We start from the raw sequence: 53,819 nt of genomic DNA on the forward strand, positions 1-53,819 counted from the left end.
CCCGCGCGCCTCGCCGATCGGACTGGTCGCCGCGCTGCTGCTGGCGGCGGCCCGCGGGGCGGCCACCGTCGAGGTGGTGACCGCGCTGGTCGGCGAGCCCGCCGGGCTGCTGCCGGTGGACCGCTGGGCGGCCTGGCTGCGCGCGACCGCGTGGGGCGACCCGCCGATGCGCCGCGCCGCCGCCGGCATCGACGTGGCCGGCGCGCTCCTGCTGTGCGCGCTGCTGCCGCGGCGCCGTCCGCGGACGCTGCCGCTGCGCGGCGCCCAGGCGCTGATGCCCGCCGCGATCGGCCGCAGGACGCTCCAGCGGGCGCTGGCGGCGGTCGCGCTGGCCGTGCCGGGCGTCATCCGGGTGCGGGTGCGGGTGCGCGGCGGGCGGTTCAGGCGGCGCGTGACGGTGCGCGCCTTCAGCGGCTACCGGAACCCGGCCAACGTCCAGGAGATGGTCCGGGACGCGGTCGAGGCGCGGCTCGCCGAGATGGGGCTGATGGACGGGCGGCAGGTGCACGTCCGGCTGACCTGGCGGAGGGACTGACATGAGGGCCGGTATCGCGTTGGTCGGGTCGGTGCCGCTGGCCGCCGGGCTCGGCATGCTCCTGGCGGGGTACGGGGCGTTCGGCGCCTCCCTGGAGGCGGCGCCCGTGCTGGACCCGGCCGTGTCGCGGTTCGCGGCGGGGCAGGCGTGGTTCTGGCCGCTGGCGGGCGCCGTGACCGAGGGCGTCGCGTTCGCCGCGCTGGTCTGGCTCATCGTGCAGGTCCAGGCGCTGCTGCGCCGGTGGCGTCCCTTGCTGGACGCGCCCACCCGGCATCTGGCCGGGGTCGCGGCGGGCGAGCTGCTGCGCGACACGCGGCTGATCCCCGGGGTGCGGGAGGCGCGGATCCGGTTCACCGGCAGCCCGTCCAGGCCGCGGGTGCGGGTGGAGGTCACCTGCCGCGCCGACGCCGCGCCCGCCCGGATCCACGCCGATCTGGCGAGCGGGCCGGTCGAGCGGTATTGCGCCGCCATGGGCATGGACGATCTGGTCGCGGTGATCCGCTTCCGGCTGGACGATCCGCCTCCGCCGCCGAAGCCCGTGCGCGAGCTCGTCTGAGCCCCTGACCCGGTCGTGGCACGCCGGGCGGGGGCACGGGCGGCGGGAAGGCCGCCCGTGCCCCCGGCTCGGGCACGTGGGAGCTCGAGCCCCAGCCGGGGGCGGCGGGTCTAGGAGGACCGGTGCGCCTGGGTGGCGGTCGGTTCCTCGGTCTTCTCCCCGGACGGGGCGTCCCCGTCGGACGGGGGCGCCGTCACGGGGGCGGGGCCGGGCGAAGACGTCCCCGGCTCCGAGCGGGAGGGGCCGGGGACGTCGACCAGGGTCGCCTCGTTGAAGGGGTCCTCGCCGGCCAGCACCCGGCGGGCGCGGTCGGAGTCGATCTCGCCGGTCCAGGTGCCGACCAGGACGGTGGCGACCGCGTTGCCGGCGAAGTTGGTCAGGGCGCGGGCCTCGGACATGAACCGGTCGATGCCGACGATGAAGCCGACGCCGTCGACCAGTTCGGGCTTGTGCGACTGGAGCCCGCCGGCCAGCGTGGCCAGTCCGGCGCCGCTGACCCCGGCCGCGCCCTTGGAGGCGATGATCATGAAGAACAGCAGGCCGATCTGCGAGCCGAGCGACAGCGGCTCGTTCTGCGCGTCGGCGATGAACAGGGTGGCCATGGTCAGGTAGATCGCGGTGCCGTCCAGGTTGAAGGAGTACCCGGTGGGCACGGTGATGCCGACCACGGGGCGGCTGATGCCCAGATGCTCCATCTTGGCGATCAGCCGCGGCAGTGCCGTCTCGGAGGACGAGGTGGACAGGATGAGCAGGAACTCGCGGCCCAGGTAGCGCAGCAGCGTCAGGATGTTGATCCGGGCGCCCATCCACAGCACCGCGCCGAGCACGACGAACACGAACAGCACGCAGGTGATGTAGAAGCCGAGCATGATGACGGCCAGGCTGCGCAGCGCGTCCCAGCCGGTCTCGCCGACCACGGCGGCGATGGCGCCGAACGCGCCGACCGGGGCCGCCCACATGATCATCGCGAGGATCTTGAAGACCCAGCGCTGGGCCAGTTCCACGCCCCGCCGGATCGGTTCGCCCGCCGGTCCCATCTGCTGCAGCGCGAACCCGGCCAGCAGCGCGACCAGCAGGGTCTGCAGCACCTCGCCCTCGGTGAGCGCGGACACCAGCGTGCTGGGGATGATGCCGAGGAGGAAGTCGGTGGTGCCCTCGCCCCCCTTGGCCTGCTCCTGGGCCTCGGACGCGCTGGCGGGGTCGAGGTTCATGCCGGAGCCGGGGTCCAGCAGGTTGCCCACGGCCAGCCCGATGGCCAGCGCGAAGGTGGACATCACGAGGAAGTAGACGATGGCGATCAGCCCGACCCGGCCGACCTTGGCGGCCCGGGCGACCGAGCCGATGCCCAGTACGATGGTGCAGAAGATGATCGGCGAGATCATCATCTTGATCAGGTTCACGAATCCGGTGCCGAGCGGTTTGAGCTCGGCGGCCAGATCCGGGGCGACGAAGCCGACGAGCACGCCGAGCAGCACCGCGACGATCACCGCGATGTAGAGGTAGTGCACGCGGTCGCGGCGCCCGGTCGGCTGCTGCGTCTTCTGGCCCGGGGGCGGGCCGGCGGGCTGGTCGGCCACGGCTGCCTCCCTGCGGTCGGTGGCGGGCGGTGGCCCGCTCGTGATCGGCTGTACGTGAGGGCGGAATCGCATTCGGTGATACGGGGTCCGCAGGCGACTATGCGCGGGTCTGTGATAGCGGTCACGCTTGTGTACATTTCGTTCACGGCGTTCGGCGTCCGGACCGTCCGAAATGGGGGGTCTGTACCGTGACCTGGTTCCGAGTGCAGAGGTGATGCGGTGTCGGGCAGGGGCTGGAGCCTCGCGCGGCAGCTGCTCGCGCTGCAGGCCGTGATCGTCGGCCTGCTGGTGACCGTGGGCGCGGCGCTGGCCTACCTGGACTCGCGCCGCGCGGCCGACGACCGGGCCCGGGAGACGGTGACGGTGGTCGCGCTGACGGTGGCGGACGCGCCGAGCGTGCGCGCGGCGCTGTCGCTGCCCGATCCCAGCCGGGCGCTACAGCCGTACGCCGAGCGGGTGCGCCGCGACACCCGTGTGGACTTCATCACCATCATGGACACCCGGGGGATCCGCTACACCCATCCCACGCCGGGGCGGATCGGCCAGCACTTCATCGGCAACACCGCCCCGGCCCTCCAGGGCAGGACGTTCAGCGAGACCTTCACCGGGACGCTGGGCCCGTCGGTCCGCACCGTCACCCCCGTGTTCGACGACTCCGGGCGGGTGGTGGCCATGGTCGCGGTCGGGATCACCATCCGGGCGATCTCCGCCGACCTGCGCGAGCGGCTGCTGCCGCTGGTGGGGGTGGCGGCGGCGGTGCTGGTGGCCGGGATCGCCGGGAGCTGGCTGGTCGCGGCCCGGCTGCGGCGGCAGACCCGGGGCGTGGCGCCGGCCGAGCTGCGCGGCATGTTCGACTACTACGAGGCGATCCTGCACGCCGTGCGGGAGGGGCTGGTGCTGCTCGACCGCGACGGCCGGGTGGTGATGTGCAACGACGCCGCCCGCGAGCTGCTGGACCTGGAGCGCGATCCGCGCGGCGAGGCGGTGGACGGTCTCGGGCTGCCGACGGAGCTGGCCGCGGCGATGGGGTCGGCGGAGCCGCGGTCCGACGAGATCCATGTCGGCGACACCCGCGTCCTGGTCGTCAACACGGCGCCGGTGCGGTCCCGCGACCGGGCCATGGGCAACGTGGTGACGCTGCGCGACCACACCGAGCTGCAGGCGCTGATGGGCGAGCTGGACACCGTCCGCGGGTTCGCCGAGTCGCTGCGCTCGCAGGCGCACGAGGCCGCCAACCGGCTGCACACGGTGGTGTCGCTGGTCGAGATCGGCCGTCCCGGGCAGGCGGTGGAGTTCGCCACCGCGGAGCTGCGCACGGCGCAGCGGCTCACCGACCGGGTGGTGGGCGCGGTGCGGGAGCCGGTGCTGGCGGCGCTGCTGCTGGGCAAGTCCACCGAGGCCGCCGAGCGCGGGGTGGAGCTGGAGGTCGCCGAGGACACCACGATCGACGGCACCGTGGGCGTGATCGAGCCCCGCGACCTGGTGACCATCCTGGGCAACCTGATCGACAACGCGGTGGACGCGGCGATCGAGGGCCCGGCGGAGGGCCGGTCGGCCGACGTGCCACCGCGGGTGCGGGTGTCGGCCCGTACGGGCGCGTCCGGGCTGGTGATGGAGGTGCGCGACAACGGGCCGGGCCTGGACGGCGACACGGCGCAGGAGATGTTCCGGCGCGGCTGGACGACGAAGGCGTCCGACGGCCCGGCCGGCCCGCGCGGGCTGGGGATGGCGCTGGTCGGGCAGGCGGTGCGGCGCTACCGGGGCGCGATCGAAGTGGAACGTGACGGCGGCGCGGTGATCCGGGTCCGGCTCCCGCTGCCGAACGCGGACGCGGACGCGGGCGCGGTGCCCGCACTGCCCGCGGCGGCGGCAGCGGCGGCGGGGGAGGCGGACGGCTCGTGATCAGGGTGCTGGTGGTGGAGGACGACCGGGTCGCGGCCGAGGCGCACCGGCAGTACGTGGAGCGGGTCGCCGGGTTCGGCGTCGCCGGGGTGGTGCACTCGGGGGCCGACGCGCTGCGGTTCTGCGAGCGCGAGCCGGTGGACGTGGTCCTGCTCGACTTCTACCTGCCGGACACGCACGGGCTGACGGTGTGCCGGGCGCTGCGCGCGGGCGGCCTGGCGGTGGACGTGATCGCGGTGACCTCGGCGCGCGATCTGACGGTCGTCCGCACGGCGGTGTCGGTCGGGGTGGTGCAGTACCTGCTCAAGCCGTTCACGTTCGCGTCGCTGCGCGACAAGCTGGAGGGGTACGCGCGGTTCCGGCAGCGCGCGGAGCGCACCGGGGAGGCCAGCGGGCAGGCGGACGTGGACGGGATGCTCGCCGCGCTGCGCACCACCGACCAGCGGTCGCTGCCGAAGGGGATGAGCGGCGAGACCCTGGAGGCGATCACCGAGGTGCTGACCGAGGCGCCGGACGGGCTGTCGGCCGCGGCGGCGGCGTCGCTGACCGGGGTGTCGCGGGTGACCGCGCGACGCTACCTGGAGTACCTGGCCGAGAACGGGCTGGCGCAGCGCCGTCCGAGCTACGGGCAGGTGGGACGGCCCGAGGTGCGTTTCTACCCGGTCTCCGCATAGCGGTCGCATCCGGCAAAGCCGAGTTGACCTGGTTATTGTTGCCTTTGGTGGTTTTGGTGTGACGATTTGTGAGCATGAACCTGCACACCATCGACCATCAATGGGGGGTTGCGGTCGTGAGTGAGGGAAAAGTCCGGTCGTCCACCACGGAACGGCCCGCGGAGACGTCGCTGCCGAGCCAGGCGCCGCGTCCGGGATCCGAGCAGCAGGCCGCGCCGGAGGGCGCGAGGGCCGGTAAGGGCCTGGAGCGGCCGTCCGGCACCGGCGCCAGCGAGCTGGTGACCCAGCAGGGCCGCACCAAGATCGCCGACGGGGTGGTGGCGAAGATCGCCGGCATGGCGGCGCGCGAGATCGGCGGCGTGCACGACATGGGCGCGGGCATGTCCCGCACCTTCGGCTCGGTCCGCGGGCGGCTGCCCGGCGGCATGGGCCGGCAGAGCATGACGCAGGGCGTGGCGGTGCAGGTCGGCGAGAAGCAGGCCGCCGTGGACCTCGACCTGATCGTCGAGTACGGCAGCTCCATCCCCGATCTGGCCACGGCCGTGCGGGACAACGTGATCAACGAGATCGAGCACATGTGCGGCCTCGACGTCGTCGAGGTCAACATCGCCGTGGCCGACATCCACGTGCCCGGCGAGGAGGAAGCGGAGCCCGAGCCGGCCGAACCGCGCGTGCGATGAGCGCGGGGACCCGGGCGGAGCCGTCCGCCCGGACGGCTCCGCGCGCGGAGCCGCGCGCCGAGCGGGCCGAGCGGATCGGCGCCGCCGTGCGCGTGCTGCCCGGCGTGGCGGGCCTGACCGCCGGGCCGCGCGGCTACGTGGTGACCTACCGCCCCGGGCCGCCCTACGAGGGCGTCGCCGTCCGCGACGGCGAGATCGAGGTGGGCGTGGTCGCCCGCGCGGGCCTTCCGCTGGAGGAGGTCGCCGAGTCGGTGCGCCGCGCCGCGCGGCCGCTGGCCGGTGACGTGCCGGTGAACGTGCTGATCGGCGACATCGCCTACGGCGGGCCGCCCGGATGATGACCGCCGAGGACCGCGCGGCGTTCCGCGCGTGGGTGCGGGCGCACCACCCCGACGTGGGCGGCGACCCGGCGGAGTTCGCCGCCGGTCTGCGCCGGATGCGCGCCGCCGCGGCCCGGTCCCGCGGCCGGGCCCCGGTCGAGGTCGTCCGGATCGGCCGCGGCCCGCTCGCCCGGCTGACCCGGTGGCGGGAGCGCCGCAGGCGCGCGCGCCGCCTGCTGTGAAGGGGAAGTGACATGGACGCAAGGACGGCCTGGCCCGCGATCGGGCTGGGCTTCGGGACCGCGCTCGGGTTCGCCGGGGCGTTCGGGGGGTTCGGCACCTTCGTGATCGTGCTGGTGCTCGGCGTGCTGGGCCTGCTGGTCGGGCTCGCGGCCACCGGCGATCTGGACCTGGTCGAGCTGTTCTCCTCGTTCCGTGCCCGCAAGGGCCCGTCATGACGTCGCCGGACACGCGCGGCCACACCACGATCGCGGAGCGGGCGGTGGCCCGGATCGTCCGGCACGCGCTCCGCGAGGACGCGGGCGGGCTCGGCGAATCCGTCTCCGGCCGCGGCGTGGGCCGGGGCCCGATCAAGGGCCGCGGACCGCGCGTGGACGTGAGCGTCAAGGGCACCCTGGTCACGGCCCGCGTGCGACTGGCCGTGATGTACCCGGAGCCGGTGCGTGAGGTGGCCTCCCGGGTGCGCGAGCGCGTGCGCGACCGCGTCCAGGACCTCACCGGACTCACGGTGCGGCAGGTGGACGTCGACGTGGCCGGGCTGGAGCGCCGCGAGGCCGGGCCCGAACGCTCTCGGCGGGTGGTCCGGTGACCACGCACGCCGGGCAGCTGCCCAAGCACGGCCCCGGCGGTGCCAGTGCGGCGCCCTCCGGACGGACCGCGGCCCGCGCCGCCGACCGCGCGGCCCGCCGCGCCTTCCGCTCCCGCCGGCTCTGGCTCGCGCTGCCCGCCGCCCTGCTGATCACCGTCGTGGGCGTGCTCACCGCCATCGAGACGATCTCCGCGCTGGCCGGGAGCCCGGCGCGGCTCGTCCCGTACGAGCGGGTGGCCGCGTGGGCGACAGGCGCGCGGTACAAGGACTGGGCGCCGCTGCTGATCTCCGCGGTCCTGGCGCTGCTCGGGCTGCTCCTCCTGCCGGCGGGCCTGCTCCCGGGACGCGGGCGGCTGGTGCCGCTGCACGGCGACGACCCCGAGCTGGTGGTCGGCATCACCCGGCACGGCCTGCGGAACGTGGTCGCCGACGCGGCCCGGAGCGTGGAGGGCGTCGAGGACGTCCACCGCGCGAAGGTCCGGCGGCACCGGGCGAAGGTGGTCGTGGGCACCGCGATGCACGAGCCCGGGGACCTGGACGAGCGGGTGGCCGAGGCCGTGCGGCGGCGGCTCGACGAGATCGGGCCGATGCCCGCGCGCCGCGTGGCCGTCGCCGTCCGCCGTCCCGAGCACTGAGCCCCGAGCACTGAGCCCCGAGCACTGAGCACTGAGCACTGAGGAGCCCGGATGAACCGTCACGCTTCCCGGCCCAACCATGTGGGCCTGGCCCTGCTCGGCCTGGTCCTGCTGGTCGCCGGGATCCTCGGGCTCGCCCGCGGGCTGGGCGCGTTCGGCCGGGACGCGGCGGCCGATCCGCTGATCACCGACGCGATGCGCCGCTACGCCGCCGGACAGGGCTGGTTCTGGCCGGCCGTGGCCGCCGGCGGGGTGGTGCTGGCGCTGCTGGGGCTGGCGTGGCTGCTGGCGCAGGCGCGTTCGGAGCGGCTGCCGGGCCTGGCGCTGGAGCCCGACCCGTCCGCGGGCGCGACCCGGGTGTCGGGGCAGGCCGTCACCGCGACGCTGGAGGAGGAGATCGCGGAGTACCCGGACGTGCAGGGCGTGCGCGCCCACCTGCTCGGCACGTCCCGCCGCCCGCGGCTGAACCTCAGCGTCGCCTACGGCGGCCGGGCCGATCTGGACGCGCTGCGCCGCCGGATCGGCGAGGAGGCCGTGCCCCGGCTGCGCGTGGCACTGGAGCGCGAGTCGCTGCCCGCCGTGGTCAAGCTCCGGCCGCTGTCGGGCGGCGGGCGCGAGCGGCGGACGGTGGTCTGAGGCGATTTTGACGGATTTTGGGTGATTCAATCCCTGAATCCGCAGGTCACTGAGCTATCGTCCGAGAGGAAACGGCGTCGAGGGGACGGAGGTTCGCTTGCGAAACGTCCAAGGAGAACGGCCGGCTCCATGAGGAGCCCTTCGACGTTACGGAGGGATAATTCACACGCATCAAAGCACGGGCCCCTTCCACTGAGCGGCCCGTCCCTCGGAGGCCGTGACGCGCACAGTCCGGTCTCCGAGTTTTATGACCGGTGGGTCGCGTTCTCCAACCGAGCCCGCCGAACCTGGTACGACCGCCGCCGAACGTTCCTAAGATGAGAGGCATGCCGAAGGACGCCGATCCGCGCCCCTGCTCGATCGCCGACACGCTCGACATCATCGGCGAACGCTGGACGATCCTCGCCGTCCGCGAACTCTTCCACGGGGTACGGCGGTTCGACGCCATGGTCCGCAACACCGGCGCGTCCCGCGACATCCTCACCGCCCGCCTCCGCAAGCTGGAGGCCGCGGGCATCATCCGCCGCGAGCGCTACAGCGACCACCCGCCCCGCCACGAGTACCACCTGACCGCCTCCGGGCGGGAGCTGGGCGAGGTCCTGACCGCGCTCATGAAGTGGGGCGACCGCCACATCAACCCCGACGACCCGCCCGTCCGCTGGCACCACTCCTGCGGGGAGCTCCTGGACCCCGTCCTGATCTGCGCGCACTGCGGGCGGCCCGCCATGGAGGGCGCCCACACCCCGGTCGGCCGGGGCGTGCTGTCCCGGTGAGCCACGACGACCTGCTGGCCGCGATCGGGGCGGCGCTGGGGCTGGACGGCCCGTACACCGAGACGCCCCCGCCGGGCAGCGGAGGCATCTCCCTGAAGACGATGAGCGGGCTGCCCGCCGGCGCGGGCCTGGAGGTTCTGGGCGGTACGGTCGACGCCGCCACCGGCCGCGTCGCGTGGGTCGAAGAGGTCACCGGCGAGCCGGTGCGGGGCATCGTCCCGGTCGACCTGACGATCAACGTGGCCGGCCCGGGGCTGCCGCGCGTCCGGGTGGACGTCCAGACCTACAATCCCTACTTCGGGTGCCACGTGCACGGCATGGGCTTTTTCGGCGACGCGCTGGTGGTCCTCTACACCGAGAAGCACGACACGATCGCCGCCCGCGTCGACCTCCCCTCGGGCGAGCAGAGCCTGGCCGGGGTGGGCGGCCGGTGCGCGCTGATCGGCGATCTCGTCTGCCACGTCCCCTACGGCGGCGACCGCGTCGAGATCCTGGCCGTGCCGGACTTCACCCCGTGCGTGCCGCTTCCGCTGGGGGAGGACCTGGAAGCACGGCTCCCGGGCCCCGGCCGGCGCGGCAGGCCCGACGGCGACGCCGTCCACGCGGGGCTCCGCCGCGCCTTCGCCGAGATCGGCATGGGCGACGAGGACGCCGACATCCTGATCGGCACGGCCGCCGTCCCCTTCCTCCACATCTCGCGCACCACGTCCAAGACCTACGGCCATCTGGCCAAACCCAAGCCGGGCGCGGCCCCGTGGTGGTTCCCGGTCGCCTGGCACCACCACCTGACCCGGGAGGGCCGTCCGTCCCGCTGGCCCGAGTGGCTCGACGCCCTGGCCGCCCCCATGCCCGCGGGCTGGCAGGACCACTGGGACGTGGACGAGGGCGCCGTCGAGCTCACCCTCGCCCACATCTCGGCCCAGGCCGCCGAGATGGCGGCGGCCTGCCACGAGCGCCACCTCCCCGCGGAGATGGAAAAGGCCTGGAAGGAGGGCTGGCGGCACCCGCTGCCCATCGAAGCGTTTCCCGCGGGCTTCCGCCGCGCCTGGAACCGCCTCCCCGGCCCCTCTTCCCCCTAGCCCGCGCGCCCCTGGCGGTTCTGGGACAGGGAGGACGCGACCGCGCGGCTGATGCCGTCCGCGAGGACCTCCTGCTCGCCCGCCTCGACGGCGTCGAGGGCCTGCGCTGCCACCTCGGCCGGGCTGATCTTGGGCGCGTCCACATGCGCCGCCATGTCGGTGTCGATGAACGCGGCGTGCACGGCCACCACCGACGTGCCCTGCTCGCGCAGCTCCGCCCGCACCCCGTTGGTCATCGACCAGGCCGCGGCCTTGGACGCCGAGTACGACGCCGCCCCGGGCAGCGTGATCCACGACAGCACCGACAGCACGTTCACGATCGCGCCGCCGCCGTTGCGGGCGAGCACCGGCGCGAACGCCCGGCACATGGCGAGCGTGCCGAAGAAGTTGGTCTCCATCTCGGCGCGGGCCGCCTCCATCGAGGGCGCCGTGACCAGGCCGCTGCCGCGCCCGATCCCCGCGTTGTTGACCAGCAGGGTGACCTCGCCGCACGCCTCGGCCGCCGCCTCCACCGCCTTCGGGTCGGTGATGTCGAGCGAGACCGGGACCAGGCCCGGATCGGTCACGGAGCCGGGGTCGCGCTCGCCCGCGTAGACCGTCCGGGCGCCCCGTTCGCGCAGCGCCAGCGCCAGGGCCCGCCCGAGCCCCCGGTTGGCCCCGGTGACCAGTGCCACGCTGTCCTGGATCTTCAAGCCGGTGGAGTGCATAACGGACACCCTTCCACCTGCGAAGTTGGAAATCAAGACTCACTCGGAACGATGCCCTGGCCCGGCTCGTACTCGTTGATGATCGCCTGGTCCGGCTCGCGGTCCATGACGCCCTCGTCCACGAGGCGCGCCCCCAGGCGGCGGGCCCACCCGGGAAGCGGCGGCGCGGCGCCGGCCCGCGCGTCCGCCGCCAGACCGCGGCGGCCGTAGTCGTAGCGCCGCCCGTAGTCGTAGCGCCGCCCGTAGTGCTGGACGCGCCGCCGCAGCTCCGTGGACCACTCGGCGGCGTCGATGAGCGGGAGCAGGGACGCGCACGCGCCGGGCGCCAGCCAGTCCGCGACATACCGCAGGCCGGGAACACCAAAAGACTCGGACATGGCGGAACACTAGTGAGCCGGTGCGACACGAAGAGGTGGCCATGGGGGACGCGGAGCGGACGCACGACTGGCGGATCGAGACCCGCGAGTACGAGCGGCACGAACAGAGGCGGGGCCGCCGCTTCGCCTTCACCCGGCTCGTGCCGGAGCGCACGGCGCTGGTCGTCATCGACATGGTGCCGTTCTTCGTGGCCACCAACCCGTACTGCCGCGGCATCGTGCCCGCCATCGGCGGCCTCGCGGACGCGCTCCGCGCGGCCGGCGGCACGGTCGCGTGGGTGCTGCCCGGGGCGGGCGCGCGGACGCCGGCGACCGAGGAGTTCCACGGCCCGGAGGCCGCCGAGGCCTACCGCACGGCCGGCGGCTCGGGCCCCCTGGAAGGGCGGCTGTGGCACGGGCTCGCGCCGCGTCCGGACGAGGACCTGTTCGTGGAGAAGTTCGCCCCCAGCGCCTTCTTCCCGGGACGCTGCGCCCTGCCCCGCCTGCTGGAGGAGCGTCGGGCCGACACCGTCCTCATCACCGGCACCGTCACCAACGTGTGCTGCGAGTCGTCGGCGCGCGACGCCTCCACCCTCGGGTTCCGGGTCGTGATGGTCGCCGACGCCAACGCGGCCCGCTGCGACCGGGACCACAACGCGACACTGCACACGATCTACCGCTCCTTCGGCGACGTCCGCCCGTCCACCGACGTCCTCACCATGATCGAGGCGGCGTCACGGCGGGAGGACTGATCCGCGGCGCGGACGCCGGATCATCGACCAGGTCGTCAGGCCGCCGAGCGGCAGCGGGTACTCGGCCGTCACCTCGAAGCCGAGACGCTCGTAGAACGCGACGTTGCGGGCCTCGGAGGTCTCCAGGAACGCGGGGACGCCGTCGCGCTCGGCGGCCTCCAGCCCCGGGCGGATCACCGCGCGGCCCAGCCCCGAGCCCTGCCGCGCGGGATCGACGCCGACCACGCCGAGGAACCAGACCGGCCCGCGCGGCCGGTGGGCCGCCATGGCCGTCTCCGCCGTCTCGTACGCGGCCAGCCGGTCACCGGCCAGCTCCGCGAACCGGGACGCCAGCTCGGCGAAGATCTCCGGGCCGGTCTCCGGGGTCGTCCACACCGACACCGCCTCCACGTCTCCGGCGACCCAGACCCGCCCGTGCGGGAGGCCGATCCGGGCGACGAACAGCTCCTGGAACTCCTCCAACCGACGCAGATGGTCGTCGGCGGCGATGACGTGCCGGGTGAAGACGTTGTCGGCGAACGCCCGCCGCAGCGTCCGGGCCGCGCGGGGCACGTCGGCGATCTCGGCGGGTCGTACCGCGGCGTCGGACGGCAAGGCGGGCTCCAGGACCGGATCGGTGCGGGTGGCGGCACACAGGCTATCCGCCGCCCGGTCACCGGCACCCGCATGATCGGTTAGCGTGGCGTCATGGACCCCGTGACCGCCGACGACCTCGACCGGGCCGTCGGCCTCGCCGTCGCCGCCCTGCGCGAAGCGCCCGCGGACCCACGGGCCTGGGACGCCAAGGCGGGCTCCCTGGAATGGACGTGCTGGGAGACCGCCGAGCACCTGAGCGACGACCTCTTCTCGTACGCGGCCCAGCTCGGCCTCCGGACGCCGCCGCTCGACGGCCACGTCCCGTTCGTCTGGGAGAGCCGGCGTCCGGGCGGCCCCGCCAACGCCGTCCACGCCGACCGCGGCGCCGGGCCCTCGGGGCTGCTGCAGGTGCTCCAGGCGAGCGGGGCGCTGCTGGGCGCCATGGTGCGCACCACCCCGCCGGACGTGCTGGCCCACCACGTCTACGGCGACTCCGACGCCGAGGGCTTCGCCGCGATGGGGATCGTGGAGACCCTCGTCCACACCCACGACCTCGCCCAGGGCCTTGGACCGGCGTGGGAGCCGCCCGCCGACCTGTGCGCCCGCGTGCTCACCCGGCTGTTCCCGGACGCCCCGACCGGCGCCGACCCCTGGCCGACCCTGCTGTGGGCCACCGGCCGCGGCGAACTCCCCGGCCACCCGCGCCGCACCCAGTGGCGCTGGCAGGGGCGGCCGCGCCACTGACCGTTCAGGCGGGGATGTCGGCCACGTTCAGGGCCGCCGCGATCTCCTTGACCTCGATCTGCGAACACGATGTCGCGACCCGCACCACCAGCTCGAACGCCTCGTCGTCGGTGAGCGCCGGACGCTTGTCGTGGAGGGCCAGCATGACTCGGGCGGCGGTCCAGGCGGTCCGCTTGTTGCCGTCGACGAAGGCGTGATTGCAGATCACCGAATGGAGCAGTGCGGCGGCCTTCTCCTCCAGGGTGGCGTACGCCTCGACGCCGAACGCGACGGTGGCCGGGCGCATCGCCGAGGAGGACACCAGTCCGGCGTCGCGGACGGCCGCCGTGCCGCCCAGCACGGCGGCGTTGATCTCGATCAGGTCGTCCGCCGTGAGGTACTCGGTCACGCGTCGGCCAGCCGGTCGAGCAGAGCCGCGTCCTCGGCCATCACCTGTGCCGTGACGGCGCGGACGCGGGCGCGGTGCCCGCGCATCCGCGCCCATTCCTCGACGGCCTGGACCACGGCGGCGTTGACGGAGATGTGCTCCTCCTGCGCGGCCTTGATCAGCAGGGCGTCGATGTCGTCGGGGATGCGGACGCTACGGGTGGTCATGATGTCGAGCATACCAAGATGGTATCACCACGCTCTGTCAGCATTCGACTACATTGACCGCAAGGCCGCCGCGGCTGGTCTCCTTGTACTTGTCGAGCATGTCGCGGCCGGTGTCCTTCATCGTCTTGATGGCGCGGTCGAGCGAGACGAAGTGCCGGCCGTCGCCGCGCAGCGCGATGCGGGTGGCGCTGATCGCCTTGACCGCGCCGACCGCGTTGCGCTCGATGCACGGCACCTGGACGAGCCCGCCGACCGGGTCGCAGGTCAGGCCCAGGTTGTGCTCGATGCCGATCTCGGCGGCGTTCTCCACCTGCTCGGGCGTGCCGCCGAGGACCTCGGTGAACCCGGCGGCGGCCATCGAGCAGGCCGAGCCGACCTCGCCCTGGCAGCCGACCTCGGCGCCGGAGATGGACGCGTTCTGCTTGAACAGCACGCCGATCGCCCCGGCGGTGAGGAGGAAGCGGGCGGCGCCCTCGTCGGAGGCGCCCGGCACGAACCTCGCGTAGTAGTGCAGCACCGCCGGGACGATGCCCGCCGCCCCGTTGGTGGGCGCGGTGACGATCCGGCCCCCGGCGGCGTTCTCCTCGTTCACGGCCAGGGCGAACAGGGTGACCCAGTCCATCGCGTGCAGCGGGTCGGCGCCCTTGTCGGCCACCAGCTGCCGGTGCAGCTGCGGCGCGCGGCGGCGGACCTTCAAGCCGCCGGGCAGCAGGCCCTCGCGGGAGCAGCCGCGGTCGACGCACGCCCGCATGACATGCCACAGCTCGACCAGCCCGGAGCGGATCTCCGCCTCGGTGCGGCCGAAGGCGCGCTCGTTCTCCAGCATCAGCGCCGAGACCGACAGGCCCGTCTCCCGGCAGCGCTCCAGCAGCTCGGCGGCGGTGTCGAAGCGGTGCGGCAGGACGGTGTCGTCGGGCTGGATCCGGTCGGCGCCGGTGGCGTTCTCGTCCACGACGAACCCGCCGCCGACCGAGTAGTAGACCCGGGAGCGGAGCTCCTCGCCCCCGGCGGCGTACGCGGTGAAGCGCATCCCGTTGGGGTGGCCGGGCAGCGACTCCTTGCGCTCGAACACCAGGTGGTCGTTCACCGCGAACGGGACGTCGTGCGCGCCGAACAGGCGCAGCGCGCCGCGCGAGCGGATCGCGGCCAGCCGGTCGTCCACGGTGTCGACGTCGACGGTCTCCGGCTTGTCGCCCTCCAGGCCGAGGATGACGGCCTTGTCGCTGCCGTGGCCCTTGCCGGTGAGGCCGAGCGAGCCGTACAGCACCGCCCGCACGGACGCGGTCCGCGCCAGCAGGCCGTCCCGCTCCAGGCCGCGCGCGAAGCGGTGCGCGGCCGCCATCGGGCCCCCGGTGTGGGACGACGACGGCCCGATACCGATCTTGAAGAGGTCGAAGACGCTGATCGCCATGGATGCCACCTTCCCGTCCCCTCCGGGTCGCGGGCGGGGGACGAAGGCCGCCCGCGGACCGGGGTCTCCGGCCGGGGCGGCCCGTGCGGGGGTCGGCTTACAGGGTCGGGTAGAGCGGGTGCTTGACCGCCAGCGCCCGCACCCGCGCCGCCAGCGCCTCCCTGTCGAAGGACGGCTGCAGCGCCAGCGCGATGACGTCGGCCACCTCGGTGAAGTCCTCGGTGGTGAAGCCGCGGGTGGCCAGGGCGGGCGTGCCGATCCGCAGGCCGGAGGTGACCATCGGCGGGCGCGGGTCGTTGGGCACGGCGTTCCGGTTGACGGTGATGCCGATCTCGTGCAGCCGGTCCTCGGCGTCCCGGCCGGTCAGCTCGGAGTCGACCAGGTCGACCAGGACCAGGTGGACGTCGGTGCCGCCGGTGAGGACCTTCACGCCGGCCTTGGCCGAGTCCTCGGCCAGCAGCCGCTCGGCGAGGATCTTCGCGCCCTCGACGGTGCGCCGCTGCCGGTCCTTGAACTCCTCGGACGCGGCGATCCTCAGCGCCACCGCCTTGGCCGCGATCACGTGCTCCAGCGGGCCGCCCTGCATGCCGGGGAACACCGCGGAGTTGATCTTCTTGCCGTACTCCTCGCGGGCCAGGATCAGCCCGCCGCGCGGACCGCCCAGCGTCTTGTGCGTGGTGGTCGTCACGATGTCGGCGTACGGCACCGGCGAGGGGTGCAGGCCCGCCGCCACCAGCCCGGCGAAGTGCGCCATGTCCACCATGAGCAGCGCGCCCACCGAGTCGGCGACCTCGCGGAACCGGGCGAAGTCGAGCTGCCGCGGGTACGCCGACCAGCCCGCCACGATCATCTTCGGCCGGTGCTCGGCCGCCAGCGCGGCGACCTCGTCCATGTCGACCAGGCCGTCCTCGGCGCGCACGTGGTAGGGCACCACGTTCAGCACCTTGCCGGAGTAGTTCAGCCGCATCCCGTGGGTGAGGTGGCCGCCGTGCGCCAGGTCCAGGCCCAGGATCGTGTCACCGTGCTGGAGCAGCGCGAAGTAGACGGCCGTGTTGGCCTGCGCGCCGCTGTGCGGCTGCACGTTGGCGTGCTCGGCGCCGAACAGCTCCTTGGCGCGGTCGATCGCCAGCTGCTCGGTGACGTCGACGAACTCGCAGCCGCCGTAGTAGCGCCTGCCCGGATAGCCCTCGGCGTACTTGTTGGTCAGGACCGACCCCTGGGCCTCCAGCACCGACACCGGCGCGAAGTTCTCCGAGGCGATCATCTCGAGCGTGGACTGCTGCCGGTCCAGCTCGGCGGCCACCGCGCGGGCGACCTCCGGGTCGGCGTCGGCCAGCGACTCGTTCAGCGGGTTCTTCGGGGACGGCACGGCTCAGGACTCCTCGATCAGCTTGCCGTAGGCCTCGGCGTCGAGCAGATCGCCGGGCTCGTCGGAGATCCGCACCTTGAAGATCCAGCCCTCGCCGTACGGATCGTCGTTGATCACCTTGGGCTCGTCGATCACGGCGGCGTTGATCGCGGTGATCTCCCCGCTGACCGGCGAGTAGATGTCGCTCACCGACTTGGTGGACTCGACCTCGCCGCAGGTCTCGCCGGCCTCGACCGCGTCGCCCTCCCCGGGCTGCAGTTCGAGGAAGACGATCTCGCCGAGGGCGTCGGCGGCGTGCGCGGTGATCCCGACGGTGACGATGCCGTCCTCGTTGCCGAGGCCCGACACCCATTCGTGCTCTTCGCTGTAGCGCAGCTGCTCCGGAACGCTCACGGTGGTATCTCTCTCCAGGTCTCAGGAACGCTTGTAGAAGGGCAGGGCGACCACGTCGACCGGCTCCCGGCGGCCGCGCACGTCGACGGCGAGTCCGCTCTCGTCCACCCCGTTGTCCACGTACGCCATCGCGATCGGCGTGCCCAGTGTGGGCGACGGGGCGCCGCTGGTCACCACCCCGCACGGCGTGCCGTCCGAGGTGACCACCTCGTACCCCTTGCGGGGCGCCCGGCGGCCGCGTGCGACCAGCCCCACGAGCCTACGGCCTGGCGGGGTCTGCGCCTGCGCGGCCAACGTGGCCTTTCCCACGAAATCTACGGGCTTGTCCAGCTTGACCACCCGGCCCAGGCCCGCCTCGAACGGGTTGGTCTCCGCGGTCAGCTCGTTGCCGTACAGCGGCATGCCCGCCTCCAGCCGCAGCGTGTCGCGCGCCGACAGCCCCGCCGGGGTCACGCCCTCGACCGCCGCCAGCTCCTTCCACAGCGGCACCGCGTCCCCGGCGGACACGAACAGCTCGAAGCCGTCCTCGCCGGTGTAGCCGGTACGGGCGATCAGCGCGTCCACGCCCGCGACCTCGTCCGCCATGATCGCGTAGTAGCGCAGGTCGGCCAGCGGCGCGGCGGTGAAGCGGGACAGGATCCCCTGCGCGTCCGGGCCCTGCAGCGCGATCAGCGCGTACTCGTCGGACCGGTCGACCACCCGCGCGCCCGGGAAGCCCGCCGCCCGCTCGGCCAGCGCCTCCCGCACGGTCGCGACGTTGGCGGCGTTCGCCACCACCATGAACGTCTCCGCGGCCAGCCGGTAGACGATCAGGTCGTCCAGCACCCCGCCGTCGGCCCCGCAGATCATCGTGTAGCGGGCCTTGCCGACGGCCATCGGGGACAGGTTGCCGACCAGCGCGTGGTCGAGCGCGGCCCCGGCCTCCGGCCCGTCCACGAAGACCTCCCCCATGTGGGACAGGTCGAACAGCCCCGCCGCGGCGCGGACGGCGCGGTGCTCGGCGGTCTCGCTCGCGTACCGCAGCGGCATCAGGAAGCCGGCGAAGTCGACGAGGTGGGCGCCGAGGTCGCGGTGGACGTCGTACAGCGGCGTCTTCCTGCCGGGCGCTGTGCTGGACATGGGTCGGCTCCTTCGTCGCGGGCGCGTGGTCCAATCGTCCCACCCGCACCGGGCGTGGTCGGTGCCTCCCCCTCTGTCATCGGCCGGTCGCGGCGCCTGAGAGCTTCACCCCGCGCCGACGAGGGCGGAGGGGCTTTCACCTTCGGCGGGGGACGGTGCGTCCCCGCTTTCCAGAGGTACCTGGTCCGCGCGGTCCTGGGGCCTGAGAGGTTCCGGGGAGGATTTGCTCCTTCGGCGTCCCCGGCTGGCTGCCAGGGCACTCTCCCGCGCGGGATCAACGGCTGGTCGCCAGGCTAGCAGCGGCGACGTCCCGCGACCAGACGCCCCCCGCCCCCCTGGGGGTGAACCGAAAGGCCCGGACGGCCGTATCACCGGCGGGTGCGGGTGCGCGAGTACGCGGCCGCCGAGGACCCGGATCACGTAACCTGAACGGGTCGCTGGAGATCACGACGGAGGGACGGGCGGGCATGGGCTGGTTGGCGGGAGTGCTGATCCTGTTCTTCGGCCTGCTGGCCTCGATCGCGCTGCACGAGCTGGGCCACTTCTCCTTCGCCAAGCTCTTCGGCGTCCGCACCCCGCAGTTCATGGTCGGCTTCGGCCCCACCCTCTGGTCGCGGCACAAGGGCGAGACCGAGTACGGCGTCAAGTGGATCCCGCTCGGCGGCTACATCCGCATGATCGGCATGCTGCCGCCGCGCAAGGGCGACCGGCCCGGCGAGGTCCGCCAGATCAGCACCGGCCCCTGGCAGGGCCTGATCGAGTCGGCCCGCGGCGCGGCGCTGGAGGAGGTCCGCCCCGGCGACGAGAACCGGGTCTTCTACGCCAAGAAGTGGTGGCAGAAGCTCATCATCATGTTCGCCGGGCCCGCGATGAACCTCATCCTCGCGGCGATCTTCTTCGGGATCCTGCTGATGGGCATCGGCACCCCCACCCCGCAGCCGGTGATCGGCTCGGTGGCCAAGTGCGCGATCCCCGCCGGCTCCAAGCTCACCGACTGCCCGCAGGGCTACACCCCGACCCCGGCCGCCTCCGTCGGCCTCCAGGCCGGCGACCGCATCACCTCCTACGACGGCCGCGCGATCACCTCCTACGACCAGCTGCAGGGCCTGATCCGCGACTCCGGCGGCCGCACCGTCGCGGTCACCGTCCAGCGCGACGGCAAGCCCGTCCCGCTGCAGGTGCCCGTCACCCGCAACCAGATGTACGACCTGAAGGACACCGACAAGGTCGTCAACGTCGGGTTCCTCGGCATCACCCCGCTCCAGGAGCGCGAGCGCCAGGGCCCGGTCGCGGTCGCCGGCTACATGGGCGAGCTGACCGCGCACACCGCCGGCGCCCTGCTGCGGATGCCGGAGAAGATGGTCGGGGTCTGGCAGGCCGCGTTCGGCGACGAGAAGCGCGACCCCAACGGCCCCATCGGCGTCGTCGGCGTCAGCCGCCTCGGCGGCGAGATCGCCGCCTCCGAGAGCCCCACCGTCGAGAAGGTCGCGATGTTCGTCGCCCTGCTCGGCTCCCTCAACCTCGCCGTCGGCATGTTCAACCTGATCCCGCTGCTGCCCCTGGACGGCGGCCACATGGCCGGGGCCCTCCTGGAGGGCCTCAAGAAGGGCTTCGCCCGCCTCTTCAAGCGCCCCGACCCCGGCTACGTGGACGTGGCCAAGGCGCTGCCCGTCACCTACGTGATGGCCGCCGTGCTGATCGTCATGGGCGGCCTCCTCATCTACGCCGACCTGGTCAACCCCATCCGCTTCGCCGGCTAGCGCGGGCCGTGTTTCAGGCCCGGCCCACGGCGCTCGGGCGAATCAGGTTCTCAGTCGGTGACGAGGTCATCGGTGGCCCGCCGACCGGCCGATGTCGTGCGGCCGAGGAAGTCGACCAGAAGTTCGAGTTGGTCGGCTGTGTACTCGGCACATATCCCGTCCATCGACGCATTCATGCCGGAAAGCAGCCGGAACAGGTCGGAATTGCGGTCGCGAAGAGCGCGGACGACGACCGCGCGACGGTCGACGGGGTCGCGCTCCCGGGCGATCCAGCCACCGCGTTCGAGCCGGTCGAGGACGCCGGTCATCGTGGCCGGATGCATGCCGGTGCGCCGTGCGACGGCCGTGGGGCTGAGCGGGCCTTCCCGGTTGATCAGGTCGAGGCACTGCAGGTCGGCGTCCTTCAGCTTGAGATGCGCGCTGACGTGGTGGTTGAGCAGCGACAACTGGATGTTCATCTCGCGCAACGACTCCTTGAGCGCATTGCTCAGCCGCCGGTGGCGTCGCCTCTCGTCAGCGCCACCAGAAACCTCGGGTCCCATATACCGCGCTCCCCGTACCGTATGAATCGCCGATCAGAGCGTATCCGCAAGCACGAACGCGGCTCGGGGGCGCGGCATGTGCCGTGGTCGGCGGAGGGCCGGCACCACGCGCGGAACGGTGGGCCACGCGCATCCGGCCGGTCGGCACGGTTCGCCGGCCGGATGCGCGTTCTCCGGTGCTCTCAGTCACCCGCTCGGGCCCACGGGCGGATCAGCGGCGGTCACCACGAGCCGTGGGCGGGTGACCAGAAGATCGCCACCCCGATGTCGATGACGCCCAGGACGAGCAGCGCGGCCCACAGCCGGGTCGCGATCTGCTCGCGCCGCAGGTTCGCGAGCGTCAGTACGAGGATGAGGACGCCGATGCCGAGCTTCACCGCGATCTTCGCGATATCGAGGTCACCGCCGTCCGCCTGGATGACGGCGGTGAGGGCGACTCCGCTGACGACGGCGACGCCGGCTCCGTCACGCACCGGCCCGGTGATCATCTTTGTCGCCTGCGACCGCTGGGCGATCAGAGCGCCGACGAAGGCGACGAAGCCGAGTACATGCAGCAGCAACAGGATGAGGCGGACGGCTTGCATGCGCTTCTCCTTGGGGGGCGGTCGTGCGTGGTTCTCGTCCCGCGACTGAAGGGACGCCGGTCACGCCGCCGTCATCGCTTCCCGTCCGTCCTCTTCCTTGGCGGGTTGCGTGGCCCTGGTCAGGAAGACGATGTTGACGATGACCGCGGGCACGAGGACGAACAGGATCGGGACGAGCACGTCCTCGGACACCGAGGGCGCCGTGGCCAGCTCGTCCCACCGGGCGATCGCGATCGTCGCCGCGAGCGACGCCCACAACGCGGTCTCGAGAGTGGCGAGCCATTCCCGGGCGCGCAGGTGGAAGCCGCTGGCCATCAGCGAGATGACCGCGATCCCGACGGCGGCGAGCGGGGTGGTCCATTCGAACCGGTCGATCAGCAGCGGGACGACGAGGGCGACGGCTCCGAGGACCTCGGTGACGCCGATGATGACGGTCATGATTCGCGGTACCTGGTCGAAACCGACCCAGCGGTCGATGCCCCTGCCGGCGACCTTGGGCAGCCCGGCGGCGAAGAAGAAGAGCGCGAGGAAGCTCTGGGCGATCCAAACGGTGCTGTTGAACACGGATTGTCTCCTGGAGATCTGGTCGGTGCGGGTCAGTAGGAAACGCTGATGGCCTTCTTGAAGGTCGCCGGATCCTCGAGGGCGCGGACCATGAAGTGGGCGACATCGGGGCGGCCGATGCGAAGACCACGGCGTACGTTGCGTTCGAGGGCGGTCCGGTAGGTGCCGGTCAGCGGCCGGTCGACGAGGAATGTCAGACGTACGGCGGTCCAGTCGAGGTCGCTGGCGCGCAGGAGATCCTCCATCAGCGCGAAGTCGACGAAGCTGTATCCGAGTGCTCGCCGGGCCAGCGGGGTGGCGAAGTACCGGTTGTACCAACCGGCGCCCGGCTCGCGCTTCGGTGGATTCGGACGGTCCGGTGTGCGCGCCGTGGACACGCCGGCGCCGCTGACGGTCAGGGTGCGCCGGCAGCCGGCACGTCGCATGGCCGTGACGATGGCCGTGGTCCCCGGCGTGACGACGCCGTACTCGCGCTTGTCGCGGGGCCCTAGGCAGGAGATGACGGCGTCGGCCTTCATGACGGCGCGGCCGAGTTCGTCGAGGTCGGGATCGGTGAGGTCGACGGCGACCGCGTCCACGTCGCGGTGCAGGTTGGCGGGCGTCCGGACGGCCGCGGTGACGGTGTGCCCGGAGTCCAGTGCCTGGTCGAGGACGTGGCGGCCGACGCGTCCCGTGGCTCCGACGACCGTGACATGCATGACGACACTCCAAGGAGGGCTCGGGGCGGCCAGGTGGCCACCTCATCAGTACGCGTACGACTTTATATGAGTTGGATAGTATCTGAATCCCCGAATATATGAATCTCGTTGCGAACCGGCGCCGACGCTCTGCGCCGAGTGCACGCTGGGCGATCCCAGGCCACCGGACGGATGGCGCTGGCCGTAGGAGGGGCCGGACCCGCGCGTCGCCCTTGGCGAGACGGGCGGCCTGCACCTCATCGACGCCGAGATCGACGGCTTCACGGCCTTCCGGGGCGCCGCGCCGACCGCCGATGCCGGTCGCCCGGCGGGCCGTCGACAACCGGCAGCCCGGCGACATCGCCACGGGTATCGACTCGTTCGGCAGGTGGGACCCCAGGCCCCGTCCGATCCCTGGGTAGGGCGGCCGTACCGCCAGGCAGCGCGGAGGAGCCGTCGTCTCCTCACGACGACCTGCTTGTTGTGGTTGACGTGGGTGGCGCGCCGGGCCTCACGGCGGGCACGCCTCTTCGGCCGCCGCGGCTCCACCGGATCGGTGGCCGTCCAGGGACGCCTTACAACCCATCTCCAAGGCTCGGAAGCAGCCTGGGCCGCGTCCACCTAAAGATCGATCACCGGGGCGCGGGGGCCTCGCCCGTCTTGTGGAAGGTGCGCAGCGCCTCCACGTACGGGCCGACCGCGAGGCCCTGCCCGGCGAGCCACGCGTCCGACCCGTAGGTGCGGGCGTACCGCTCACCGCCGTCGCAGATCAGCGTGACCACGCTGCCGCGCTCGCCGCGCTCCAGCATCTCCGCGACCAGCTCCGCCACGCCCCACATGTTGGTCCCGGTCGACCCGCCCACGCTCCGGCCCGTCACCTCCCGCGTCCACCGCATCGCCGCGATCGACGCCGCGTCCGGCACCTGGATCATCCGGTCGATCACCGTGGGCAGGAACGACGGCTCCACCCGGGGCCGCCCGATCCCCTCGATCCGCGACCCCGCCGCGGTACGGTCCCGGTCGCCGTCCTCGAACGCGCCGAAGAACGCCGAACCCTCCGGGTCGACCACCGCGACCCGGGTCCCGAACCTCCGGTAGCGCGCGTACCGGCCGATGGTGGCGGACGTCCCGCCCGTCCCGGCGCCGACCACGATCCAGGACGGCTCGGGGAACCGCTCCAGCCGCAACTGCTCGAAGATCGACTCGGCGATGTTGTTGTTGCCGCGCCAGTCCGTCGCCCGCTCGGCGTAGGTGAACTGGTCCATGAAGTGCCCGCCGCACTCCTCCGCCAGCCGCCGCGACTCGGCGTAGATCGCCGACGGGTCGGCCACCAGATGGCACCGCCCGCCGTAGAACTCGATCAGCTCGATCTTCTCCAGGCTGGTGCGCTCCGGCATCACCGCCACGAACGGCAGCCCCACCAGCCGCGCGAAGTACGCCTCGCTGACCGCCGTGGACCCGCTGGACGCCTCGATGATGGTGGTGCCCTCCCGGATCCAGCCGTTCGCCAGCCCGTACAGGAACAGCGACCGCGCCAGCCGGTGCTTCAGCGACCCGGTCGGGTGCACCGACTCGTCCTTCAGGTACAGGTCGATGCCCCATTCGGGCGGTAGCGGGAAGACGTGCAGGTGGGTGTCGGCGCTGCGGTTGGCGTCGGCCTCGACCTTGCGGATGGCCTCGGCGATCCATTCCCGGCATCCCGGGTCGCACCGGTCCACGAAACGGCCCATGCCCCGTCCCCCTTCGTTCGCCCTCACGATATCCACGCATGTCACAAGGCATCATGGGATGGTCAGGGGGTTCGTTGTCCGAGTTCTTCTCCGTGCGCGTGGCCGATGCCGGGCGCCTGCCGCTGTTCGCCTTCTTCGTCTCCTTCATCGTCACGTTCGTGCTGACCCGCGTCAACGTGCGGCTGATCCGCGCGGACGTCCGCTGGTGGTTCCGCAACGTCAAGGCGGGCGACCTGCACATCCACCATGTCGTGTTCGGCGTCGTCCTCATGCTGGTCGGCGGCGTGATGGGATTCGCCGTCCCGGACGCCTACCAGGGGTTCGTCATCACCGCCGCCGTCATCTTCGGCGCGGGCGCCGCCCTGGTGCTGGACGAGTTCGCGCTGATCCTGCACCTCAGCGACGTCTACTGGACGGAGAAGGGGCGCGCGTCCGTCGACGCCGTCTTCGTCGCGATCGCCGTGACCGGCCTGCTCCTCCTCGGCATCCGGCCGGTCGGGTTCGAGGGCCTCGAACCCGACCCCGACGGCACCCTCAGCCGCCCGCTGCTGATCGCCGTCTACGCCGGGTCGCTGACCGTCAACCTGATCCTGGCCGTCCTCACCCTGCTCAAGGGCAAGATCTGGACCGGCCTGGCGGGGCTGTTCCTGCCCCTCCTGCTGGTGATCGGAGCCATCCGCGTTGCCCGTCCCGGCTCGCCGTGGGCCCGCTGGCAGTACGAACCGGGCTCGCGCAAGGCCCGGTCGGCGGAATGGCACGAGGAACGCTTCCGCCGCCCGCTGATCAGGGCCAAGATCTGGATCCAGGAGTTCATCGCGGGCCGCCACGACCTGATCCCGCCCGAACTCCTGCACCGCAGGCCGTCCACCCGCCGCCGCGCCGCCCGCAGGGCCCCGTTCAACGCCGCCCGCCCCCGCAGGACCACGCTCGCGCGGGGCGAGCGCCGCCCCCTGCGCTCCGCCGTCCGGGGCCGCTCGCCCCGCCGGGGGACCCGCTCATGGAAACCCCGCCCGCCACGCGACGACTAGTCGAACCCCGCGTATTCGCGCAGCGCCGCGCGATCCTCGGGCAGCCCCCACGTATTGAGCAGCCGACGGAAGCCGGGCCCCTCCCAGACCTCCGGGGGCTGCCCGGCCAGGGCCAGGACGGTCTCGCGCTGCTCGTCGTCCAGGTCCTCGAACGGCTCGGGCTCGTCCGCGACCTGCGTGACGTCCTCGACGATCCCGAAGGCCAGCGCCAGCGCCGCCGCGGCCATCGCCGCCCGCCACGCCGGCGGGCCGTCCCGCAGCCCCGCCAGGGCGTTGCCGAGCGAGCCGTCCTCCACCCCGCACCCCTCCAGGAGCCCCATGATGTCTTCGGTGTTCCGCGACGAGACGATCGTGCTGAAGGGATTCGGCAAGCCGCCGTCACCCCAGTAGGCGGTGGCGGCGGCGTGCGCGATGGCGCCCACCACCGTCTCGTCCACCTCGTCCAGGGCGATGAGCGCCACGGCCGCCGCCAGCCGGTGGAACAGGTCGCCGTACAGGAAGTCGCGGAACAGCGGCACGGCCGGGCGGTGCCCCAGCAGACCGAGCGCGCTGATCAGCTCGCTGATGACGAGATCGTCGGTCTCCCGGTCGAGCAGCCCGTCCAGCATCGGCACCGACTCGGCCGCCTCCTCCGGAAACCACGCCAGCAGCCGCACCACCCCTGCGCGCACGGCGGAGTCCTGGTCGTCCAACAGCGGGCGCAGCGCGGGGACACCCGCCCGGACGGCGTCGTAGACCTCGAGTTCGATCTCCAACCGCCGCAGCTCCGCGACGGGGTCGAACTTCTCCTGCCGCCGCTTCCGCCACGACCGCATGACCTCGTCGGACGCCTCGTCCACCCAGGTGTCGAGCCGCCGGCGCTGCTCCTCGGGGTCGGTGGCGCGGCGGTACTCCATGTCGGCACGCCACGCCGCGGCGTCGATCCCGCGGGGGAGATGGTCGGACGCGTAGCCGGTCACCAGGGCTTCGAGCAGGAACAGGATCTGCTCGCGGTCGCGCGTGGCGGGATCGGCGGCCAGCCGCACCAGGAACCGGGCCGCCGGGACGCTCGCCGGGTACCGGGTGCCCTGGTGCCAGATGCTGTGCCAGAGCCCCTCGTCCATGGCCGCCTTGCGTTCATCGGCCGACTCGGACCGCAGCGCCCGCAACGCCTCCGGAACCTTCTCCGCCGAACCGTAGGCGTGCCCCAACCCCGCCCAGTCGATGTCGTCCAACCCGTCCAGCGGACCGCTCCCACTCATGCCGAGCCACTCTTGCACCCGCCACCGACAGCCGGGCCCTAGCACGAAACCCCGTCGATCAACCCACGAGCCCCTTCCCGCACCAACTCCTCCGCCACGAGCACCCCCAACGCCACCGCCTCACCGGCCTCCGCTCGACCCTCGGCCCGCACGACCCGGGCGCCGTCCTGGGTGAAGACCATCCCGCGGAGGCGCAACCGCCCATCGCCCTCCAGCCGCGCATGCCCGGCGATGGGGCTGTTGCATGCCCCTGGAGCCCGCGCAGCATGGCCCGCTCGGCGTTCACGCACTGCCGCGTCTCGGCGTGGTCCAGCAGTCGCACCAGGTTCACGACCCCTGGATCGGAGCGGCGGCAGTCCACGGCCAGTACTCCTGCCCCGACGGCCGGGACGATGTCCAGCGCCTCGCCCGGCCGCTCGATCCCCAGCCGCGTCAGGCTCGCCCGCGCGAGCACGATGGAGTCGAACTCCTCCCCGGCGTCCAGCCGCCCGAGCCGCGAGTTGACGTTCCCCCGCAGGAACTCGATCCGCAGATCAGAACGGATCCGCCAAAGCTGGGCTCGCCTGCGCACCGCCGACGCCCCCCCCGCGCACCGGGGGTCAGCCCGCCCAGAGACCCGGCTCCGCCCCCGGCCGGGAACACCATCACATCGGACGTGTCGTCCCGCTCCAGGTAGGCCGCGAACTCTAGCCCCTCCGGGCGAGGCTCGTCCCCGGGAACGTCCTTGAGGCAGTGCACCGCCACATCGACCCGCTCCTCCACCAGCGCCCGGTCGATCTCGCGCATGAACGCGCCTTTGCCGCCCAGCGCCTCCAGGCGCCCCCGATGCCGATCACCCGACGTCTGGATCCCGACCACCTCGATGCGTACACCGGCCAGCCGTTCGAGCCGCTCGGCGACCCCGCGAGCCTGCGCCATCGCCAGCGGCGATGTCCGAGTCCCCACCCGCAGCATCCGCGCCCTCCTCCCGCACGCCCTCCACGTCCATCCTGTCGCCCCACCTCACCGAGCGGGACACGGGGCCGCCGTCAGGACGTGTCCGCTGCCACAAACCTCGTGCGGGTTCGTCACTAGGCTTCACCGCGTCAACCCGATGCGAGGAGGCGGACACGTGGGGTCGGCTCGATGCGACGAGACCGCCGGTGGCCTGCGTCGCCCTGCGCATCGCAAGACGATCATGAGAACGGACGTGGTCAGGCGCAACACCAGGCACGTGAAGGACGGGCGGGAAACTGCGGGCGGGTACAGCTTTCCCGCCGCCATGGGCAACGAGTTGTGGGTTCATCACGGCAAGCCGCAGGTCGGCAAGGCGCCCATTGCGGACGCCAGGCTCGCGCACATGCTGAACGTGCCGGTCGGTGATCTGGTCATGAGACGGCTGCGCGTGACCGGCCCCGAAGGCGAGCCCGCCTTCCAGATCTCCACGACCTGGATCCACCCGAGGATCACCGCTGAGACGCCGGAGGTCGAAGAACCCTTCGGCACGGGACCGGGGGCCTGGATCGACGCGATCGAGGCGATGGGCCACGGTCCCTTGGAGTGGCTGGAACGCCGCCGCGTGCGCATGCCGACCGTTGATGAGGCCCGGCTCCTGCTCATCCCCGTCGAACTGCCCGTCTGGGAAATCGTCCGTACCAGTTACAGCGCGAAGGACGAGAACGCCGTCGATGTCACCCAGGTCGTCATCCCCGGCGACCGGATGGAGGAGGTCTCCCGCCTGCGGCGCGACGCGTCCGCCCGTTGGCCGCACCAGGACGACGGCCCGGACGGGCCGCCGATCGCCCCGCGGTGACATGCGAGTACGTATGCCGGCGCCGACGCTTCGGTTGCCGTCCGGTGACACCTGGACTCGGGCAGAGTACGAGGCGTTGCCCGACGACCTTCCGGTACGCGTCGGGGTCGTCTACGGAGAACTTGTCGTGAAGCCGCGGCCTCGCCCGATCCAGCGGCGCGTCGCGCGGCGTCTGGCGACCCGGCTCGAGGACGCGGCTCCTGTTGGTTGGCAGGTTGACGCCGACGTGGACGTTCTCCTGGATGACGACGAGGTGGAGCCGGTCGAACTCGCCCCCGACGTCGTCGTCTACTCCAGCGACCACGATCCCTATGAGCGGCCCATCTCCGCAGACCTGGTCACGCTTGTCGTCGAGGTGGTGTCGCCGTTCAGCAGGCGGGTGCGGCCGTCCCTGTACGCGGAGGCGGGGATTCGGCACTACTGGCGGGTGGAGACCGACCAGACCGCACCGGCGTTCGCGATCTACAGCTACGAACTCGACGATGCCACCGGCCTGTACGTCGCGACCGGTGTGCACCACGATCGCATTGCCGTCACCTTGCCGTTCGAGCTCGACATCGAGCTCAAGGGTGTTCGCGAGCCTCGAAGAAGGCGGCGAGCGGGTCGATGAGTTTTGGGCGTGCTCTGTTGAGGCCGTCGTGGCCGCTACGGGGAAGCCGCAGGGTACGGGCCTGGGGGAGGACGCGAGCCAGCGCCTCATTGCTTTCGGCGTAGTAGGGGGCGCTGTTGGCGCCGCAGACCAGCAGCATGGCGGCGGTGATTCCCGCCCACTGTTCGGCGGGGCCGTCATGGCGCAGTATCTGGTCGCCTTCGTCCAGGGTCAGCGGCAGCAGTTCGCCCATGGTCCGCCCGATCCGGGTGCGCATGAAGGCGCGGATGACGGCGACCTGGATGCGGAGCGGAAGCTTCGAAGCCGCCATCTGGGGGTTGATACCGGAACTGACGATCGCGAGGGCTCGCGCGGTGTCGCCGTCCCGCGACGCCTCCTTCGCGGCCTCCATCCAGTGGGCGGGGAAACTGCCGTCGATGGAGATCGCCGCGTCGTAGAGCGCGAGCCGGTCGATCGGCAGCCGGAGTGCCGCCTTCAGCGCGATGAAGCCGCCTGAGCTGTGCCCGATGACGTTGCCCGTCCGGGTGTGCTCCATGACGGCCGCGAGGTCGTCGATGTCCTGCTCGATGGTGTGGGGCTGTGACGCGGGCGGGGCGTCGGCCCGTCCCCGGCGGTTGTAGAGGTGGACGGTGAACCGGTCGGCCAGCGCCGAGGCGAGCCGGCGGTAGTCGTCGATGGTGACCCCGCCCCCGTGCACCACCACGATGCCTGGTCCGCTGCCGGTGGAACGCACCGTGATGTCGGCGCCGTCGCGTGCCCTGATCCGCTTCATGGCCGGCCCTTCAGGTAAACCGCAAACGATGTTCGCAGTTTATCGTTGGCCGAGGTGCACCCCCCCGGATCTAGGGGGTTTCGTGGATGCCGCCTCCTAGGTCGAGGACGGTTTGGAGGGTGTCGGCTTCGGAGGCGGGCTTGTCTTCGCGGTAGCGGAGGACGCGGGCGAAGCGGAGGGCTATTCCGGCGGGGTAGCGGGGGCTGCGCTGGATGCCGTCGAAGGCGATCTCGACGACCAGTTCGGGCTTGACGTGGACGGTCCAGCCGTCGTCCTTGACGGCCAGGGCGCGCAGCTTCTCGGTCTGCCAGGCCAGGAGCTTGTCGGTGAGGCCCTTGAAGGTCTTGCCGAGCATGACGAACTCGCCGGTGCCGGGGTCGCGGGCGCCGAGGTGGAGGTTGGACAGGAGGCCGCGGCGGCGGCCGTGGCCCCATTCGACGGCCAGGACGACCAGGTCGAGGGTGTGGCGGGGCTTGACCTTGATCCAGCCGGCGCCGCGGCGGCCGGCGGTGTACGGGGTGCCGGGGGACTTGACCAGGACGCCCTCGTGGCCGCGGGCGACGGCGTCGGTGAAGAAGGCGGCGGCCTCGGCGGGGTCGGCGGTGACGATGCGGGGCATGCGCAGCTCTTCGGGGACGGCGCGGGCGAGGGCCGCGTGCCGTTCGGCGCCGGGACGGTCGAGGAGGTCCTCCCCGTCGAGGTGCAGGACGTCGAAGAGGAAGAGCGAGAGCGGGACGGTGTTTGTACGCGCCGTGCGGGTGGCGGTGCGGGCGGAGGTGACCTGGAAGGGGTGCGGGGAGCCGTCGAAGCGCAGGGCGATCAGCTCGCCGTCGAGGACGGCGTCGCGGACGGGAAGGCCGCGCAGGGCCTCGACGACCTCGGGGAGGCGGGCGGTGATGTCGTCGAGCGTGCGGGTGAACACCGAGATGCCCGAGGGGCGGATGTGGATCTGGGCGCGGATGCCGTCGAGCTTCCATTCCACGGCGGCCTCGCCGTCGAGTTTGGCGTACGCCTCGTCGATGGAGGGGGCGGAGGCGGCGAGCATCGGCTTGATCGGGCGGCCGACCTCGAGGGTGAAGGCGCTCAGGCCGGCGGCGCCGTCGGTGAGGGCGGCGGTGGCGACGGGGCCGAGGGAGCCGCGGAGCATGACGGCGCGGCGGACGTCGGCGGCGGGGACGCCGGCGGCCTTGGCGGTGGCCTCGGCCATGACGCCGTCGAGGGCGCCCTGCCGCAGTTCGCCGGACAGCAGGCGGATGAGGAAGTCCTGTTCGGCGTGGGTGGCGCGGGCCATGAGGGCGGTGAGGAGGTCGCGGCGGCGGGCGACGGAGCCCTTGCCGGACACGGCGCCGATCTCGCTGAACGCGGTGTGCACCTCGGGGACGGTGAGGGCGGGCTCGGCGGCGGGCGGGGGGAGGTCGCGGAAGGAGGCGTAGCCCACGCCGATCTGCCGCTGCGGGAGCTCGCCGGAGAGGTAGGCGACGACGATGGCGGCCTCGCCGGGGCCGGCGTCGCGGAGGCAGTCGGCGAGCAGGCCGGTCTTGGCCTTGCGGGACGTGGTCGCGGCCACCGCGGCCGAGGTGCGGGCGATCTCCGTGAGCAGCACAGTATCCATTGTGTTCCCCGGGTCGGACAGTTGATGTTCGCGGGCGGGGAAGTCAAGATCTCTGTCTTCGGGGATGACCTTTGATCCCCTTGGGGGCCCTGGCCAGGTGGCGCCCGGGCCGATTACCTTGCCTGTGGTAGTGGGCGAACAGGGGAGTCAGGAGTGGGCCTTCCGCGTGCGCCGGAACCCTTCCAGAGGGAGTATTCGGCTCCGGAGCCGCCGGCGCCGGTCCGCAGGCCGAGGGTGGTGGTGGCGGCGCTGGTGGCGGTGGTCGCGTTCGCGCTGGCCGCCGGTGCGGTGTTCCTGTTCTTCCCCGGTGGCGAGGGGGAGCGTACGCAGCGGGCCGCCGTCCCGCCGGCGGAGGAGCCGGAGCGGCCGGAGACGATCTCGACGCTGCCGCCGCCGTGCGGAGGCGTCCAGGCGGGGACGGTGCGGAGCCTGATTCCCGGGGCGCAGCGCCGGGAGAGTTCCAACCAGACCCTCACGAGCTGCACGTATACGGCGGGAGGCGGGTTCCGCTGGCTGAGGGTGGAGGCGCACCTGTACGCGCCGGCCAACACCTCGACCCCGGTGGAGGACGCCCAGCGCTACTTCGGGGCGCAGTGGACGCAGGCCCACAACTCGACGTTGGAGCGGACGGTGAGCCTGGCCCGGCATCCGGGGCTGGGCGACGAGGCGTACCGGTGGTTCACGGCCACCCGGGGCCAGCCGACGGTGGTGGGTCAGGTGACCGTGCGGGTGCGGAACGTGGTGGTCACCGTGAGCTACAGCGAGGAGACCCGCGGCGCCGCGGAGAAGCGCGAGCAGGACTGCCTCGGGCGGGCGACCCGGGTGGCGGGAGAAGTGTTGCGCGCCTTCCGCTAAAGCAATTCTGACCTGATTTGGCCGATCAGTACATGGTGGAAGTCAATCGATCCTAGGCTGTTTCGGTAAAGGGGAGGGACGCGCCGGTTCCCGGGTCGGGATCGTGATGGGGTCCGGCGTGTGCGTCAGGGGAGGAGGAGGTCGACGACGTGGCCGCACAGCCGGTAGGAGTGTCCTGGGTCTAGTGACTTCCGAGGTGAGGGCCGCGGGGTGGACTGCCATCCCGCGGCCTTTTCGTTGTCCGCGGGGGTCCATTGCCGGTTCTGTCGGGGTGTCCGATTCGATGTCCGAAGCCTCCTTAATTGGCGCGCCATTGGCGCTCGCCAGAATAATGCCGAACATGTCATCGGCTAATGTGACGGTCGGGGTCGTCGTCGAATGGAGCGAAAAGTGGAACCGGTTACCGTGTGGTGGGCCTCGCTCGGCCGGTGGGCGGCCCGGGACGCGGCGCGGGCGGGCCTCGCGGAACTGCTGGACCCGTCCGAACGCACCCGCCGCGCCCGGTATCTGCGGGACGCCGACCGCGACCGCTTCACCCTCGGGGTCGCGATCACCAGGGTGGTCGCCGGGCGGCGGTCCGGGCTGCCCCCGGAACGGGTTCCCATCACCCGCCGGTGCCGCGACTGCGACGAGCCGCACGGCCCGCCCGCCATCGCCGGGGGCCCGCACCTGTCGGTCTCGCACTCGGGCGACCTGGTCGCCGTCGCGGTGTCGCCGTACGGCCCGCTCGGCGTGGACGTGGAGGAGGACAGCGGCCGCATCGGCGACGACATCGCCCGCCACCTGCTCGCCGGCGACGAGCCGCGCGCCGCCGGCGGCGCCGGGCTCCTCGCCTACTGGACGCGCAAGGAGGCCCTCCTGAAGGCCACCGGGGACGGCCTGCGGGTGCCGCTCGCCGACCTGCACGTCTCCGCGCCGCACGAGCCGCCGAGCCTGCGCGCCTGGGACGGCCGCCCGGACCTCCCCGCCCGCATGGCCATGCGCGTTCTCGACGCCGCGCCCGGCCACGCCGCCTGCCTCGCGCTGCTCGACCACCCCGAAGGGGTGCCCGTGCGGGAGCGCGACGCCGACGAGATCCTCAGGCAGGCGGCGGACCGGATCTGATCGCTCCGGCCCGGCGTCAGCGCAGCGGGGCGGGGACCCGGGCGAGCAGCCGCAGCGAACCGGGGGAGATCCGCGACATCGCGTGGATCAGGTGGCCCTCGAGATTGACGGGAACGACCGGCTTGTTCTTGACGATGGCCGCGACGACGCGTTCGGCGACCTTCTCCGGCGGGTAGCGGCGGGCCTGGAGCGCCCGGTCGCCGCGCTCGCGCAGCCGCCGCGCCTCGTCCCCGGACACGCCGACGAGCGTGGCGTTCCGCACGATGGAGGTGCCGACGAACCCCGGGCAGACGGCGGTGACGCCGATCCGCGACCCGGCCAGCTCGGCGCGCAGGCACGCGCTGAGCATCACCACCGCCGCCTTGGTGGTGCTGTAGGCGGGCAGCTCGCGGGACGGGGCGAACCCGGCGGCCGAGGCGATGTTCACGATGTGCCCGCCGAAGTTGGGCTTGTCGGGCTTGGTGGGCAGGGCGCGCACCCGGTCGACCATCTGCTTCCCGAACAGCCGGGAGCCGTGCACGACGCCCCACAGGTTGACGCCGATGATGCGCTCCCAGTCCTCGACGCCGGTGTCGAGGAACGGTCCGGCGACGGCGATGCCCGCGTTGTTGACGACGATGTCGGGCACCCGGCGGGACTCGCGCACCTCGGCCGCGAAGGACTCCATCGCGGCGGCGTCGGACACGTCGACCTCGAAGGCGGCGGCGCCGTCCGAGCCCAGCGTCCTGGCGAGCTCGGCGGTGCGCTCGGCGGCGGGCAGGTCGATGTCGGCGGCGACGACGGTCGCGCCGCGCTCGGCCAGGGCCAGCGTGATGGCGCGGCCCAGCCCGCTGCCGGCTCCGGTGATGACGGCGAGCGCGCCGTCGAAGTGCGCGAGGGGCATGGCTGCCTCCGGGGGGACGGGGACGTCACGGGGGCGGCTCGGGCGAGCGTCCCCGGTCGGGCGTGCCTCCAGATCGTGGGGGGCGGGGGCGCCGCGCGTCAACGAGGCGCCCCGGTGCGGGCCGAGGCCCGCGGCCGGAACAGGACGCCCGCCGGGTCCCCTAGGCGGACGCGGTGCCGGCCTCGGCGGCGATGACCGCGTCCACCTCGGCCTTGCGCGCGGCCTCCTCGACCGCGAACCGCTCGGCGTCCAGCTTCTCGGCGATCTCCTCGTCCTGTCCCATCAGCGCGTCCAGGTCGCCCTTGGACGCCTCCAGCACGCCCATCTCGTCGAAGGTCGCGCGGATGCGGTCGCTCCACAGGCCGATGTCCTTGACGCACGGGACGATCCGGCTGAACAGCAGGCCCTGGAACATCCGCATGTAGGGGGAGTTCTCCACCATCTCGTCGACCTCGGCCGGGTCGATGCCGAAGTTGGTCCAGATCTCCCGGCCGCGGATGCGGTCGCGCATCAGGTGGCAGCCCTCGATGACGAACTCCTCGCGCTCCTTGAGTTCGGGCGCCGACAGCTGGGCGTAGTAGTCGCGCAGCGCCATCCGCCCGAACGCGACGTGCCTGGCCTCGTCCTGCATCACGTACGCCAGGATCTGCTTGGGCAGCGGCTTGGTGGTGATGTCGCGGATGACGCCGAACGCTGCCAGCGCCAGGCCCTCGATGAGGACCTGCATGCCGAGGTAGGGCATGTCCCAGCGGGTGTCGGAGAGCGTCTCGTTCAGCAGGTCCTGCAGCTTGGTGTTGATCGGGTAGACCATGCCGATCTTCTCCTGGAGGAACCTGGAGAACAGTTCGACGTGGCGGGCCTCGTCCATGGTCTGGGTGGCGGAGTAGAACTTGGCGTCCAGGTCGGGCACCGACTCCACGATCCGGGCGGCGGTGATCATGGCGCCCTGCTCGCCGTGCACGAACTGGGAGAACTGCCAGGAAGCGGAGTGCCGGCGCAGCTCGCCGCGCTCGCGGACGCTCATCCGGTCCCAGTGGCGGGTGCCGTAGACGGCGAGGGACTGGTCGGGGACGCCCAGCACGTCGTGCGGGTCCACCTCCAGGTCCCAGTCGATGCGCTTGGCCGAGTCCCACTGCCGGTCCTTGCCCTTCTGGTAGAGGGCCAGCAGCCGGTCGCGGCCGTCGTCGTACTCCCAGGTGAACCGGGCGTCCCCGGTCAGGGGGATGTCGTAGGTGGACGCGGGGACGGGCTCGGTGTAGAGGTCATGGGTCGACACGAGCACCCCTTCGGCGGGTCGACGTACGTTGTACGTCTTACGTACACTGTACGTACCGTGTCACGCGCCACTGATCGGTGTCAACGGTGTGAGGAAGGGGCCCGATGGCCGACGAGAAGCGCCCCGTCCCGGAGGTGCGCCCGGCCCTGACGCGCGACCGGATCGTGCAGGCGGCGGTCGGGCTCATCGAGCGCGACGGCGCCGACGCCCTGTCCATGCGGGCGGTCGCGGCCGGCCTGGGCGTGGCGGTGATGTCCCTCTACAACCACGTGCCCAACAAGGCGGCGCTGCTGGAGGGCGTGGCCGAGCACGTGGTCGCGGGCATGGACCTGGACGCCGGTCCCGGCGAGGACTGGCAGGCGTCCGCCCGGACGCTGGTGCGCGCCTTCCGCAAGGTCGCGCACGACTACCCGCGCTGCATGACGATCGTGCTCACCCACAAGATCGACACCCCGGTGGCGGTGCGGCCCGCCGAGCGGGCGCTGGCGCTGGCCGACGCCGCCGGGTTCGACGGCCCCACCGCGGTCCGGATCATGCGGGCGCTGCTGGCGTACGCGCTGGGCGCGCAGATGCGCGAGGTCGGCGCGGTGAAGCTGCTGGACCGGCTGTCGCAGGCGTCCGCCGACTACTACGCCGGGCTCGACCCGGAGCGGTTCCCGCGCGTGATCGCGCTGGCGCCGGAGCTGGCCCGGCTGGACCCGGAGGCCGACTTCGAGTTCGGCCTCGACCTGCTCATCCAGGCGCTGGACGGCCTTCCCCGTCGCCCGGCCCCGGATCCGGGGCCGGGGTGTGGGTCAGGTACGGGCTGAGGCCGCTCCAGCAGAAGTCGGTCATGTAGCGGGCCGCGTCCTCCACGGTCACGCCGGGCCGCCGGGTGCGCCACAGCGACAGCCGCTCGGACGCGCCGATGATGATCTCGGTGTGGGCCTCCAGCACGTCGGCCGGGACCCCGGCGGCGAACGTGGCGAGCACCCCGGCGATCAGCGTGCTCTGCTGCCGCCGGATGTCCTCGATCGCCTGGGCGGTCTCCGGCGGGCCGGCCACCGGCTCGCTCACCAGCATCGCGAACGAGCGGCTGTGGGAGTCGATGAAGGAGAAGTAGGCGACCATGCCGCGCCACAGCACGTCGCGCGGGTCGGTGGCCCCGGCGACCGCCTTCTGCGTGACCTCGTGCAACTCGGCCTGCGAGCGGGCGACGCACGCCAGCAGCAGGCCGTCCTTGGAGCCGAAGTACTCGTACAGCATCGGCTTGGAGACCCCGCAGCGCTCGGCGATCTCGTCCATGGACGTGGCGCGGTAGCCGCGCTCGCCGAAGACCTGCTCGGCCACGTCCAGCATCTGGCGCTCGCGCTCGGCGCGCGACATGCGGCGGCGGCGCGGTGTGGCGGCGCTCACAGGGGTTTCTCCCTTGTTGGACCTATCGTCAGTAGCCTACTGCTAGTAACTTACTACGAGTAGCTTACGTGGAAGGGACGCCATGAGCGAGAGTTCCCCCAGGATCGCCATCGTCGGCTCCGGCTTCGCCGGGCTGGGCATGGGCATCCAGCTGAAGCGCAACGGCTTCGACGACTTCGTCATCCTGGAGAAGAGCCAGGCCCTCGGCGGCACGTGGCACGACAACACCTACCCCGGGTGCGCGTGCGACGTCCCCTCCCACATGTACTCCTTCTCCTTCGAGCTCAACCCCGGCTGGACGCGGATGTTCGCCCCGCAGCCGGAGATCCGCGACTACCTGGAGCGCACCGCCGACAAGTACGGCGTCCGCGACCACATCCGCTTCGGCGCCGCCGTCGAGTCCATGGAGTACGACGAGGACGCGGCCGTGTGGGTCGTGACGCTGGCCGGCGGCGGCGTGCTGAGGCCCAGGGCCGTCGTCTCCGGGGTCGGCGCGCTGCACATCCCCTCCTACCCCGACCTGCCCGGCATTGAGCGCTTCCAGGGCACCGCCTTCCACTCGGCCGAGTGGGACCACTCCTACGACTTCACCGGCAAGCGCGTCGCCGTCATCGGCACCGGCGCGTCGGCGATCCAGTTCGTCCCGAAACTGGCCGACCAGGTCGACCGCATGGTGGTGTTCCAGCGCACCCCGCCGTGGATCCAGCCCAAGCCCGACGTCGCCATCCCCAAGGCGGTGCGCGGCACGTTCGCGAAGGTCCCGGGCACGACCCGCGCGTTCCGCGACCTCATCTACTGGGGCCTGGAGGCCCGCGCGGTCGGCTTCACCATCGACCCGCGCCTGTCCGGCCCCCAGGACAGGCTGGCCCGCGGGCACATCGCCCGGCAGATCAAGGACCCCGAGCTGCGCGCCAAGGTGACGCCCGACTACACCATCGGCTGCAAGCGCGTCCTGCTGTCCAACGACTACTACCCGGCCCTCGCCCGTCCCCACGTCGAGGTCGAGACCACCGGGATCACCGAGGTCCGCGAGCACTCCGTCGTCACCGCCGACGGCCGCGAGCACGAGGTCGACGCCATCGTCTACGGCACCGGCTTCAAGGTCGTCGACGCCATGGCCGACTGGCGGATCACCGGCCGCGGCGGCGTCAAGATCCAGGAGGCGTGGGCGGACGGCATCGAGGCCCACCACGGCACCACCCTGCCCGGCTTCCCGAACCTCTTCATGATGCTGGGCCCCAACACCGGGCTCGGCCACAACTCCGTCGTCTTCATGATCGAGATCCAGATCCAGCACGTGCTGAGCCTGCTCCGGCAGATGCAGCGGCGGAACGCGCGGACCGTCGAGCCCAGGCCGGAGGCGGTGCGCGCCTACAACGACCGGATGCACCGCAGGCTGCGCCGGGCGGTGTGGACCGAGGGCGGCTGCGACAGCTGGTACCTGGACGAGAACGGCGTCAACCGCAGCCTGTGGCCCGGCCACACCTTCGAGTTCTGGGCGGGCAGCCGCAAGGCCAGGCCCGGCGACTACATCTTCGCCTGACCGCTCCGCGGCACTAGGACTTGACCGGCGCGAACATCGGGCGGATGCCCGCGATCAGCTGCCGGATCACCGGCCGCTGCTCGGCCGGCGTGCGGCCCCGCAGGTTCAGCACCGGGTCGAGACCGTCGTAGTACGGCGCCAGCGCCAGGAACGGCAGCGTCACCAGCAGCAGCGTCGCCAGCACGTCCAGGTCGGCGTCCGCGCGGATGTCGCCGCGCTCCTGCCACAGCTGCAGCGACGGGTGGATGACCTGCAGGTAGTGCTGGTTCGCGGTGTCGCGCACCACCGACCGCACGTTGTTGTCGAGCTCGAAGTTCGTCGCCGCCGTCACCGCGCGCTCCAGCGGGTGCTCGGCCATGTACTCCGTCCACTCGCAGAACACGTCGAACAGCCAGCCCTCGAAGGACTGCTCGAAGTCCAGGACGGCGATCCGCCGCTCCATGTCCTCGCGGATCCGGCGCGAGGCCTCGTCGCAGACGAACGCGAAGAACTCCAGCTTGTCGCTGAAGTACTGGAACAGCGATCCCTTGGCGATGCCTGCCTCGCGGGCGATGGTGTTCAGGCTGCCGGTGGAGTAACCGTGCTCGCCGAACTCGCGCATCGCCACCTCGAGCACGCGCTCGCGCTTACCGACGTTGAGCCGGAACCACGTGGAGGTTGGCATGGGACGTCTGCTCTGCTTCCTATTCCTTGAGCATTGCTGCTCGGATCGGATATTTCGCTCTCCGCGCCGGGGCGCTGGAGTCCTGGACCGGCAGTCTGGTCCGGAGGCGATCACGTTCCTGGAGGAGTTCCCTGACCCGTTCGTACCGGGTGTGGAGGGTGATGGCGGGATCCCCGTCTCGTTCCAGGATGTTGACCGCAGCCGCATGGTCGGCGTGCCACACCTTCCCGCACTGGGGGCAGTGAAGCCGGTCCCCTTTGCGGTCACCAAGGACGGTGCAGCACGGGGCGACTTGTGAGGTGTAGGCCGCGTTGACCAGCGTCAGCGCAGAACCTCTGCGCTCCGCCACGCTCGACAGCGCCTCGGCCGTGACGCCCTTGGTCCAGGCGGCGAGGCGGCGATTGGTGTTCCTGCCCAGCTTCTTGCGGGACACGAAAGGCCGGGTGAGGTCTTCGGCCACCACGTGGTCGGCCTTGTCCACGACGGCGTGGACGGCGGTGAAGGTGACCGTGCGGACACGGGACTCGAACCGGCGGCGGCGCCTGTCCCGCTTGACCGTGCCGAGGTTGCCGGCCCAGATCCGGTCGGCCTTGGCGTGGTTTCCGGCCTTGCGGGCCTTGTCGGCGATGGCCCGGATCTGGGCCCGCCGGGCGTTGGTGACCTTGAGGTGGTCGGACTCGCCGCGCAGCAGGGCGCCCAGCTCGGCGCCGTGATGGGTGCCGTCGGAATCGGTGAGGGCTTCGGTGTAGCCCTTGTCCACCCCGACCTTGCCGGTCCCGCATGGGCGATCCTCGCGCAGGTCGGGGGCGTGGATGGCGTAATGCACCTCGACCAGGCCGCCGCGCAGGATCAGCCGCAGCGTGCCGGTGGGGGCGACCGAGGTGTTCAGCGGGATCGCGATCTTCTGACGGCGCTGCAGGCCGGGCACGTCGATCCACACGTTCCCGTCGGCCATGGTCCAGACGTTGTACTGGTCGGAGCGCACCACGATCTGGTTCGCGGTCCGGCTGACCCCGTGACGCACGTGCCGGCGCATCTGCCGGGCCAGGAATGCCTCGTCCTGCCAGCGGCCGTGCCTGAGGGCGGCGTATGCCTTCTTTCGGGTGGCTTCGTCCCGGTAGCGGCGGTGCACGGCCTTGCGGACCTTGACCTTCCCGGCCTCGCGGCAGGCGGCGATGTCGGCCATCGCGTCGCGGACGGTTTCCTTCCACGCGTTGGCCGGCACACCGAAACCGCTGGCGGTGCCGTCCCGCATCCACTCATCGCGGACCTCCCGGTCCTTGACCCCGTCACGCACCGGCGACCCGTACCGGGCCCACACCATCGCCCGCACACGACCCAGACGCCTGGCCTGCTCGACCAGGCGGGCGTATTTGGATGCGTTGAGGTTCCGGCTGTAGGCGATACGGGTGACCTTCATCGGCCACTGCCGGTCAGTTTCAGGGCGTCTCGGTCCATGGGTGTCGTCCGGGGTGTCAGGTGGGAGGTCAGAGACCTGCGGATCAACGGTCAGAGAGTAGCGGTAGCGGCGGCGGGCGGGGGCGGAATCAGCGGGCCAGGCGGATCAGGATGCGGCACACCTCGTCGATGATCTCATGCGCCCCGTCCGCGTCCGGGGCCAGTGCGATCTCCCGGCCCGCCTCGCCGATCACGGTGGTGAGCACCAGCGACAGCACCTCGGTCGCGCGCTCGCCGTCATGGCCGCGCAGCAGCCTGGTGTTCTGCCCGATCCACTGGCGCGCCCGGGTGCGGCGCATCAGCGAGAACCCGGACGGGCCCTCGCCGCCGTGGAACAGCCGCGCCGCCGTCCGGCGCTCCCAGCAGACCTCCAGGTACGCGCGCGCCCCCGCGATGAACAGCCCGATCGGCTCGCCCTCCCCTGCCTTGCGGGCGGCGGCGACCGCGCTGGCGGCCCGCGCCTCCTGCTCGTCGCTGAGTTCCTCCCACAGCGCCAGGTAGAGGCCCGCCTTGCCGCCGTAGTGGTGGTAGAGGCTGCCGACGCTGATCCCGGAGCGCTCGACGATCTCGGCGATGCCCGCGTCGCCGTACCCGCGGTCGGCGAAGACCTCCTGGGCCGCGCCCAGCAGCGCCTGCCGGGTCGCGTCCGCCCTCGCCCACTGGCGGCTGCCGCCCGCCTCTCCCACGCCGCCGGCCTGGCGGTCTCTGCTCGTTCGCACCCCAACATGGTGCCCGATCCCCGGCGGGGACGAGCCGACCGGCACGTCCCGTCGCGCCGGCCCTAGTACCAGTTGTGGGACTGCCAGAAGGCCCAGGCGCGGCACGGGTCCTTGTAGCGGGCCTTGATGTAGCTCAGCCCCCACGCGATCTGGGTCGGGGAACTGGTGCGCCAGTCCGACCCCGCGGTCGCCAGCTTGGACGCCGGCAGCGCCTGCGGAATGCCGTAGGCGCCACTGGAGGGGTTCTCGGCGCGCTCGTTCCAGTCGCTCTCGTGGTCCCACAGCGTCTCCAGGGACGGCCAGCAGCGGCCCCATCCCTTGAGCTCGTTCATCTTCTTGCCGTACGCCTTGTTCTGCTTGGCGGTGGGGTTGGACTTGGCGAGGCGCTCGCGCTCCTGCTCGGCCTTCAGCTTCGCCCGCGCCTGCGCGTCCCGCTCCGCCTTCTTCTTCAGCTCGGCGAGGTCGCGCTGGTGCTGCTCGTACGCCCGCTTCTTGGCGGCCGCGATCGCCCCGGCGGAGACGGCGTCCATGTCGGAGCCGCTCATCATCGCCAGCATGTCGTTGGCCGACAGACCCGCGGCGGCGCCGGGGGGCTCGCTCTTCTCCCCGGTCAGCTCCTCCAGGTCGATCAGCACCACACCGGCCATGATCACGCCGAGGGCGACCACGGTGATGGTGACGTTGCTGGTGAGGATCCGGCGCAGCCTGCGGGGACGGCGCTCGTCCCGCCGGGGCGGGGGCCCGGGGTCACGCGGCCGCCGGCCGCGGCGGGAATCCCCGTCGTCGCCGTACGGCTCGTACGGCTCGTCTAGGCCGTAGGGGTCGTCGTACGCCCCGTGGGTGTCTCGGGGGGACGGCGCGGGCCTGGGCGCGCGTCTGTCACGCCGACGTGAGCCGCCGCGCTTCTGCGACGCGGAGGACCTTCTGCGCGTGCCGTGACTCTGGGGCATGGAAGTAGAGTGCCTTATCACCGGTGAACTGTCGCCGTCCATCACGGTGTACGCGGGCGGGGTCACGCTCGGTTCAACAAACCCCCGGCGGCCCCGCCGCTCACAGGTCCATGTCGCCGGCCGCGTGGCGGGCGGGCTGCAGCGCCTCGAACACGTCCTGGTGGAACTCGGCGAACACCCCCATGGGCCCGTCGGGGGATTCCAGCGCCCGGTTGGTCTCGGCGGCGAGGTCCCGTCCCGCGTCGGTGATCTCCACCAGCGTGGCGCGGCGGTCGCGCGGGTGCGGGTGGCGGTGGACGAGACCGGCCGCCTCCAGCTGGTCGACGGTCAGCTTCACCGACGTGGGGTGCATCATCACCAGCCGGCTCAGCACGCTGAGCGGCGCGCGGCCGTCGCTCTTCAGCGCCAGCGTGGTCAGGAGGAAGTAGCCGGTCCTGGTGAGGCCGAGCCGTTTCAGCTCGGCGTCCAGGGCCTTCTTGAGGAGCTGGTCGAAGCGGCTGACCGCGCACAGGGTCATGAACGGCCACGGATTTCCGGGCAGCCCCCGGTCCTCCCAGCGGTCATGGACGCCGGCCACGAGCGGGTCTACGCAGTCACGCGCGGAAGTGGGCACGCACAAATCGTAACTTCGGACGAATCCCCATGTAAGTACTCGCTTCTTAGAGCTTTGTCCCATAGAGTGCTCCAGATCACAGGCGCTGCCGGGTGTTCGAGAGATCCGTGGCACCGCGTGTGGTCCCGGTCGCAGCCGGTACGCGGGTGCGCGACGTGAGACGCGCCACCGGAGCGGCGGCGGTGACCGGGGTATCGGATGAGCGCCGACGTCCGACTGTGAGGAGGCTGGAATGTCCCGTGCCCCCGCCCCAGGGGAGGGCTCCGGCTGATGGCCCTGAGCCTGACCAAGGCCCCGGACCTTGCCCTCCGGCGCATCGAGCGGACCCTCGACGAGACCGGTCTGCTGTGCGTCACCCTCCTCGAAGGACTGCGCCGCACCTGGGACCTGCGCCAGTGGTGGGGCGAGTTCATCGAGCAGTGCTGGTTCCTGGCCAGGGTGACCAGCGTCCCCGTCATGCTGATCGCCGTCCCGCTGGGCGCCACCATCTCGCTGCAGGTCGGCGACATCGCCCGCCAGCTCGGCGCGCAGTCCGGCACCGGCGCGCTGCTGGTCGCCGCGATGATCCAGCAGGTCGCCCCGCTGGCCGCGGCGCTGCTGGTCTCCGGCGTCGGCGGCTCGGCCATCACCTCCGACATGGGCGCCCGCAACATCCGCGACGAGCTCGCCGCGATGGAGGTCATGGGGATCAACCCCGTGCACCGCCTGGTGACCCCGCGGCTGTGGGCGGCCAGCACCGTCTCGATGCTGCTGTGCTCGGTGGTGATCCTCGCCGGAGTGGTCGGCGGCTACTACTTCAACGTCATCCAGCAGGGCGTCAGCCCGGGCGCCTTCTTCGACGGCGCCACCACCCTGCTGCAGCTGCCGGACCTGCTGATCACGCTGTTCAAGGCGTGGGTCTTCGGCTTCATCGCCGCCGCGGTCGCCTGCCACATGGGCATGAACTGCGACTACGGTCCGGTCGGCGTGGGCCGCGCGGTCAACCGCGCGGTGGTGGTCACCTCGATCGTGGTGTTCACGGCCAACTACGTGCTCACCATGATCTACCAGGTCCTCTTCCCCCCGAGGTTCTGATGGTCGCGATCTCCCCCGTACGCAGGCTCGGCCGCGCGGTCCAGGGCCGCACCGCGGACCTGTCCGCCTCGCTCAACCTGCCGGTCTTCCTCGGCCGCGTCCTCTACCACCTGCTGTTCGACATCGTCATCCGGCGCAAGTACGGGCGGACGCTGGCCAAGCAGGTCAGCGACATCACCGTCGGCGTCGGCGCGCTGGTGATCGGCGGCGGCATGATCTTCGTGATCTCCACCATGTCGCTGGCCACCGGCGCCATGGTCGGCCTCCAGGGCTACCCGGGGCTGGAACGGATCGGCGCGGAGGCCTTCACCGGCCTGGTCGCCAGCTACTCCAACGTCCGCGAGGTCACCCCGATCATCGCCGGGGTGGCGCTGGTGGCGCAGGTCGGCACCGGCTTCACCGCCGAGATCGGCGCGATGCGGATCTCCGAGGAGATCGACGCGCTGGAGGTCATGGGCATCAACTCGCTGGCCTACCTGGTGTGCACCCGGGTCGCGGCCGGCGTCATCGCGCTGGTGCCGCTCTACCTGGTGTCGCTGTTCATGGCGTTCTTCGCCACCCGGTTCATCACCATCGAGTACTTCGGGCTCTCGCCCGGCATCTACGACTACTACTTCCACCTCTACCTGCCGCCGATCGACGTGTTCTACAGCGTCGTCAAGGTGGCCGTGTTCGCCTTCATCGTGATGTTCATCCACTGCTACCGCGGCTACTACGCGGCGGGCGGGCCGGTGGGCGTGGGCGTCGCCGCGGGACGGGCGATCCGCGAGTCCACCATCCTCATGATCCTGATGAACCTGGTCCTGTCGTACATCTTCTGGGGCCACGGCAGCACGGTGAGGTTGACCGGATGAGCGACGAACCCCTGTCCCGGCGCTCCCGCGGCATGTTCGGCCTGGTGGGCGCGGGCGTCATCGCGGGCGCGGCCGTCCTGGTGGCGCTCGGCTCCACCCAGTCGCACGCCGGCTCGACCTACTACACCGCCTCGTTCGGCCGGGCCGGGCAGGGCCTGGACCCGGGCAAGTCGGACGTCAAGATCCGCGGCATCCAGGTCGGCACGGTCGACTCGGTGTCGCTGGAGCGCACCGGCCGGGTGGCGGTACGGCTGCGGGTGGACGAGGGCGTCCGGATCCCCCGCACCACGCAGGCCACGGTCGAACCGGTCTCGGTGTTCGGCCCCAAGGACCTCGCGCTCGACCTCGGCGCCGGGGAGCTGACCGGCCCGTACCTGGCCGACGGCGCCCGGATCGCCCAGACGAAGGACCCGCAGGACCTGTCCGAGACGGCCTGGCCCGCGTACCGGCTCACCCAGGCGATCAATCCCGACGAGGTCGGCGCGATCCTGCGCAGCCTCTCCGGCGGGCTGTCCGGGCAGGGCCAGGCGCTGCGCCGCACGGTGACCAACGGCTCCACGGTGATCGACGCGGCGCACGCCAACCGCGCCGTGATCCAGAGCCTGATCAACGATCTCACCGGCCTGTCGGGCACGCTCGGCGCGCGCGGCGGCACCATCAACGCCGCCGTGCGCGACCTCAACCGGCTCGCCCCGGTGATCGCCGACCGTCCCGACAAGGTGACGCGGCTGCTGGACGAGTCCGCCGCCCTGGCCGGCACGGTCGGCGACACCATGCGCGACCACGGCGCCGACCTCGGCTCGATCGTCGACGAGGGCGGCAAGGCGGTGTCCGTGCTGGCCGCGCAGCGGCGCAACATCCCGGTGCTGCTCGACAGCCTGAACGGGTTCTTCGCGCTGCTGTCGGACATCATCCGGATCCCGGGCCCGGAGGGCACGCTGATCGCCCAGGCCGTCGACACGCTCCCGCTCGACCTGTGCAAGACGTTCGTCGACGTGTGCCCGACCCCGCCGTCGCGGACCGCGTTCGGGTCGTCGGCGAGCCCGCGGATGGTGATGCAGCCGTGAGCCGCCGCACCGGACGCGGGCCCGACACCGCCACCACGCTCAAGTTCGTCGTGTTCGTGGTGCTGACGGGGCTGCTGACGTTCTTCATCGGGCAGCAGATCCTGGCCGCCAGCCCGTTCAGCGACCGCTACCGGCTCACCGCCACCTTCGACGACGTCACCGGGCTGCTGGAGGGCGACGTCGTCAAGGTGGCCGGGACGCCGGTCGGGCAGGTCAAGGCGATCGAGGTGCGCCGCGGCAAGGCCGTGGTCGGCATGGACGTCGACCGGGAGGTCCGCGTCCCCGAGGACTCCACCGCCTCCGTCCGCTGGCGCAACGTCATGGGCCAGCGGGTCATCTACCTGGAGCCGGGCCGCGGCGCGCGCAGGCTCGGCCACGGCGACCGGGTGCCGCACACGCGGTCGGTGGTCGACCTCGGCGCGATCGTCAACAGCCTCGGCCCGCTGACCCGCAACCTCGACCCGAACCAGCTCAACAAGATCCTGTTCGCGTTCACCCAGGCGCTGGACGGCAACGAGCAGAACATCGGCCTGCTCGTGCGGAACTTCGACGTGCTGCTGCAGACGTTCACCTCGCGGCGCGCCACCATCGAGAAGATGATCGACGACTACGAGACGGTCAGCGACGCGGTCGCCACCCGCGACAAGCAGATCGCCGCGAGCGTCGACAACCTCAAGGAGCTGACGCGGGTGTTCGCCGGCAACCACCGGCTGCTGGAGAACGCGGTCGTCGAGGTCGCCGGCGTCACCACCAACCTCAACCAGGTGCTGGGCGGCAACGACGCGCAGCTCGCCCGCATCATCGACAACCTCGGCAAGTTCAGCGAGACGTTCCGGCTGAACGTCGACCAGCTGGAGAAGATGGTGCAGAACCTCCCCCTCACGCTGCGGCAGCTGTTCGCCTCGGCCAACGGCGGGCATTACCTGCGCACCAACGCGCTGTGCCTCAACCTCGTCCAGGGGCCGTGCCCGTTCCCGATGGAGCTGCCGCGGTCGCCGCAGGCGCAGGGGCCGACGCAGGCCGAGCTGGACAAGCTCCGGTCGATGCTGCGGGGTGGTCGGTGATGGCGCTGAAGTCGCTGCGCGACGTCAACCACCGGATCGTCGCCGTCGTCACGCTGACCGTGCTCGGCGCCGCCTGCGTGTTCGCGTTCGCGACCGGGCAGCTGCGCCTGTTCGAGCGCGGGTACACGATGAGCGGGGTGTTCGCCGACACCGCGGGCCTCAAGAACGGCAACGACGTGCGGCTGGCCGGGGTGAAGGTCGGCCGGGTCACCTCCGTCGAGCCCGACTTCTCCTCCGGCACCATCGTGGTGACGTGGCACGTGAACGAGGGCATCGACCTCGGCCGCGACACCCGCGCCGAGATCCAGACGACGACGCTGCTCGGCGGCCGCTACCTGCGGCTGTCCGGCCCGGTCACCGGGACGTTCATGGCCGACCTGCCCGAGGAGCGGCGGCGCGTCCCGCTGCAGCGCACCTCGGTGCCGTTCACGGTGCCCGAGGCGCTGGACAGCGCGCAGAGCATCGTCGGCAAGCTCGACCAGCGCAGCATCGACACCCTCCTCACCCAGATCAACCGGATCGAGTCGCCGGGCGCGGCCAAGCTCCGCCGGATCCTGGTCAACCTGCGGCAGCTGTCGCAGACGCTGAACGACTCCTTCCCCGAGATCGAGAAGCTGATCGACAACGGCCGGACCATCACCGGCACGCTGGCGGCCAAGGACGAGGAGCTCCGGCAGATCATCAACGCCAGCCAGGTGCTGCTGCAGAGCCTGGTGCAGCGGCGCGACCAGCTGGCCGCCACCATCGGGCAGGGCAGCCGCACGGTCCGGACGCTGTCGAACGTGATCGACGGCAACCAGCGCGAACTGGACACGCTGCTGGACAACCTGCACCTGCTGACCACCCGGCTGGCGCCCAACATGGACGCCCTCAACACCGACTTCTCACTGCTCGGACCGACCTTCTCCCAGGTGGCCAACCTCAAGGGCAACGGGCCGTGGATCGAGGGCCTGCTCACCGGGCTCGGGCCGATCCAGCCGCCCGGACCGCACTCCACGAGGCGGCCCCCCGCGCAGCAGGGAGCGAACTGATGAGATCCCGGAGGTTCGCGGCGCTCGCGGCGGTGCTGTCCCTGGCGGCGGCGGCCGCGGCCGGCGGCTGCTCGGCGCTGACCGGCGAGTCCGGCGGCAAGCGCACGATGACCGTGGAGTTCACCAAGGCCCGCTCGTTCTACCCCGAGTCCAAGGTCAAGATCATGGGCGCGGACGTGGGGCTGGTGGACCGGGTCGAGACCGTCGGCGACCGGATCGAGGTCACCTTCCACGTGAAGGAGGACGTGCCGCTGCCGCGCGGCGTCCAGGCCTCGATCGTCCCGCTGAACCTGGTCGGCGAGCGCAACCTGGTGCTGCATCCGGCGTGGCGGCCGGGGCAGCCGAAGGAGACCGCGAACCGGATCCCGATCGAGCGCACGCACGTGCCGGTCGAGGTGGACGACGCGCTCAGCTCGTTCACCAACCTGGCCAACGCGCTCGACCCGACCAAGATGCGCACCGCGCTGGACCGCGCGGCCGGCTCGGTGAACGGCAACGGGCGCGAGTTCAACGCGACGCTGGAGCAGAGCGCCCGGCTGGTGGAGAACGTCGCGGGCCAGGACAAGGAGCTGGTCGAGGTCGCCCGCAACCTGCAGCGGCTGTCGGGCGTGGTGCGGGGCCGCGAGCAGGTGCTCGGCCGGCTGATCACCAACTTCGCCGAGGCGACCCGGGTGCTGAGCGCCGAGCGCGGCGAGCTGCAGGACCTCGTCCGGGGGGTCCTGGAGCTGTCGAAGAACGGCGACAAGCTGATCAAGAAGTACAAGGGCCAGCTGCCCTACGACCTGGCCGTGCTGACCCGCACGGCGCTGGTGCTGAAGGGCAACGCCAAGGAGATCGCGCAGCTGGTCAACGCGCTGCCGGGGATCAGCGAGGCCCTCATCGGCGGCTACAACCCCGAGAACAAGTCGCTGCAGATCCGGTTCGCGACGGACGCGTTCCTGCGGACCTGGCTCAAGGGCCTGCTGAACAGCGACGAGGTGGACTGCCCGCTTCCCCCGCCCAATTCCAACTGCCCCTGGATGCAGGGAGGTGGGAACTGATGCGCCTCCGCCGGAAACCCGACGCGCGGGACGCGGACCGGAAGAAGGACCGTCCGATGAGCGCGGCGGCGTTCGCCGCGCTGATCGCGACGCTGCTGGCCGCGATGACCGGCTGCTCCATCCGCACCGCGGGCGCCCCGCAGGGATCCCTCACCCTCAGGGCCACCTTCCAGGACGTGCAGGGGCTGGTGGCCGGGCACAGCGTGCAGATGTCCGACGTCAAGATCGGCACCGTGACCAAGGTGGAGCTGGACCCGCGCACCTACCGGTCCACCGCGACGCTGTCGATCGTGGACGGGCACCGCGTCCCGCAGGGCACCCGCGCCGAGATCAAGGTGACCTCGCTGCTGGGCGAGAACTACGTGGACCTGGTTCTGCCGCCGGGCGGCAGCATGGACCGCGGCCCGTTCCTGGCCAAGGGCGCGAGCATCACCGACACCAGCGTGCAGCCCGCGTTCGAGCAGGTGGTCGGGCAGGCGGGGCCGCTGCTGCAGGCGCTGGCGGGCAACGACCTGGCCACCATCGTCAACACCGGCGCGGCGGCGCTGGAGGGCAACGGGCAGCGGCTCAACGTCACCATCGCCAAGTCCGGCGACCTGCTGAAGCTGTTCACCGACCAGCGCAACCAGCTCGCGCAGGCGGTCGACCAGTTCGCCAAGCTGGGCAGTTCCCTCGCGCAGGGCGGGGCGGAGCTGAACCGGGCGCCGGTCGAGCTCGAACGCACCACCAAGCTGCTGAACGACAACAAGGACAGGATCCTGCGCACCGTCGAGCGGCTCACCCACATGGCCCGCGAGCTGAACGACAAGGTGCTGGAGGGCCGGGTGGCCCGGTTCCGCACCCTGCTGCGCGACCTGGACCCGGTGCTCGCCCAGCTCGGGAGCAACCGGGCCCGGCTGACGAACCTGGTCAACGGGCTGGTGACGTTCGAGAACAAGCTGCCGCGGGCCAGCTACGACGGCCAGCTGCTGCTCTACCCGATCCTGAGGATCGTGTGGCCGGACGGCACGCCGCTGCTGCCGGAGTCGGGCCAGGGCGGGAACGGCGCCGGGACGGCGAAGAACGGCCAGGGCGGCGGCACCGCGCCCAAGCAGCCCAAGCCGCCCGAGCCGCCCAAGCTGCCGGGCGACCTGCGCACCGCGCTGCCGGACCTGGACAAGCTGCTGAAGGGGGCGCGGCGATGAGCGGCCGAGTGACGATCAACCTGCTGGCCTTCGCCGTCCTCGCCGCGCTCATGGTGGTGTGGGCGTTCAACAACGTCATCCGGTTCGACTTCATCGACCGGCCGTACCACATCACGGTGGAGTTCCAGTCCTCGCCCGGCCTGCACCCCGGCTTCGAGGTCGACTACCTCGGCCTGCGCGTCGGCAAGATCGACTCGGTCCGGCTGGACCGGAACAAGGTCAGCGTCAAGCTGGACATCGAGAAGGGCTTCGAGATCCCGCGCGGCGTCACCGCCGCCGCGGCCCGCAAGTCGGCGGTCGGCGAGCCGGTCGTGGAGCTGACCCCGCCGCGCGGCGCCCGTCCCGGCGGCCCCCGGATGCGGCCGGGCGCGGTGATCCCGGTGTCGCAGACGACGGTGCCGCCCAAGTACGGCGACCTGTTCGGCGCGGTCATCCAGTCGATCCGGGCCATCGACCCCGAGGACGCCCGGGTCCTCACCCACGAGCTCTCGGAGGGCCTGTCCGGCCGCGAGGACTCGCTGCGCCAGATCATCAACGGCGGCGACCAGCTCACCGCCACCTTCGCGCAGAACAGCGAGCTGCTGGACGGCCTCACCAAGGACCTGGGCCGGATCACCCACGTGCTCAACCAGAACCGCGGGCAGCTCGGCGCCGGCATCGACAACCTGGCGGCGCTGACCGCCGCCCTGTCGCAGGTCCGCGGCGAGCTGCGGCAGCTGCGCGACACCGGCCCCGACCTGCTGGCCACGGTGAACGGGCTGCTGGAGAAGACCGGGCCCGACTTCGAGTGCACGCTGGAGTCGCTCGGAAACTGGGGCCTGACCCGCCACAACCCCGACCTCTACCGCGACCTGAGCGACACCCTGGCGTACGCGCCCGAGCTGCGGACCGTCCTGGAGAACGTGATCGGCCTGGACCAGGGCAAGCCGGTGCTGAACGTGGTCTTCCTGGTCACGCTGCAGACGCCGGCGGTCAGGGAGTACAAGTACCCGCTGGCGCAGCCCGCCGTGAACAAGCAGCCGGCCTGCCCCGACGGGCGCCGTCCCGCGGACGGGAAGCAGAAGCCGTACAAGGCCAAGAACCCCGGAGCGACCATCCCGACGCACGACCCGTCGATCCAGGGGGACACCCGGGCGCGGAAGGCGGCGAACCAGTCCGGGGCCTCTCCCGGCGGGCCGCCCGCTTGGCTAGTGTACGTTCCCCCGGTCCTGGCCCTGCTGGTGCTGATCCGGGTGATGGCGGGCTCGGTGCCCGTGATGTCCCGCCTGCGCCGGCGTAAGGACTGATCCCCCAACCACCGAGGAGTGCCTGAAGTGACTGGCAAGACCACCAAGGACGTCCCCGAGGGCGCCGAGGGCGTCGACGCCGTCGATACGGAGGACGACTCGGCCGCGGAGGTCGAGGAGCGGCCGGCGACCAGGCGGAGACGGCGGGTGCGGGTGATCGAGGTCCTCGACGACGAGGATCTGGACGAGGTCCTCGACGCGATCGACGCCGAGGAGCAAGAGGACGACCGGCCCGCCAGGCCGAAGCCCAAGGCGGCCGCCAAGCCGAAGCCCAAGGTCGTGGAGCCCGAGGCCGAGGAGGAGACGGCCGAGGACGAGGAGCGCTCCAAGCCCCAGCCGAAGCCCAAGGCCGCGCCGAAGCCCAAGCCGAAGGCCCCGGTGTCGCTGGACGAGGTCGCCCCCCGGACGTTCCTGGGCCTGCGCCGCAACCAGGCGATCGTGGTGGTGCTCCTGGTGGCGGTGCTGGCGAGCCTGGGCGTCTGGCAGTGGCGGGCGGCCAGTGGCCTGTCCGGCGAGCGGGACGACCGCGACGCGGTGTCGAAGGTCGCCTCCGCCTACGGCGACGTGGCCCTCAACTACAACGCGGGCAACTACCAGGCGCAGATGAAGAAGGCCGAGGGCCTCATGGGCGGCGACCTGCTGGAGAGCTTCAAGACCAACACGCTGCCCAACCTCGGCAACACCTTCAAGCAGAACCCGCAGCTGGTGCTGACGTCCAAGACCGACCAGGTGTTCGTGGGCACCGTCGACCAGCGGTTCGCCGCCGCGACGATCTCGGTGGACGTGACGGTCAAGACCTCCGAGGGCACCCACGAGTCGCCCGCCACCCTGATCCGGCTGGCCATGGCCAAGATCGACGGTGAGTGGAAGGTCACCAAGATGTACGCCTCGGGCGTCAACGACCAGACCCAGCAGAGCGGCGGGCTGCCGAACGTCCCGACCGGCCCGTCGCCCAGCTCCTCGCCCAAGAGCCAGGAGACGCCCAAGAACTAGCCCCGACGGCCTCGTTCGCGCCCCGCCCGGTGGAAGCCGGGCGGGGCGCGGTGCGTTCTGCCAAGAAGCGGGGGATCTGCCGAGAGGCGGGGGAGGAGAAGGACCCATGACGACGACGTACAAGGGGCCTGCCGGGGTGGAGCCGGATGTCGAGCCCGCCGCGGCCGTGCCGGGCGGCATCGTGCACGAGTTCGGCGCGCTGCTGGGCACCACCGCGCTGCTGGAGCGGATCGCGGCGCGCGAGCTGGAGCGCCGCTGCGGGATCCGGCACGCCATGTTCGAGGTGCTGCTGCGGCTGTCGCGGGCGGGGGCGGACCGGCCGACCATGGGCGCGCTGGCCGGGGAGCTGATCCTGACCAGCGGCGGCATGACCCGGCTGATCGACCGGATGGAGCGGGACGGCTACGTGCGGCGGCAGGCGGCGTCCGGCGACCGGCGCCGCCAGGTGGTGGGGCTCACCGAGAGCGGACGGCGCAAGCTGCGCGAGGCGCTGCGGGTGCACGCCGAGACCCTGGACCGGCATTTCGCCGGCCCGCTCACCGAGGAGTCGCGGGGGCAGCTGGTCGCGGCGCTGGCGACGCTGGGCGAGCACGCCCGCCGCGACCTGGGCAGCCTGGGCTGACCCTCTAGAGCCCGCTAGAGGTAGCGGGCGGCGGTGGCCTCGGCGGGGGCGTCGGCGCCGGTCACGCCGTCCACGCCCTTGGGGACGCCGTCGTCGATGCCGGCGGGGCAGTTGATGGTGACCCGGTGCATCTTGCGGCGCTGGGTGTAGTCGGCGACCGCGTAGTGCTGGGTGGGGCGGTTGTCCCAGAACGAGAGCGTGCCGACCCGCCACTTGAGCCGGACCTGGAACTGCGGGTCGCGGACGGCGTCGAACAGCAGCGGCAGGATCGCCTCGTTCTCGCGCCGGGACAGGCCGATGAGGCGGGTGACCGAGCTGCGGTTGACGTAGAGGGCCTTGCGGCCGGTCTCGGGGTGGACGCGGACGACGGGGTGGACGACCGGCGGGTTCTTCTCCTGCATCGCGCGCAGGTCCATCCGGTGGCCCTTGTCGATGGCCTTGGTCACCGACATGGTGAGGTCGTGCTCGGCGTACAGCTCGTCGCACAGGCGCTGGAGCCAGGGCGCGAGCGACTCGTAGGCCAGGTACATGTTGGCCCAGAGGGTGTCGCCGCCGACGTCCGGGAGGATCACCGCGCGCAGCAGCGATCCCATCGGCGGGACGCCCATGAACGTGTTGTCGCTGTGCCACTGGTCGCCGCCCTCGCCCTTGGGGTCGGTCTGGTCCAGGACGTGCACGGGGCTGCCCGAGGTGTCCATGGGCGGCATGTTGGCGGTGCCGAACTGCTTGGCGAACACCACGTGCTCCTCGTCGCTGATGTGCTGGTCCCGGAAGAACAGCACCAGGTGCCGGAGCAGGCCGTCGCGGATGTGCTGGATCTGCTCGCCGTCGAGGGGTTTGGCCAGGTCGACTCCGGTGACCTCGGCGCCGATGTTCCGGGTCAGGGGGTGGAATTCGATCATGTCCTGGGCCTCCATCGGGTGCGCCCCCGCTCACCTCAGGGGCCAAGCAATCGCTAGGTTGATGCTAACCGATGGGAGTGGACGCCTGTCCAGCCCTCCGACCCGGCCCGTCT

The 53,819-nt window shown here is 72.0% G+C and carries 62 protein-coding genes, 2 pseudogenes and 2 riboswitches (1 of these 66 running past the window's edge); of the genes and pseudogenes, 33 read left to right on the forward strand and 31 right to left on the reverse strand.

Translation table 11 applies throughout. From position 1 onward, the window contains the following. Together ACFPZN_RS05525 and ACFPZN_RS05530 are read left to right on the forward strand one after the other, a co-directional pair. The coding region (locus ACFPZN_RS05525; protein ID WP_378280690.1) for a DUF6286 domain-containing protein at positions 1-535 on the forward strand (535 nt) is incomplete at its 5' end. Position 536: 1 nt separating this feature from the next. Next, the gene (locus tag ACFPZN_RS05530) at positions 537-1,091 is read left to right on the forward strand and encodes a hypothetical protein (protein WP_378280691.1); all 555 of its coding nucleotides are present in this window, start codon (positions 537-539) and stop codon (positions 1,089-1,091) included. Between the two features lie 110 nt (positions 1,092-1,201). On the opposite strand, the gene ACFPZN_RS05535 is transcribed toward ACFPZN_RS05530, so the two are convergent. Next, the gene (locus ACFPZN_RS05535; RefSeq protein ID WP_378280692.1) at positions 1,202-2,668 is read right to left on the reverse strand and encodes a cation:dicarboxylate symporter family transporter; all 1,467 of its coding nucleotides are present in this window, start codon (positions 2,666-2,668) and stop codon (positions 1,202-1,204) included. Positions 2,669-2,887: 219 nt separating this feature from the next. Between ACFPZN_RS05535 and ACFPZN_RS05540 the strand changes: the two genes are divergently transcribed. The 11 genes from ACFPZN_RS05540 (at position 2,888) to ACFPZN_RS05590 (ending at position 10,196) form a co-directional block, all read left to right on the forward strand. Continuing rightward, positions 2,888-4,570 carry an ATP-binding protein gene (locus ACFPZN_RS05540; protein WP_378280693.1) on the forward strand — a complete coding sequence of 561 codons (1,683 nt, stop codon included), beginning with the start codon at positions 2,888-2,890 and terminating at the stop codon, positions 4,568-4,570. Continuing rightward, on the forward strand, positions 4,567-5,244 hold the full coding sequence (locus tag ACFPZN_RS05545; RefSeq protein ID WP_378280694.1) for a response regulator: 678 nt from the start codon (positions 4,567-4,569) through the stop codon (positions 5,242-5,244). Before ACFPZN_RS05540 ends, ACFPZN_RS05545 begins: the two co-directional genes overlap by 4 nt. A 242-nt stretch (positions 5,245-5,486) precedes the next feature. Continuing rightward, a complete protein-coding gene (locus tag ACFPZN_RS05550) occupies positions 5,487-5,924 on the forward strand; it encodes an Asp23/Gls24 family envelope stress response protein (protein WP_378280855.1) in 438 nt (145 codons plus the stop codon). Next, positions 5,921-6,262, forward strand: coding sequence for a hypothetical protein (locus tag ACFPZN_RS05555; protein WP_378280695.1), 342 nt, complete (start codon positions 5,921-5,923; stop codon positions 6,260-6,262). Before ACFPZN_RS05550 ends, ACFPZN_RS05555 begins: the two co-directional genes overlap by 4 nt. Next, positions 6,259-6,486: a hypothetical protein gene (locus tag ACFPZN_RS05560; protein WP_378280696.1), complete on the forward strand. Its 228-nt coding sequence runs from the start codon at positions 6,259-6,261 to the stop codon at positions 6,484-6,486. Before ACFPZN_RS05555 ends, ACFPZN_RS05560 begins: the two co-directional genes overlap by 4 nt. A 12-nt stretch (positions 6,487-6,498) precedes the next feature. Beyond that, the gene (locus tag ACFPZN_RS05565; RefSeq protein WP_378280697.1) at positions 6,499-6,702 is read left to right on the forward strand and encodes a hypothetical protein; all 204 of its coding nucleotides are present in this window, start codon (positions 6,499-6,501) and stop codon (positions 6,700-6,702) included. Further along, positions 6,699-7,073 carry an Asp23/Gls24 family envelope stress response protein gene (locus ACFPZN_RS05570; protein WP_378280698.1) on the forward strand — a complete coding sequence of 125 codons (375 nt, stop codon included), beginning with the start codon at positions 6,699-6,701 and terminating at the stop codon, positions 7,071-7,073. The genes ACFPZN_RS05565 and ACFPZN_RS05570 overlap by 4 nt, the downstream gene beginning before the upstream one ends. Beyond that, positions 7,070-7,708 (forward strand): DUF6286 domain-containing protein, encoded by a 639-nt coding sequence (locus ACFPZN_RS05575; protein WP_378280699.1) that lies wholly within the window; start codon positions 7,070-7,072, stop codon positions 7,706-7,708. Before ACFPZN_RS05570 ends, ACFPZN_RS05575 begins: the two co-directional genes overlap by 4 nt. A gap of 51 nt (positions 7,709-7,759) precedes the next feature. Then, a complete protein-coding gene (locus ACFPZN_RS05580; protein WP_378280700.1) occupies positions 7,760-8,344 on the forward strand; it encodes an alkaline shock response membrane anchor protein AmaP in 585 nt (194 codons plus the stop codon). 326 nt (positions 8,345-8,670) lie between these two features. After that, entirely contained in the window at positions 8,671-9,117 is a 447-nt protein-coding gene (locus tag ACFPZN_RS05585; RefSeq protein WP_378280701.1) for a winged helix-turn-helix transcriptional regulator, read from the forward strand. After that, positions 9,114-10,196 carry a hypothetical protein gene (locus ACFPZN_RS05590; protein WP_378280702.1) on the forward strand — a complete coding sequence of 361 codons (1,083 nt, stop codon included), beginning with the start codon at positions 9,114-9,116 and terminating at the stop codon, positions 10,194-10,196. The genes ACFPZN_RS05585 and ACFPZN_RS05590 overlap by 4 nt, the downstream gene beginning before the upstream one ends. On the opposite strand, the gene ACFPZN_RS05595 is transcribed toward ACFPZN_RS05590, so the two are convergent. Then, a complete protein-coding gene (locus ACFPZN_RS05595) occupies positions 10,193-10,903 on the reverse strand; it encodes an SDR family oxidoreductase (protein ID WP_378280703.1) in 711 nt (236 codons plus the stop codon). The two genes, ACFPZN_RS05590 and ACFPZN_RS05595, sit on opposite strands and share 4 nt — an antisense overlap. Before the next feature lie 32 nt (positions 10,904-10,935). After that, on the reverse strand, positions 10,936-11,280 hold the full coding sequence (locus tag ACFPZN_RS05600) for a 2OG-Fe(II) oxygenase family protein (protein ID WP_378280704.1): 345 nt from the start codon (positions 11,278-11,280) through the stop codon (positions 10,936-10,938). 20 nt (positions 11,281-11,300) lie between these two features. On the opposite strand from ACFPZN_RS05600, the gene ACFPZN_RS05605 reads away from it, so the two are divergent. Continuing rightward, positions 11,301-12,011: an isochorismatase family protein gene (locus ACFPZN_RS05605; protein ID WP_378280705.1), complete on the forward strand. Its 711-nt coding sequence runs from the start codon at positions 11,301-11,303 to the stop codon at positions 12,009-12,011. On the opposite strand, the gene ACFPZN_RS05610 is transcribed toward ACFPZN_RS05605, so the two are convergent. After that, on the reverse strand, positions 11,994-12,605 hold the full coding sequence (locus ACFPZN_RS05610; protein WP_378280706.1) for a GNAT family N-acetyltransferase: 612 nt from the start codon (positions 12,603-12,605) through the stop codon (positions 11,994-11,996). The two genes, ACFPZN_RS05605 and ACFPZN_RS05610, sit on opposite strands and share 18 nt — an antisense overlap. 93 nt (positions 12,606-12,698) lie before the next feature. On the opposite strand from ACFPZN_RS05610, the gene ACFPZN_RS05615 reads away from it, so the two are divergent. After that, a complete protein-coding gene (locus ACFPZN_RS05615; protein WP_378280707.1) occupies positions 12,699-13,331 on the forward strand; it encodes a hypothetical protein in 633 nt (210 codons plus the stop codon). A 4-nt stretch (positions 13,332-13,335) separates the two neighbouring features. Here ACFPZN_RS05615 and ACFPZN_RS05620 read toward each other — a convergent pair whose 3' ends face one another. From ACFPZN_RS05620 to gcvT, 6 genes are all read right to left on the reverse strand, one after another. Then, a complete protein-coding gene (locus tag ACFPZN_RS05620) occupies positions 13,336-13,719 on the reverse strand; it encodes a type II toxin-antitoxin system death-on-curing family toxin (RefSeq protein ID WP_378280708.1) in 384 nt (127 codons plus the stop codon). After that, complete coding sequence (locus tag ACFPZN_RS05625) at positions 13,716-13,925, reverse strand: hypothetical protein (protein ID WP_378280709.1); 210 nt, start codon at positions 13,923-13,925, stop codon at positions 13,716-13,718. The genes ACFPZN_RS05620 and ACFPZN_RS05625 overlap by 4 nt, the downstream gene beginning before the upstream one ends. A 37-nt stretch (positions 13,926-13,962) precedes the next feature. Beyond that, positions 13,963-15,336, reverse strand: a complete 1,374-nt coding sequence (locus ACFPZN_RS05630; protein ID WP_378280710.1) for an L-serine ammonia-lyase — start codon at positions 15,334-15,336, stop codon at positions 13,963-13,965. A gap of 97 nt (positions 15,337-15,433) precedes the next feature. After that, a complete protein-coding gene (locus ACFPZN_RS05635; RefSeq protein WP_378280711.1) occupies positions 15,434-16,705 on the reverse strand; it encodes a serine hydroxymethyltransferase in 1,272 nt (423 codons plus the stop codon). A 3-nt stretch (positions 16,706-16,708) separates the two neighbouring features. Continuing rightward, entirely contained in the window at positions 16,709-17,098 is a 390-nt protein-coding gene (gene gcvH / locus ACFPZN_RS05640) for a glycine cleavage system protein GcvH (protein ID WP_378280712.1), read from the reverse strand. 21 nt (positions 17,099-17,119) lie between these two features. Further along, positions 17,120-18,217 carry a glycine cleavage system aminomethyltransferase GcvT gene (gcvT, locus tag ACFPZN_RS05645; RefSeq protein WP_378280713.1) on the reverse strand — a complete coding sequence of 366 codons (1,098 nt, stop codon included), beginning with the start codon at positions 18,215-18,217 and terminating at the stop codon, positions 17,120-17,122. Between the two features lie 66 nt (positions 18,218-18,283). Beyond that, positions 18,284-18,396: riboswitch (glycine riboswitch) on the reverse strand. 1 nt (position 18,397) lies between these two features. Then, positions 18,398-18,494: riboswitch (glycine riboswitch) on the reverse strand. Positions 18,495-18,684: 190 nt separating this feature from the next. Here gcvT and ACFPZN_RS05650 point away from each other — a divergent pair. Then, the gene (locus ACFPZN_RS05650; RefSeq protein ID WP_378280714.1) at positions 18,685-19,977 is read left to right on the forward strand and encodes a M50 family metallopeptidase; all 1,293 of its coding nucleotides are present in this window, start codon (positions 18,685-18,687) and stop codon (positions 19,975-19,977) included. Positions 19,978-20,027: 50 nt separating this feature from the next. Here ACFPZN_RS05650 and ACFPZN_RS05655 read toward each other — a convergent pair whose 3' ends face one another. From ACFPZN_RS05655 to cds1, 5 genes are all read right to left on the reverse strand, one after another. Further along, complete coding sequence (locus ACFPZN_RS05655) at positions 20,028-20,519, reverse strand: MarR family transcriptional regulator (protein ID WP_378280715.1); 492 nt, start codon at positions 20,517-20,519, stop codon at positions 20,028-20,030. Positions 20,520-20,740: 221 nt separating this feature from the next. After that, on the reverse strand, positions 20,741-21,103 hold the full coding sequence (locus tag ACFPZN_RS05660) for a hypothetical protein (RefSeq protein WP_378280716.1): 363 nt from the start codon (positions 21,101-21,103) through the stop codon (positions 20,741-20,743). A gap of 60 nt (positions 21,104-21,163) precedes the next feature. Next, complete coding sequence (locus tag ACFPZN_RS05665) at positions 21,164-21,667, reverse strand: DoxX family protein (RefSeq protein ID WP_378280717.1); 504 nt, start codon at positions 21,665-21,667, stop codon at positions 21,164-21,166. 32 nt (positions 21,668-21,699) lie between these two features. Further along, positions 21,700-22,365 (reverse strand): NAD(P)-dependent oxidoreductase, encoded by a 666-nt coding sequence (locus ACFPZN_RS05670; RefSeq protein ID WP_378280718.1) that lies wholly within the window; start codon positions 22,363-22,365, stop codon positions 21,700-21,702. A gap of 611 nt (positions 22,366-22,976) precedes the next feature. Beyond that, the gene (gene cds1, locus ACFPZN_RS05675) at positions 22,977-24,074 is read right to left on the reverse strand and encodes an L-cysteine desulfhydrase Cds1 (RefSeq protein WP_378280719.1); all 1,098 of its coding nucleotides are present in this window, start codon (positions 24,072-24,074) and stop codon (positions 22,977-22,979) included. Positions 24,075-24,148: 74 nt separating this feature from the next. On the opposite strand from cds1, the gene ACFPZN_RS05680 reads away from it, so the two are divergent. Further along, positions 24,149-25,102: a hypothetical protein gene (locus ACFPZN_RS05680; protein ID WP_378280720.1), complete on the forward strand. Its 954-nt coding sequence runs from the start codon at positions 24,149-24,151 to the stop codon at positions 25,100-25,102. On the opposite strand, the gene ACFPZN_RS05685 is transcribed toward ACFPZN_RS05680, so the two are convergent. The 4 genes and pseudogenes from ACFPZN_RS05685 to ACFPZN_RS05700 all read right to left on the reverse strand — a co-directional run. Next, positions 25,099-26,343 carry a HEAT repeat domain-containing protein gene (locus ACFPZN_RS05685; RefSeq protein ID WP_378280721.1) on the reverse strand — a complete coding sequence of 415 codons (1,245 nt, stop codon included), beginning with the start codon at positions 26,341-26,343 and terminating at the stop codon, positions 25,099-25,101. The two genes, ACFPZN_RS05680 and ACFPZN_RS05685, sit on opposite strands and share 4 nt — an antisense overlap. 38 nt (positions 26,344-26,381) lie before the next feature. Next, positions 26,382-26,633 (reverse strand): hypothetical protein, encoded by a 252-nt coding sequence (locus tag ACFPZN_RS05690; RefSeq protein ID WP_378280722.1) that lies wholly within the window; start codon positions 26,631-26,633, stop codon positions 26,382-26,384. 56 nt (positions 26,634-26,689) lie between these two features. Beyond that, positions 26,690-26,914 (reverse strand): annotated as a pseudogene (locus tag ACFPZN_RS05695) (hydroxymethylbilane synthase); the annotation flags it as partial. A 74-nt stretch (positions 26,915-26,988) separates the two neighbouring features. After that, positions 26,989-27,297, reverse strand: a pseudogene (locus ACFPZN_RS05700) (hydroxymethylbilane synthase); the annotation flags it as partial. A 223-nt stretch (positions 27,298-27,520) separates the two neighbouring features. On the opposite strand from ACFPZN_RS05700, the gene ACFPZN_RS05705 reads away from it, so the two are divergent. Together ACFPZN_RS05705 and ACFPZN_RS05710 are read left to right on the forward strand one after the other, a co-directional pair. Further along, entirely contained in the window at positions 27,521-28,135 is a 615-nt protein-coding gene (locus ACFPZN_RS05705) for a UTRA domain-containing protein (protein WP_378280723.1), read from the forward strand. Positions 28,136-28,148: 13 nt separating this feature from the next. Further along, positions 28,149-28,745, forward strand: coding sequence for a Uma2 family endonuclease (locus tag ACFPZN_RS05710; protein ID WP_378280724.1), 597 nt, complete (start codon positions 28,149-28,151; stop codon positions 28,743-28,745). On the opposite strand, the gene ACFPZN_RS05715 is transcribed toward ACFPZN_RS05710, so the two are convergent. Both ACFPZN_RS05715 and ACFPZN_RS05720 read right to left on the reverse strand, forming a co-directional pair. Further along, entirely contained in the window at positions 28,699-29,517 is an 819-nt protein-coding gene (locus ACFPZN_RS05715; protein WP_378280725.1) for an alpha/beta fold hydrolase, read from the reverse strand. The two genes, ACFPZN_RS05710 and ACFPZN_RS05715, sit on opposite strands and share 47 nt — an antisense overlap. A 70-nt stretch (positions 29,518-29,587) precedes the next feature. Continuing rightward, positions 29,588-31,120, reverse strand: coding sequence for an ATP-dependent DNA ligase (locus tag ACFPZN_RS05720; RefSeq protein ID WP_378280726.1), 1,533 nt, complete (start codon positions 31,118-31,120; stop codon positions 29,588-29,590). 249 nt (positions 31,121-31,369) lie between these two features. Between ACFPZN_RS05720 and ACFPZN_RS05725 the strand changes: the two genes are divergently transcribed. After that, the gene (locus tag ACFPZN_RS05725) at positions 31,370-31,984 is read left to right on the forward strand and encodes a hypothetical protein (RefSeq protein WP_378280727.1); all 615 of its coding nucleotides are present in this window, start codon (positions 31,370-31,372) and stop codon (positions 31,982-31,984) included. Between the two features lie 390 nt (positions 31,985-32,374). Beyond that, positions 32,375-33,088: a 4'-phosphopantetheinyl transferase family protein gene (locus tag ACFPZN_RS05730; protein ID WP_378280728.1), complete on the forward strand. Its 714-nt coding sequence runs from the start codon at positions 32,375-32,377 to the stop codon at positions 33,086-33,088. A 16-nt stretch (positions 33,089-33,104) separates the two neighbouring features. On the opposite strand, the gene ACFPZN_RS05735 is transcribed toward ACFPZN_RS05730, so the two are convergent. After that, the gene (locus ACFPZN_RS05735; protein ID WP_378280729.1) at positions 33,105-33,971 is read right to left on the reverse strand and encodes an SDR family NAD(P)-dependent oxidoreductase; all 867 of its coding nucleotides are present in this window, start codon (positions 33,969-33,971) and stop codon (positions 33,105-33,107) included. 160 nt (positions 33,972-34,131) lie between these two features. Continuing rightward, the gene (locus ACFPZN_RS05740; protein WP_378280730.1) at positions 34,132-35,247 is read right to left on the reverse strand and encodes a ferritin-like domain-containing protein; all 1,116 of its coding nucleotides are present in this window, start codon (positions 35,245-35,247) and stop codon (positions 34,132-34,134) included. Between the two features lie 104 nt (positions 35,248-35,351). Here ACFPZN_RS05740 and ACFPZN_RS05745 point away from each other — a divergent pair, with 104 nt between their 5' ends. Continuing rightward, positions 35,352-36,056 carry a TetR/AcrR family transcriptional regulator gene (locus ACFPZN_RS05745; protein WP_378280731.1) on the forward strand — a complete coding sequence of 235 codons (705 nt, stop codon included), beginning with the start codon at positions 35,352-35,354 and terminating at the stop codon, positions 36,054-36,056. On the opposite strand, the gene ACFPZN_RS05750 is transcribed toward ACFPZN_RS05745, so the two are convergent. Then, entirely contained in the window at positions 35,980-36,642 is a 663-nt protein-coding gene (locus ACFPZN_RS05750; protein WP_378280732.1) for a TetR/AcrR family transcriptional regulator, read from the reverse strand. The two genes, ACFPZN_RS05745 and ACFPZN_RS05750, sit on opposite strands and share 77 nt — an antisense overlap. Positions 36,643-36,724: 82 nt before the next feature. Between ACFPZN_RS05750 and ACFPZN_RS05755 the strand changes: the two genes are divergently transcribed. Continuing rightward, complete coding sequence (locus tag ACFPZN_RS05755) at positions 36,725-38,185, forward strand: flavin-containing monooxygenase (RefSeq protein ID WP_378280733.1); 1,461 nt, start codon at positions 36,725-36,727, stop codon at positions 38,183-38,185. A 13-nt stretch (positions 38,186-38,198) separates the two neighbouring features. Here ACFPZN_RS05755 and ACFPZN_RS05760 read toward each other — a convergent pair whose 3' ends face one another. The 5 genes from ACFPZN_RS05760 to ACFPZN_RS05780 all read right to left on the reverse strand — a co-directional run bounded on the left by ACFPZN_RS05760 (position 38,199) and on the right by ACFPZN_RS05780 (position 42,589). Further along, positions 38,199-38,849: a TetR/AcrR family transcriptional regulator gene (locus tag ACFPZN_RS05760; protein WP_378280734.1), complete on the reverse strand. Its 651-nt coding sequence runs from the start codon at positions 38,847-38,849 to the stop codon at positions 38,199-38,201. 19 nt (positions 38,850-38,868) lie between these two features. After that, complete coding sequence (locus ACFPZN_RS05765) at positions 38,869-40,269, reverse strand: zinc ribbon domain-containing protein (RefSeq protein ID WP_378280735.1); 1,401 nt, start codon at positions 40,267-40,269, stop codon at positions 38,869-38,871. Positions 40,270-40,396: 127 nt separating this feature from the next. Next, a complete protein-coding gene (locus tag ACFPZN_RS05770) occupies positions 40,397-41,026 on the reverse strand; it encodes a TetR/AcrR family transcriptional regulator (protein ID WP_378280736.1) in 630 nt (209 codons plus the stop codon). Between the two features lie 62 nt (positions 41,027-41,088). After that, complete coding sequence (locus ACFPZN_RS05775; protein ID WP_378280737.1) at positions 41,089-41,976, reverse strand: cell envelope integrity TolA family protein; 888 nt, start codon at positions 41,974-41,976, stop codon at positions 41,089-41,091. Between the two features lie 100 nt (positions 41,977-42,076). Then, entirely contained in the window at positions 42,077-42,589 is a 513-nt protein-coding gene (locus ACFPZN_RS05780; protein WP_378280738.1) for a MarR family winged helix-turn-helix transcriptional regulator, read from the reverse strand. A 270-nt stretch (positions 42,590-42,859) separates the two neighbouring features. On the opposite strand from ACFPZN_RS05780, the gene ACFPZN_RS05785 reads away from it, so the two are divergent. From ACFPZN_RS05785 to ACFPZN_RS05830, 10 genes are all read left to right on the forward strand, one after another. Beyond that, positions 42,860-43,663, forward strand: a complete 804-nt coding sequence (locus ACFPZN_RS05785) for an MlaE family ABC transporter permease (RefSeq protein WP_378280739.1) — start codon at positions 42,860-42,862, stop codon at positions 43,661-43,663. After that, positions 43,663-44,517, forward strand: a complete 855-nt coding sequence (locus ACFPZN_RS05790; RefSeq protein ID WP_378280740.1) for an ABC transporter permease — start codon at positions 43,663-43,665, stop codon at positions 44,515-44,517. The genes ACFPZN_RS05785 and ACFPZN_RS05790 overlap by 1 nt, the downstream gene beginning before the upstream one ends. Then, positions 44,514-45,584, forward strand: coding sequence for an MCE family protein (locus ACFPZN_RS05795; protein ID WP_378280741.1), 1,071 nt, complete (start codon positions 44,514-44,516; stop codon positions 45,582-45,584). The genes ACFPZN_RS05790 and ACFPZN_RS05795 overlap by 4 nt, the downstream gene beginning before the upstream one ends. Then, complete coding sequence (locus ACFPZN_RS05800; protein WP_378280742.1) at positions 45,581-46,648, forward strand: MlaD family protein; 1,068 nt, start codon at positions 45,581-45,583, stop codon at positions 46,646-46,648. Before ACFPZN_RS05795 ends, ACFPZN_RS05800 begins: the two co-directional genes overlap by 4 nt. After that, complete coding sequence (locus ACFPZN_RS05805; protein ID WP_378280743.1) at positions 46,648-47,679, forward strand: MlaD family protein; 1,032 nt, start codon at positions 46,648-46,650, stop codon at positions 47,677-47,679. The genes ACFPZN_RS05800 and ACFPZN_RS05805 overlap by 1 nt, the downstream gene beginning before the upstream one ends. After that, positions 47,679-48,719: an MCE family protein gene (locus ACFPZN_RS05810; RefSeq protein WP_378280744.1), complete on the forward strand. Its 1,041-nt coding sequence runs from the start codon at positions 47,679-47,681 to the stop codon at positions 48,717-48,719. Before ACFPZN_RS05805 ends, ACFPZN_RS05810 begins: the two co-directional genes overlap by 1 nt. Next, positions 48,719-49,903, forward strand: coding sequence for an MlaD family protein (locus tag ACFPZN_RS05815; RefSeq protein ID WP_378280745.1), 1,185 nt, complete (start codon positions 48,719-48,721; stop codon positions 49,901-49,903). Before ACFPZN_RS05810 ends, ACFPZN_RS05815 begins: the two co-directional genes overlap by 1 nt. Next, positions 49,900-51,189 carry an MCE family protein gene (locus ACFPZN_RS05820; protein ID WP_378280746.1) on the forward strand — a complete coding sequence of 430 codons (1,290 nt, stop codon included), beginning with the start codon at positions 49,900-49,902 and terminating at the stop codon, positions 51,187-51,189. The genes ACFPZN_RS05815 and ACFPZN_RS05820 overlap by 4 nt, the downstream gene beginning before the upstream one ends. Before the next feature lie 27 nt (positions 51,190-51,216). Further along, positions 51,217-52,182: a hypothetical protein gene (locus ACFPZN_RS05825; protein WP_378280747.1), complete on the forward strand. Its 966-nt coding sequence runs from the start codon at positions 51,217-51,219 to the stop codon at positions 52,180-52,182. Positions 52,183-52,288: 106 nt separating this feature from the next. Next, the gene (locus ACFPZN_RS05830) at positions 52,289-52,804 is read left to right on the forward strand and encodes a MarR family winged helix-turn-helix transcriptional regulator (RefSeq protein WP_378280748.1); all 516 of its coding nucleotides are present in this window, start codon (positions 52,289-52,291) and stop codon (positions 52,802-52,804) included. A 14-nt stretch (positions 52,805-52,818) separates the two neighbouring features. Here ACFPZN_RS05830 and ACFPZN_RS05835 read toward each other — a convergent pair whose 3' ends face one another. Both ACFPZN_RS05835 and rpsD read right to left on the reverse strand, forming a co-directional pair. After that, the gene (locus ACFPZN_RS05835; RefSeq protein ID WP_378280749.1) at positions 52,819-53,706 is read right to left on the reverse strand and encodes a TauD/TfdA dioxygenase family protein; all 888 of its coding nucleotides are present in this window, start codon (positions 53,704-53,706) and stop codon (positions 52,819-52,821) included. 112 nt (positions 53,707-53,818) lie between these two features. Next, position 53,819: a 1-nt sliver of a 30S ribosomal protein S4 gene (gene rpsD, locus ACFPZN_RS05840; protein WP_378280750.1), read on the reverse strand. The gene runs 650 nt beyond the window's last position; a 1-nt sliver of its 651-nt coding sequence is all that appears in the window; the start codon falls outside the window, past its right edge — the gene reads right to left on this strand; its stop codon straddles the right edge of the window (only 1 of its three bases is visible, at position 53,819).

Origin of the sequence: Actinomadura rugatobispora, assembly GCF_042656285.1 — a bacterium.
GTDB classification, from domain to species: Bacteria; Actinomycetota; Actinomycetes; order Streptosporangiales; family Streptosporangiaceae; genus Spirillospora; species Spirillospora rugatobispora.

What these genes read in the sequence shown, in the direction of transcription:
- ACFPZN_RS05820 (WP_378280746.1), top strand. Translation starts at nt 49,900, where the DNA reads ATGAGCGGCCGAGTGACGATCAACCTGCTGGCCTTCGCCGTCCTCGCC.
- ACFPZN_RS05810 (WP_378280744.1), top strand. Translation starts at nt 47,679, where the DNA reads ATGAGATCCCGGAGGTTCGCGGCGCTCGCGGCGGTGCTGTCCCTGGCG.
- ACFPZN_RS05570 (WP_378280698.1), top strand. Translation starts at nt 6,699, where the DNA reads ATGACGTCGCCGGACACGCGCGGCCACACCACGATCGCGGAGCGGGCG.
- ACFPZN_RS05805 (WP_378280743.1), top strand. Translation starts at nt 46,648, where the DNA reads ATGGCGCTGAAGTCGCTGCGCGACGTCAACCACCGGATCGTCGCCGTC.
- ACFPZN_RS05600 (WP_378280704.1), bottom strand. Translation starts at nt 11,280, where the DNA reads ATGTCCGAGTCTTTTGGTGTTCCCGGCCTGCGGTATGTCGCGGACTGG.
- ACFPZN_RS05755 (WP_378280733.1), top strand. Translation starts at nt 36,725, where the DNA reads ATGAGCGAGAGTTCCCCCAGGATCGCCATCGTCGGCTCCGGCTTCGCC.
- ACFPZN_RS05710 (WP_378280724.1), top strand. Translation starts at nt 28,149, where the DNA reads ATGCCGGCGCCGACGCTTCGGTTGCCGTCCGGTGACACCTGGACTCGG.
- ACFPZN_RS05630 (WP_378280710.1), bottom strand. Translation starts at nt 15,336, where the DNA reads ATGGCGATCAGCGTCTTCGACCTCTTCAAGATCGGTATCGGGCCGTCG.
- ACFPZN_RS05705 (WP_378280723.1), top strand. Translation starts at nt 27,521, where the DNA reads ATGAGAACGGACGTGGTCAGGCGCAACACCAGGCACGTGAAGGACGGG.
- ACFPZN_RS05615 (WP_378280707.1), top strand. Translation starts at nt 12,699, where the DNA reads ATGGACCCCGTGACCGCCGACGACCTCGACCGGGCCGTCGGCCTCGCC.
- ACFPZN_RS05765 (WP_378280735.1), bottom strand. Translation starts at nt 40,269, where the DNA reads ATGAAGGTCACCCGTATCGCCTACAGCCGGAACCTCAACGCATCCAAA.
- ACFPZN_RS05560 (WP_378280696.1), top strand. Translation starts at nt 6,259, where the DNA reads ATGATGACCGCCGAGGACCGCGCGGCGTTCCGCGCGTGGGTGCGGGCG.
- ACFPZN_RS05530 (WP_378280691.1), top strand. Translation starts at nt 537, where the DNA reads ATGAGGGCCGGTATCGCGTTGGTCGGGTCGGTGCCGCTGGCCGCCGGG.
- ACFPZN_RS05830 (WP_378280748.1), top strand. Translation starts at nt 52,289, where the DNA reads ATGACGACGACGTACAAGGGGCCTGCCGGGGTGGAGCCGGATGTCGAG.
- gcvT (WP_378280713.1), bottom strand. Translation starts at nt 18,217, where the DNA reads ATGTCCAGCACAGCGCCCGGCAGGAAGACGCCGCTGTACGACGTCCAC.
- ACFPZN_RS05555 (WP_378280695.1), top strand. Translation starts at nt 5,921, where the DNA reads ATGAGCGCGGGGACCCGGGCGGAGCCGTCCGCCCGGACGGCTCCGCGC.
- ACFPZN_RS05670 (WP_378280718.1), bottom strand. Translation starts at nt 22,365, where the DNA reads ATGCATGTCACGGTCGTCGGAGCCACGGGACGCGTCGGCCGCCACGTC.
- ACFPZN_RS05760 (WP_378280734.1), bottom strand. Translation starts at nt 38,849, where the DNA reads ATGCCAACCTCCACGTGGTTCCGGCTCAACGTCGGTAAGCGCGAGCGC.
- ACFPZN_RS05835 (WP_378280749.1), bottom strand. Translation starts at nt 53,706, where the DNA reads ATGATCGAATTCCACCCCCTGACCCGGAACATCGGCGCCGAGGTCACC.
- ACFPZN_RS05595 (WP_378280703.1), bottom strand. Translation starts at nt 10,903, where the DNA reads ATGCACTCCACCGGCTTGAAGATCCAGGACAGCGTGGCACTGGTCACC.
- ACFPZN_RS05795 (WP_378280741.1), top strand. Translation starts at nt 44,514, where the DNA reads ATGAGCGACGAACCCCTGTCCCGGCGCTCCCGCGGCATGTTCGGCCTG.
- ACFPZN_RS05580 (WP_378280700.1), top strand. Translation starts at nt 7,760, where the DNA reads ATGAACCGTCACGCTTCCCGGCCCAACCATGTGGGCCTGGCCCTGCTC.
- ACFPZN_RS05625 (WP_378280709.1), bottom strand. Translation starts at nt 13,925, where the DNA reads ATGACCACCCGTAGCGTCCGCATCCCCGACGACATCGACGCCCTGCTG.
- ACFPZN_RS05565 (WP_378280697.1), top strand. Translation starts at nt 6,499, where the DNA reads ATGGACGCAAGGACGGCCTGGCCCGCGATCGGGCTGGGCTTCGGGACC.
- ACFPZN_RS05735 (WP_378280729.1), bottom strand. Translation starts at nt 33,971, where the DNA reads ATGCCCCTCGCGCACTTCGACGGCGCGCTCGCCGTCATCACCGGAGCC.
- ACFPZN_RS05685 (WP_378280721.1), bottom strand. Translation starts at nt 26,343, where the DNA reads ATGAGTGGGAGCGGTCCGCTGGACGGGTTGGACGACATCGACTGGGCG.
- ACFPZN_RS05650 (WP_378280714.1), top strand. Translation starts at nt 18,685, where the DNA reads ATGGGCTGGTTGGCGGGAGTGCTGATCCTGTTCTTCGGCCTGCTGGCC.
- ACFPZN_RS05660 (WP_378280716.1), bottom strand. Translation starts at nt 21,103, where the DNA reads ATGCAAGCCGTCCGCCTCATCCTGTTGCTGCTGCATGTACTCGGCTTC.
- ACFPZN_RS05745 (WP_378280731.1), top strand. Translation starts at nt 35,352, where the DNA reads ATGGCCGACGAGAAGCGCCCCGTCCCGGAGGTGCGCCCGGCCCTGACG.
- ACFPZN_RS05585 (WP_378280701.1), top strand. Translation starts at nt 8,671, where the DNA reads ATGCCGAAGGACGCCGATCCGCGCCCCTGCTCGATCGCCGACACGCTC.
- ACFPZN_RS05715 (WP_378280725.1), bottom strand. Translation starts at nt 29,517, where the DNA reads ATGAAGCGGATCAGGGCACGCGACGGCGCCGACATCACGGTGCGTTCC.
- ACFPZN_RS05815 (WP_378280745.1), top strand. Translation starts at nt 48,719, where the DNA reads ATGCGCCTCCGCCGGAAACCCGACGCGCGGGACGCGGACCGGAAGAAG.
- cds1 (WP_378280719.1), bottom strand. Translation starts at nt 24,074, where the DNA reads ATGGGCCGTTTCGTGGACCGGTGCGACCCGGGATGCCGGGAATGGATC.
- ACFPZN_RS05655 (WP_378280715.1), bottom strand. Translation starts at nt 20,519, where the DNA reads ATGGGACCCGAGGTTTCTGGTGGCGCTGACGAGAGGCGACGCCACCGG.
- ACFPZN_RS05790 (WP_378280740.1), top strand. Translation starts at nt 43,663, where the DNA reads ATGGTCGCGATCTCCCCCGTACGCAGGCTCGGCCGCGCGGTCCAGGGC.
- ACFPZN_RS05775 (WP_378280737.1), bottom strand. Translation starts at nt 41,976, where the DNA reads ATGCCCCAGAGTCACGGCACGCGCAGAAGGTCCTCCGCGTCGCAGAAG.
- ACFPZN_RS05785 (WP_378280739.1), top strand. Translation starts at nt 42,860, where the DNA reads ATGGCCCTGAGCCTGACCAAGGCCCCGGACCTTGCCCTCCGGCGCATC.